Consider the following 53,409-nt stretch of genomic DNA (forward strand, 5'->3'; position numbering starts at 1 on the left):
GGCGTGGGCCTCGTCGATGGTAGAGAGCTGATTCCCAGAGCCAGGTTATGGCGCGGTCCCCGGAATTACTCCATGTGTGCCGGTGGTCGGAATCGGTTCAAGGCCCCCGTCGAGCAGACGGATAACGCCTGGAACGGTCACCGGGCCGGCATCGCCTGAACGCCTAAACAAGCCGTGCGCGAAGAGGCACCTCGGCTCTTCCCTTTCACCATCCACCATCGAGCCGGGCTGCCCGTCGCGCCACCCTCGATCTCAACCAAAAGGCTCGCAGCTCACGCTGCGGGCCCCAGGGCGCTGGCTCTTTGACATCGAAACCACTGTCGTCATCCCGGACGAAGCGCAGCGCAGATCCGGGATCGCAAGACGAGTTAAGCGCTGTCATCCCGGATGTTCAAGCTCGGCTGTTGTCGCTCTGAGGAAAACATGCTCCTATTCGTAACTCAGTCACGAAACTGGAGCTTCATCATGGAACGCGCCATGGCCGCCGCCGCAGGGTTGCTTGTGCTGGCAGGCTCCGCATCTGCCGAAACGCGGGAGCGGACCATCAAGGCGAATACCGTCGCGGCTGTCGGCGGCTTCCTGGGCTACGAGGTCGATACCTGTTACCCGGCCGAAATTCCCGATGTGAAGATCCGGCAGGCGCCGGCGAACGGAAGCCTCCGCATCGTTCCCCACGAAGAGGTCCTCGGCAAGGATTCGCGCTGCCCGGGCACCAAGGTTCGCGGACTGGCCTACGTTTACACGCCGAAGAAAGGGTTCAGGGGAACGGACGAAGCGACGGTCGACGTGCCTTGGAATTCCACGGATAGCGGGCGCGCGACGATCCTGTCCTATACCTACCGGATCCGGGTCGAGTGACGATCCCGGCGATGGCCGATGGCAGGGGATGCGGCCGGGCGTGACACCGGGGCGCTTTGGTTCTAGAGCATCGGACCTGAAAGTGGATTCCACTTTCAGGTCCGATGCTCCACTCTTCAAAGAGCGCATCGTTGATGCAGAAAACCGGGTCCACTTTTCTGCACGATGCGCTAAGACGCCGTGAACCCTGAAGAAGCGCCATGTCCCACAACACCTTTGGTCACCTGTTCCGCGTCACCACCTTCGGCGAAAGCCACGGGCCCGCGCTTGGCTGCGTGGTCGATGGCTGCCCGCCTCTGATCCCGCTGGAGGCCGCCGAGATCCAGGCGGAGCTCGACCGCCGCCGGCCGGGCCAGTCGCGGTTCACCACCCAGCGCCAGGAGCCGGACCAGGTGAAGATCCTCTCGGGGGTCTTCATCGATGAGCGTACGGGCAAGCAGGTCACCACCGGCACTCCCATCGCGCTCCTGATCGAGAACGTGGACCAGCGTTCCAAGGATTATTCCGAGATCAAGAACTCCTATCGTCCGGGCCATGCGGATTTCACCTATGACGTGAAATACGGCATCCGGGATTATCGCGGCGGCGGACGCTCCTCGGCCCGCGAGACGGCGGCGCGCGTGGCCGCCGGCGCCATCGCCCGAAAGGTTCTGCCCGGCATCACCATTCGCGGCGCCCTCGTCCAGATGGGGCCGCACGCGATCGACCGCGGCAACTGGGATTGGGACGAGGTGTCCCTCAACCCGTTCTTCTGCCCCGACGCGAAGGCGGCCCAATTCTACGAGGACTATCTCGACAGCCTGCGCAAGGCCGGCTCCTCCATCGGCGCGGTGCTGGAGATCGTGGCCGAGGGCGTACCCGCCGGCCTCGGCGCGCCGATCTACGGCAAGCTCGACGCGGAGCTCGCCTCCGCGCTCATGTCGATCAATGCGGTCAAGGGCGTCGAGATCGGCGACGGCTTCGCGGCGGCCGCCCTGCGCGGCGAGGAGAATGCCGACGAGATGCGGCCCGGCAATCAGGGCGCCCCGACCTTCCGCTCGAACCATGCCGGCGGCGTGCTCGGCGGCATCTCCACCGGCCAGCCTTTGGTGTGCCGTTTCGCCGTGAAGCCGACCTCCTCGATCCTGACGCCGCGCGCGAGCGTCACCCGCTCCGGTGCCGAGGCCGAGGTGATGACCAAGGGCCGCCACGACCCCTGCGTCGGCATCCGGGCCGTGCCGGTGGGCGAGGCGATGGTCGCCTGCGTCCTGGCCGACCAGTTCCTGCGCCATCGCGGGCAGGTGGGCCAGAGCGCAGCATGGCCGTTCGGGGGCTAAACGCACTGGACGTCATGGCCGGGCTTGTCCCGGCCATCCCGATACGTGAAGAGTGCTGAGCCTCATTCAATCGTCATCACCGGCACAAGGCCGGTGATGACGACAGAGGTATCTAGGCCCCCCCGACACTAAAGCACTTTTGCAAACTTTGGCCGGCAAATTTTAGTTTTACTAAAATCGCCCCTTAAGTTAAGCCTCCAGGCATGAAACTGGCTGAGTGGCTCTCCCGCAATGGCATGCCGCGCGTGGAATTCGCGCGGCGGATTGGCGTCACGCCCGGCGCCATCACCCAGCTATGCAACTCCGACCAAGCCTGGCTGTCCCGAGATACGGCGGAAGTGATCGCCCGTGAGACCCGCGGAGCCGTCACTCCGAACGACTTCTTGCCCCCATCCGCCAAGGAGGCCCTGATGCCCAATTCCGTCACCGATGCCATCGAGGCTTTCGCCCGCGGTGAAATCGTCATCGTCACGGACGACGACGACCGCGAGAACGAGGGCGATCTCATCGTAGCGGCCTCCCTCTGCACCCCGGAGAAAATGGCCTTCATCATCCGCAACACCTGCGGCATCGTCTGCGCGCCGCTGACGGCCGCGGAGGCTCGCCGCCTGCGGCTCGATCCGATGGTGGCCTCGAACGATGCGCCGCTGGGCACCGCCTTCACGGTGACGGTCGATGTCAAGCACGGGCTGACCACCGGCATCTCGGCCGAGCAGCGTTCGAACACGGTGCGGGCGCTTGCCAACAACAACATGGGCGCCGCCGATTTCGTGCGTCCCGGACACGTCTTTCCGCTCATCGCCAAGGACGGCGGCGTGCTCATGCGCTCCGGCCACACCGAGGCGGCGGTGGACCTCTGCAGGCTCGCCGACCTGCCACCGGTGGGCGTGATCTGCGAGCTCGCCAACGACGACGGCACGGTAATGAAGGGCGCGCAGATCGATGCCTTCGCGGAGAAGCACAGCCTCAAGCGGATCTCGGTCGCCGATCTGATCGCCTATCGCCAGGCGCGGGAGAAGCTCGTCGAGCGCATCGCCACCTTCCCGGTCGAGACCCAGTGGGGCTCGTTCACGGGCTATGCCTATTCGACGCCGTTCGACAGCGTGCAGCACATGGCCCTCGTCCATGGCCGCATCGGTGACGGCACGAACATTCCCGTGCGCCTTCACCGGGCCAATGCGCTCACCGATGTCTTCGAGGGCGGCAAGGCCGTGAACGCCTCCCTGCAGCGCTTCGTGAAGGAGGGCAGGGGCGTCCTCGTCTATCTGCGCGACGGGACGGCGGGCGTCCCCATGACGAATTTCACGGAGACCGAAGAGGCGGGATCAGAGGCTGTGCGCTCGAGCCAGTGGCGCGAAATCGGCCTCGGCGCGCAGATCCTGAAGGATCTCGGCGTCGCCTCCATCCGCAACCTCGCCACCTCGAGCCGCTCCTATGTCGGCCTCTCCGGCTTCGGAATCGAGCTTCTGAGTGAGGAGTCGATCGATCACTGATCGACTTTCAGCACTTTCCTGCAAACCCAACCTCCTCCTGAGGAGGTCGAGTAGCGACCGTCTCGAAGGAGGTTCCAGAGAGCACTGAATCCCTCCTTCGAGACGCAGCTTCACGGCTGCTCCTCAGAATGAGGGCAGTGTTTCTGTGTCTGTTGTGCCTACGCCCCCGTCTCGCGCCCCATCAGCGCGTCGAGATGGAAGGCGACGGACCGGGAGAGCCCTTCGAGGTCGTAGCCGCCTTCGAGAACGGAGACGATCCGCCGGCTGCAATGGCGCTCGGCGAGATCCATCAGTTTTTGTGTCGCCCAGGCGAAATCCGACTCCGTCAGGTTCAGGCTGGCGAGCGGATCGCGCCAATGGGCATCGAAGCCCGCCGAAATGACGATGAGATCGGGCGCGAAATCGTCGATGCGCGGCAGGACGACGGTCTCCACCGCCTCGCGGAAGGCCTCCGTCCCGTCGCCAGCCCTCAGCGGCGCGTTGACGATGGTGCCGTGATCGCCGGTCTCGGAGAGTGCGCCTGTGCCGGGATAGAGCGGCGCCTCATGGGTCGAGCAATACAGCACGGTCTCATCCGACCAGAAGATGTCCTGGGTGCCGTTGCCGTGATGCACGTCCCAGTCGAAGATCGCGACGCGCTCGGCGCCGTGGCACCTCTGGGCATGGCGGGCGGCGATCGCCGCATTGTTGAAGAAGCAGAAGCCCATGGCCCGCACGCGCTCGGCGTGATGGCCCGGCGGGCGCATGGCCACAAAGGCGTTCGTCACCTTGCCCGTCATGACCTCGTCGACCGCCTGCACCGCACCGCCGGCCCCGCGAAGGGCCGCCTCATAGGTGCCGGGCGACATCACCGTGTCCTCATCAATGCGGACTAACCCCTCCCGAGGGCTTATGTCGCGCAGATTGCGGATGTACTCTTCCGGATGAGCAAGGGCGAGACTGTCCATCTCCGCCATGGGCGCCTGCTCCCGGACGAGCGACGTGAACCGCTCCTTCTCCAGGGCGCGCTCGATGGCGCGGATGCGGTCGGGACGCTCGGGGTGCCCGAAAGGCGTCTGGTGGTCGAGGCATGCCGGGTGGCTGATGTAGAGCGTGGACATGGATCTTCTTGGATAGGACCGCCGCCAATGTCGCAGCGTCACGTGCGCCTGTCTATGTTGTTGCGATGCAACACCTTCCGGAGCGGAGCCGTGTCATGGTGTGTTTCGATTCGTCTTCACGACCTCACGGTCTGTAAGCCGCCCGACGTCACCCTTCGCTACACTCCGCTGAGTCCTTAGAGCTTTGCACGATGCGCTTTTTTAGTCTGCCTCTTCTTTTGGTAATGATGACGGCCCTGGCCGGATGCAACTTCAAGGGCGTTCCGGACCCGCAGGTTTCGGCGCGCGATGCCGAATGGATCGCGAAGGTTCCGAAGGCCGAGGAGGATCCGCGCTTCGGGCGCTACATGATCGACGATCCAACGGGCGAGGCGCCGGGCACCATCGTGGTGGATACGAAGGAGCGCCAGCTCTACCTCGTTCAGGCGAACAGGAAGGCGATCCGCTACGGCGTGGCCGTCGGCGACGAGGCCTATGGCTGGACCGGCACGGCCACCGTCGCGCGCAAGGCCGAATGGCCCGATTGGAACCCGCCGGCCGAGATGAAGGCCCGCTGGTCCCATGTCCAGTATACGAAGGGCGGCCCGGAAAACCCGCTCGGGGCACGGGCGCTCTATCTCTACGAGGGCAACAAGGACACCCTTTACCGCATCCATGGCACCAACGAGCCGGAGAAGATCGGCTTTGCCGTGTCCTCGGGCTGCATCCGGATGCGCAACATCGACGTGATAGACCTCTACAACCGCGTGCCGGTGAACACGAAGGTCATCGTCCGCTAAGGCTGCTACAGTCGATACGAAAAGAGCGCCCGAGGGGCGCTCTTCTTGTTTCGAGTTACTGGTCTAGGACAGCTTCCTTGCGCAGGAAGGCAGGAAGCTCGGAGATCTTCGGGCGGCTCCGCTGCAGCTTGGCAGCCTGAACGGCTGCGGCGAGCGCCGGCAGGGCGACGTTCTTGAAGGCCGGGATGGATTGGGCGGCGTTCTGCTGGCCTGAACGGATGTCTCGGCTCGAAGCGTTCTGGGTCATGGATCCTCTCTGAAATACACAGGCTGTTCGACAACCTGCCTTCATGATCTGCAGGGCTGTGACCGCTTTGGGGCAGACCGGTGATCATCTGTTGGCTTGGCTGCAGATGAACCAAGCAAGGTGAATCAACGTTTAACGGGGCTGCAGGCCCGCAGGCGAAGCGGGGTCGTGAAAGCTCCCGTTGACGTTGGGATATGGTCTAGAGCCGGGCTGCCTCAGAGGCTGTGCGCAGCCACACCTTTCGCAAAGGTCTCGCCGTCCCGCAGTCCCATCTCATAGGCCTTGCGGATCCCGGCCGGATTGGTGATGTCGAACTGACCGATGGGGACGGGGCTTGAGGGTTGGACATAGGTGCGCCCCTTCACGGCCGGAAAAGCGCGGTAGAGACGCGAGAGGATCACCAGGGTCTTGCCGCCCTGCGCTTCGACCGGGAGCAAGGGCTCCGTCGGCACGTTGTCAACGAGCCCGCCATCGAGCGCCACCATGCCGCCGATGCGGCCGACCGGCATGAAAGGCGGAACGCTGGCGCTCGCCATCAGGGCTGCCGATAATTCCGCAGGGGAGGCGAGGTCCTGCACGCGGACGAATTCCGGACGGAACCCCAGGGCCCGACCACCCTTCGGATGGACCGGGGAGCGCCATTTCTTCTCGATCTGGTAAGTGACGATGCCCAAGGGGATGGCGAGCGAGAGGGGCAGGCGGCGGGGCTTGCGGGCCAGCCCGATCAAGATGCTCGGACCCTGCCTGAGGCGATCCAGAGCCGCCTCGTCGATGATGCTCTCGATGAGGCTGCGGTACATGAGCGAGACGGGCCAGGGGGAGCCCTCGCTGCGCCAGGCCCGCCATTCGAAGTTGCGGCGGCCCAGGCTGCAGCCTTCGGCCACCATCTCGTTGACCTTTCTGCCGAGTCCGAGAAGGCTATAGCAGGCGGACCAGGCGCCCGCGCTGACGCCGACCACCATGTCCGGCTTCAATCCGAGCAGCGGTCCTGCCGCCTCCCAGAAGCCTCCCTGCCAGTAGCAGCGGTTGCCGCCGCCCGCGAATGCCACCGCGTCGAACATCGTCGCCCTATTCTGCCTTGGCTGGCGACGAGTCCTCCTCGGCTCGCGCCCGGTCCCGCCACGCCAGAACGATCCGCTCCAGATCAGCCAGATCCTGGGCCGGCAGCGTTCCGAGGGTCCGCATCACGTAGCTCCGTTGAGCCGCAATCCCCTGGTCGGCGAGATCACGCCCTTTCGGGGTGAGATAGAGGGCATTGGAACGCCGGTCACCCGGGATCGAGCGCCGCTCCACAAGACCGGCCTCGACCATGCGGTCCAGCAGGCCCGAAACATTGCCCTTGGTCACATAGAGCCGCTCCGCCAGCTCCTGCTGGCTCAGGCCTTCGCGCTCGGTCAGGGTGGAGAGCAGATCGAACTGGGGGATGGACAGGCCCAGAATCCTCAGTTCCGTGGCCACGGCATTCGAGGCCCGCCGGTTCAGGCGGATGATCCGGAACCAGATCCGTAACGGATCAGTCGCCTCCATATGAGCGGGGGCAGAGGTAGAGGGCGTCAAGGATTTAAGCTCCTGGTACAAGCCAGATAGTTTAGAGCGAAACCATTCCTGCCGTCACCCCTCACAGCGCTTCGGATGAGCATCTCCCAACGACTTTCAGGTGGGGCATGAGGAGGATACCCGACTGAGCCATGTGTTCCAATATTCCACATCTGTGGTAGAGCTTGGAGGGTAACGCCGGGATTGAGCGATGGCCGTCCTGCTCAAGCGGGTCGAGGACCAGGAGAAGGATGAAGATGACGGGAACGATTTCAAGGTCCCGGCTTTTCTCTCCACCCACCCGGTCACCGATCAACGGCTGAAAGCTTTGGAAAAACTGGTGCCGTCCCGCCAAGGCGAGCCGATTCTCGATCAAGAGCAGTGGCGCGCACTCAAAGAGATTTGTAAGACCGCCTGATGCGCCGCCTCATCATTGAAGAACCTTATTCGCGGCCGGCGAAGTGGTCGCCCACACTTGCATTGTTCGCGCTCGCCGTGACCGTCCTGGTGGTGCTGCTGATCCGCTTCGGCCGAATCGATTATCAACCGGGCTTCACCGCCCTGGGTGCCGGGATCGCCATAGCTTTTGTGGCGGTGGCGCTTGCCCTCGTCGGCTTCGTGCGCATTTGGCAGGAAGGGCGGCGTGGATTGGGAAGCGCGATCAAGGGCCTCGTCATCGCGATGCTGGTGCTCGCCTATCCCGGCTTCATGGCGCTCAAGGCCGTCACCCTGCCGGCGATCAGCGATGTCACCACCGACACGGACGATCCGCCCGGCTTCTCCCGCTCCCGCGCCGCGCTCGAGGCGCGCAAAGGGCGCGTCCCTCCGGATGTGCCACCCGAGGTCAGGGAGATGCAGCGGGCCTCCTATGTTCAGATCGCGCCGCTCACGCTGGACATCGGCCCCGAAGAGGCTTTCGCCATCGTGCGCAAGGCGGCCGACAATCTCGGCTGGCAGGTGATCGAGGCCGTGCCTCCGGGCGGACGCGTCGGCCTGGGACGGCTGGAGGCGATCGACCGTTCGCTCGTTCTGAAAATGCCCTACGACATCACGGTGCGGGTCCGGCCGCGGGTCGATGGCACGCGCATCGACATCCGTTCGGCCTCCCGCTTCGGCGGCCATGACCTGGGCGTCAATGCCAAACACATCCGTGACTTCCTCGAGGAGGCCTCGAACCTGGCGATCGCGGTGCGCTGACCTGCCTGTTCAGGCCGGGCGATACTCGCTGTCCAAGGCGGGGAGGCCGTCGACAGCCGCCTGTCCCCTAGCGACCATGTCCTCCAGATGGGCGAAGACCGAAAGACCGGCGGCGCCGACGAGGGCAGGGTTCAGGCCCTGGTAGATGGCGGCGACGATCTCGGGGATGGTGCGGTCGCCCGCCCGCAGCCGGTTGAGGATCGAGGCTTCCCGCTGCCGGCGATGATGGAGGAGCGCGCGCACGAAGCGCTGAGGGTCCTGGACCGGACCGCCGTGGCCCGGCCAGTAGAGGCTCTCCTCCCGGCCTTTGAGCTTGTCGAGGGAGGCCATGAACTCGCTCATGGAGCCATCGGGCGGCGCCACGACGGTGGTGGACCAGGCCATCACATGGTCGCCTGAGAACAGCGCCTTCTCCTCGGCCAGCACGAAGGCGAGGTGATTGGCCATGTGGCCCGGGGTGGCGAGGGCCTGAAGCGTCCAACCGGGGCCCTCGACGGCATCGCCTTCGCGCAACTCCCGATCTGGCTCGTAATCCTTGTCGGAGCTCGCCTCCAGGGTGTTGACCTCACCGGAGAACAGAGGCCGGGCGCTGCGATGGGGCGCGCAGCCCACGATGGTTGCCCCCGTGGCGGCCTTGATGGCGGCGGCTGCGGGCGAATGGTCCTTGTGCGTATGGGTGACGAGGATATGGGTGACGGTCTCGTTGCGCACCGCGTCGAGGAGCGCCCCGACATGCCCGGGTATATCGGGGCCCGGGTCGATGATGGCGACATTCCCCGAGCCGACGATATAGCTGCAGGTGCCCGTGAACGTGATGGGCCCGGGATTGCTGGCAACGATCCGGCGGACGAGCGGGCTCACGCGTACGCATTCCTCCGAACGGGCCGGAGGGCTGGTGTCGAAGGTGAGATCGTCCGACATTGAAAATCCTTGCAACTGCGGTTCAGGACATCTCGCGCTTCCTAGCGCATCATGCAGAAAAGTGGACCCGGTTTTCCGCTAAGAACGATGCGCTCTTCAAAAACTGGAGCATCGGATAGATCCCAAAAGTGCAAGTCCACTTTTGGGTCCGATGCTCTAGCGCACGGCAAGCCTCCCACAAGCCGTTTTCCGCAAAACCCATCTTGGACTAAAGGGTGTCAACAGTCCCGGCAATTGCTGGAGACGGTGGCTTGAGGCAGATGCCGGACCCCCCTATAAGGCTTCATGAGCCGCCTTGCGCATGGCGGAATGATCTGGAGATTCCCTTTATGACGATCAGCGCCCCTTCGCTGTCCTCACCCTCGACCCTCGTCGGCCTCCTCTGGCCGTCCCGGGACGATGCCCGCTTCGCTGCGCTTCGCGCCATCGTGCTGATGGTCGTCGGCACGGGGCTTCTCGCCGTCTCCGCGAAGGTCCAGGTGCCGCTGCCATACGTGCCCATGACGCTGCAGACCCTGGTCGTGCTCATGATCGGCGCGTCCTATGGCTGGCGCCTCGGCGGCGCGACCGTCGCCCTTTATCTCGCTGAAGGCGCCATGGGCATGCCCGTCTTCGCAGGCCCTGCGGCCGGCATCGGCTACCTGATGGGCCCCACCGGCGGGTTCCTCTTCGGCTTCGTGGCCGCGGCTCTCGTGATGGGCTTCATGGCTGAGCGGGGCTGGGATCGTTCGCTTCTGCGCGTCATCGTGATGATGACCATCGGCCATGCGGTGATCTTCGCCTTCGGACTGGCTCAGCTGTCTCTGGTGATGCCGTTCGCCAAGGCCTGGACCGTGGGCGCTGCCCCGTTCGTGGCCGCCACCCTCGTCAAGACTGCTCTGGCCGTTGCTCTGATGCAGGCCGCTTGGTCCATGACCCGCCGCGGCGGCAACCCCTGATCAAGCCTCAAAAGAAAACCGCTTTGGAAGCCGCCTTCGGGCGGCTTCTTAATTTCCAGAATAATCAAATGCGGATCGTAGAGACCGTAAGCGGCGTTCAGCCGGCCGAGTGCACCAGCCTGAGCTTGGGCTTGGCCTTGACGGTGCCGTGGAGGAAGGTGACATCCACCCATTCCTCGTCTCCGCTGCCTTCCTCGATGCGGTAGCCCATCTGCTTGGCGATGGCCTGAACCTGGCTGAGGTTCGATTTGGCGATCCAGCGCGAGAACTCAGGGAAGCCCTGGTCCATCAGAACCGCGATCATGCCGATCTCGACGCCCTGGTCGAAATCTTCGCTGCGACCGGGAAAACGCAGCCGCAAGCCATCGTCGAGGTGGATATGTCTCATGACGGGAAGCCCCCAGAACACCCTTTTCGGGCACCTTTTGCTCGAACATAGCAGTGCGTTGACGGGCTTGGAAGGTGTCATGGCCGCGCAGGGAACCGCTCTGCCGGCCGCTCATTAGCCTGACAGGAGACGATAACAGGAGGGCTTCCATGACGGAGCGCAGGATCACCGCGTTCTTCGACACTTATGACGAGGCCGCACGGGCGGTGCAGCGGCTCGAGGCAGCCCATCTTCCGGATTTCGAGATCAGTCTCGTCTCCAACAACTTCAACGATGCCTACACGCATCATGCGACGCAGTCTTTCGAGGAGGATGGGAACTCGCATCCCTTCGCCGGCGCCACGGCCGCCGCGGGATCTGTCGCCGGTGCGGGGGCAGGTCTTCTCGCGGGGCTCGGCACGGTGGCGATTCCCGGCTTCGGACCCGTGGTCGCAGCCGGCTGGATCGTCTCGACCCTGGTCGGCGCCGGCGCCGGTGCCGCCGTGGGCGGCCTTGCCGGAGCGCTGGCCGACGCAGGCCTCAGCGACGAGGAGGCTCAAACCTATGCGGACGGCGTGCGTCGCGGCGGGGCCCTCATCACCATCAAGGTGGATGAGGCGCAGATGGATCAGGTGGTGAGCATTCTGGATGACGAAGGCGAGGTCGAACCGGACAACGAGGTGCGGCGTCAGGATGATGCGCCCGCTCCGCCCATCGGCGCCGCGGCTTCGACGACCACAGGCCTGATAAACGACCTCATGCCGATCCCCTTTGACGAAGACGAGGACGATCACACACTGCACGTCGAACTGGAGGACGAGCGCCTGCGCCGGCCGACGGGCACGAAGCCGGAATGAGCCATGGCAGAGCGGGAGGCCCCGAGGGGCCTCCCGCAAAGAGCGATCAGGCGGTGCGGCTGCTCCGCAGAACACGATCCAGGCTCCATGCTCCACCGCCGGCAGACGCAATGAACAGGAAAACGAAACAGTAGAGGATCGCGGCATCGCCGCCGTTCAGCACCGGGTAGAAGCTGCGCGGTGCATGGGCGATCCAGTAGGCTGCGGCCATCAATCCTGAGAGAAGGAAGGCCACGGGCCGCACGAACAATCCGGGGATCAGGAGCGCGCCGCCGACAAGCTCGAGCACGCCGGCAATCCAGGGAAGGCTGAAAGCCTCAGGAGCAGGATTGGCTGAGACAGGAAAGCCGAGAAGCTTCTGTGTGCCATGGGCCATGAAGATCAGTGCTGCGACGATGCGCAGGATGCTGAGAAGGCGCGGCGCCCAAACGGTTTCGAGATGAGCTTTGTTCATCGGACATTCTCCGGATTGTGGGGGAGGGCGAACGGCGGTGCCGATCAGCCAGAGGAGGAGGCCACTCGATACAAGCTCGAGCGGGATGTTCCCAGCTCCTAAGGCGCAGCTTCCGGTAACAAATTGCTTACCACGTTCCCAAGACGGTTTGATCCGTTCGGACTTTGAGGCGTTTCTCTCATGCCAGCAGAACAGGAGGCATTCATGACCATCCTCGATCCTAAGACCGGGCAACTCGTTACCATCGATCTCCCGTCCAAGCCGCGCCGCGCTTGAGGGAAGCCCGGAAATTCTTCCCACCCATCAAGACATGCTCAGCTTTCCCGTTTTAATTGCCCCATCCCCTGAATTCTTGCGCCATCTCCCTAATTACTTTTCGAGGCCAAGGGTTGTGCCCTGACGCACATCGCCAATGCGACATTCAGTCGACAGTCGTTTGAGCCGGAACCCTTGGTCTGCAAAGGCATTGGCTAAAGGAATGGATTCAATCGAGCGCCAAAGCCGCAGATCGACGGGCTTGAAACTTTAAGCAGTCGCAGCTTTGGCGCTCAGCTTTTGGTAAAGATCGCAAAGGTTGAGGAGCGGCAGATGGCTCTGACGGGACGTTTTAATCTTCGCAAGACTTGGACCGGGCGGATTGTACTGCAGGTCGAAGAGGAGGTGCCCGGCCTCTGGGGCCGCATGACGGGCAAGACCAAGCTGCAACGTCGCTGGAGGGATGCCAATGTGCTCGACCTGGCAGCCCCCGAACTGCGCAGCCTCGTCGATCTGCGCTTCCGCCCGCGATACATGCCTCAGACCAACGAGATGCCGCAGGAGTGGCCCAGGGCTCCGAGCCAACTTGAGGCGATCCCGGCTCAGACCCTTCACTACGAGACGTATCAGGAAGACAATCGCTTCTCGACGCATTGATGCGAGAGCAAGGGCATAGAGCATAAATGCCGGGCAGGATCAGCCTGCCCGCGGCCTTGCCGCATGATCACATGGTCAGATTTGAAGAAGAATGGTCGGAGTGGCAGGATTTGAACCTGCGACCCCCACGTCCCGAACGTGGTGCGCTACCAGACTGCGCTACACTCCGACACCGAAATATTCTCGGGAGGCCGGTCTTATAGCGGCGAGGGGGGAGGGCCGCAAGGGGCAATCGAGCCTTTCTTGCAGTTATCGAACCGCGTGCAAAACGGTGTTGCCAGCCGCGTTTGAGCCGATTATGTACACGCCACACCTTTTTGGGGCGTCGCCAAGCGGTAAGGCAGCGGTTTTTGGTACCGCCATTCCCAGGTTCGAATCCTGGCGCCCCAGCCATTTCCATTCCAAAGCTTGAATCGTCAGCCCAAGATTGCCGTTCCACGGAAGCTTCAGTTCGCTCTGCGGGGCAGAACCGAAGCAGGCTGCAAAGCCGCTCAGAATGCCGGACGCGATCAGGGGGCTTTGGGCCAGCGCCCGAGTGCACAACGGCTGATTTTGTTTATTGCCAAGCATTTGCAGGCTCGACCAAACTATTTTCTTCCCTTAAGCCTAGATGTTGGTTGCAACATTATTTAGGGGCGAGTGTGGAGTACAGGCGGGATTCGTCCCCAGACCTCGAGCCACGGAGGGGCAAGCCCCATCTTGCGTCTCTTAGGGCTCGCCTCCTGCTGATGGTCTTCGCCCTCTTGGTGCCGGCTTTTGCTGCCGCCGCTTTGACGCTCTACGCCGGGTATGACAGGGACTGGCAAGAGGTCCGGAAGCATCTTCTCGAAACATCGCGCGCTCTGTCGCTGGTTGTGGATCGCCAGTTCGGGCAGGCTGAGGCGCTTCTATGGGCTTTGGCTGCTTCGCCCGAACTGCAATCCAGAGAGCATGCAGCCTTCGATGCCCTTGCACGCCGGGCCATCCGTATCCCGGACGCATGGATCGTTGTCGAGGAACCGGGACGGCAGGTGGTCAACACCCTCTTGCCTCCGGGCTCACCCTTGCCCGAATTGGGCACACAGGATCACTGGAAAGGCCTTGCTCCCGGGCAGGTGAGGGTCAGCAATCTCTTCACAGGGGTCGTGTCCAAGCAGCCGGCCATCGGCATCGATACCCTGGTCGTTCTTGCAGATGCCTCTGCGCGGTATGTCTCCGTCGTCATGCCGGCCGGAGCCATCAGCCGCATTCTCTCCGATCAGGGGCTCCCGTCAGCCTGGATCGGTGCAATCGTGGATCGGAATGGCACGGTCGTCGCACGCTCCCGCAGTCCGGAACTGTTCGTTGGAAAGTCTGCAACGCAGGACAATGTGCTGCGTATCCGTTCGGGCGTAGATCAGGGGGTGTTCGAAGGAATATCCTTGGATAGGGAGGCCATGGTCATGGCCTTATCCCGCTCCCCGTCATCTGGATGGTCAACGATCGTTGCCCTTCCAAGGGCTGAGTTGAATGCCAGTGCTCGCGATCTTGCTCTGGCACTTGCTGTCATGGGCCTAGTGCTTTTTGCCGTGGGCGCTGCCTTCGCGCTTCATGTGACCCGTCGCATCACCAGACCTGTGGAGGCTCTGGTGAATGATGCGCTGGCGCTTCAGGGCGGCGGCTTGGCCGCGCCTCTCTGGTCGACAGAAGGGGAGTTCAAGGAAACTGCTTTGCTGCGTGATGCTCTTGAAAATACGCGCGGAGTTCTACGCCAGCGGGAAATCGAGCGCGATCAGGCTTATGAGAGTCTCAGGCGGGCCAATGAGAGCCTCGAGACCCGGGTCGAAGAGCGCACGCAGGAACTCGAAAGGGCCAATGAAAGCCTCCGTGAAAGCCAGTCGGCACTGGCTGAACGGGAGGCGCTCTATGCCAGTATCTTCCGCTTCAGTGCGGATGGACTTCTGGTCTTCAAGCTGACGCCCAAGGGAGGCGTCATTGCGGAAGCATGCAACCCGGCCGTGGAGCATCTCCTTGGCAAACCCTCCGCTGAGATTGCCGAATGCCTTCTCAGCGACATTCTCCCTGCGGACCAATGGCTCGTGCTCGAAGCGCGGGTGCGCGAATGCCAGATATCGGGCCACCTGATCGTCTATGAGCAGCATCACGTCTTCCCGACGCGTCAAGGTGTATGGGTGATCACCCTCGTTCCCATCCGCGATGGCGATGAACCGGTGATGCGGGTGCTTGGATCCTTGCGCGATATCACGCACGAGAAGGAGACAGAGGCCGAACTGCGTCAGAGCCGAGACAAGTACAGCACGCTTTTCGAGCACTCCCCCTTCAATCTCGCGGTTATCGGCGTCTACCCGAATGATCGCTTCGTCTATGAGGATGCCAACACCGCGCTGCTGAAATCCTTAGGCTTTGCCCGTGATGGTTTCGTGGGCAGAATGCCTCAGGAGATATTTGCCCCCGAGACTGCAAAGCATGTTTCCAAACACTATCGGACCTGTGTCGTGACGAAGTCGATCATGGACTTTGAAGTGACAGGGAAGGTGCCGATCGGCGAGGTCACGCGCCGGACCGTTCTTGTTCCGCTGCTCGATGCGCAAGGGCAGGTCACTAAGATCTTTGTGTCTTCCATCGATCTCACTGAGCAGCGCCGCATGGAAGAGCAACTGCGCCAGGCGCAACGCCTCGAAGCGGTCGGACAGCTCACAGGCGGCATTGCGCACGACTTCAACAACCTGCTGACGGTCGTCATGGGCAATCTCGATATGTTGAGGCGTGCGAAGCCTGATCGGGCTCCGCGCCTGATCGATAATGCCATCAATGCCGTCGAGCATGGGCGGAAGCTAACCATGCAGCTTCTCGCCTTCTCACGACGCCAGCCCCTGAAGCCCGAAATCGTTGACCTGAAGAGATTGATCGGGGGAATGGGGGATATGCTGGCTCAGTCCCTGCGAGGGGATATTACGCTCGAGATTGATTTTGCCGAGGACTTGTGGCCCGTCGAGGTTGATCCAGCGCAGCTGCAGGCCGTTCTCATCAATCTGGCGGCCAATGCGCGTGACGCGATGCCGAAAGGCGGCAAGTTCACCCTCTGTGTCCGGAACACCATTTCCCACGATGAGGGACCGGCCGAGTTCGTGTCCATCGAAGTGAGCGATACGGGAATAGGTATCGCGTCTGAAGTTCTTCAAAAGGTCTTTGAGCCGTTCTTTACGACGAAGCCTGTCGGACGGGGCACTGGGCTAGGGTTGGCTCAGGTCTACGGTTTTGTCCAACAGTCAGGGGGATCCGTCGACATCAAGAGCGAGGTCGGTCGCGGAACGACAGTGACCCTCCTGCTCAGGCGAACGGATAAGGATCGAAACGAAGGAGCTTCGGAAAAGGAAGACGTTCCTGTAAACTCCCTTCAGGCATCGCGTATCCTGGTGGTCGAGGACAACTCACAGGTCGCTGAATTCGCTGTCGCTTTGCTGCGCGAGCAGGGGCATCAAGTGGAGCATTGCGCGTCCGCTCATGATGCTCTCCAGTTCCTGGAGCGCGATGCGCGATTCGATGCCATTTTCTCCGATCTCGTCATGCCTGGAGGGTTGGACGGCCTGGACTTGGCCCGAATCGTCCGGGAACGCTGGCCTGCCCTTCCGATCCTGCTGGCGACGGGCTATAGCGACTCCGTCGAGCGTGCGGCGCAGGAGGACTTCCCCATTCTGAGCAAGCCTTACCATCCTACGGAGTTGGAGCGGGAATTGTGCCGGTTGATCCCGCAGGCCGGCATCGGATCGAACGTGCTGCCATTGCGGCCGCGTCAAGCCTGAGAGCCTGCTGCTTGCGACGCGGCTGCAGATCGTTCAGGGGCGAGCTGCCCACCCCATGCCACGCCTGATGATCGTGCGCATTTCCGGCACCTCGAACTCCTTCGCCACGTGGCCGAGGGAGCTATAGAACACACGCCCCTGGCCGTGGCGGCGCTTCCAGACGACCGGCATCACCACGCCTTCGATCCATGGGGCGTGCTCACCCGAGAAGGTGGTGGTCGCCAGAACCTCGTTCGAGGGGTCCACGTGCATGTAGTACTGCTCGGAGCGATAGTCGAAGTCGCGGATGCCCTCCATCACCGGGTCGTCAGGCCGAGTGATGTTGACCCGGTAGTCGATGATGTTTCCGGGATGCGCCACCCATTGGCCACCGCACATGAACTGGTACTCGACTGCGTCGCGAAAGGCATCGCCCATGCCGCCATGGTAGCCGGCAAGGCCTGTGCCCTCGCGGACGGCCTGTGACAGATTGGCAGCCTCGTCCTTCTCGATCTTCGACATCGTGAAGATCGGCACGATGAGACTCATCGTGTGAAGCCGGGGGCTGGCGAAAGCCCTGGTCGAGTTTTCCAGGTGAACCTGGAAACCCTCTTCCCGCAGGATGCCGGCAATGATTGAAGCGCATTGCTCCGGCTCATGGCCGTTCCATCCACCCCACACGATGAGTGCTTCCCGCATCGTTTCGTTCTTCCCGTCGAGAGGAATGGATCTCAGGCAGCGGAAGCCGCCTGAGGAAGACCTTTCCAGAGCAGGGAGGCATCTGCATCCTCCAGCACGGCCGGGCGTTCGAGCGTGGTGGTGATCGCCTTCGGCTGTCCGGTGGCTGCGCCTTCAAGGATGCTGTGCATGACCTCGAGAACATGCAGCCCAAGACGCCCGCTGGAGCGGTGCGGCGTGCCGTTCAGGGCTGAGCTCGCAAGATCGGCGAGGCCCAAGGCCCGGTAGTTGGCCTTGTTGGGCAAATCAGGGGCCCAGTTCGGCGAGCGCCAGTTGGGAACTCCCAGCGGCATCTCGCTCGAATCGACGGCGCGCCAGTCTCCGCCGCGCTCGGTGACTTCCACATGGCCGCCGAAGAAGTTCGGATCCGGCACGCGAAGCGAACCTTCCGAGCCGTAGATCTCGATAGCCGGATGACTGTGCTTCCACACATCCCAGCTCATGCAGAAGGTCACCTGCGCACCCGAAGCGAATTCGAGCAGTGCCGTCACGTGGGTCGGAGTCTCGACGGTGATGCTTTGGCCCTTGCGCGGCGATTCCGCCGTCACGACACGTTCGGGAAAGCCAATGTTCGACATGGCAAGGACACGTTGCACCGGGCCGATCAGGTTGACGAGGGTACTGAGATAATACGGTGCCATGTCGAGGATCGGGCCGCCGCCGGGCTTGAAGAAGAACTCTGGGTCGGGATGCCAATGCTCCATGCCGTGCGACATCAGGAAGGCCGTTCCCGACAGGATGCGGCCAACAGCCCCATCGTCGACGAGCTTGCGGGCCAGACGGCCGCCGGCACCGAGGAACGTATCGGGAGCGCTGCCGAGGTGAAGCCCGCGAGCTTCCGCCTCGTCGACAAGCTTGCGGCCCTGTTCGAAATCGACCGCCAGGGGCTTTTCCGAGAAGACGTGCTTGCCGGCACTGAGGGCTGCCAGCGACAGCCCGAAATGGGCGGCCGGCACGGTGAGATTGACCACGAGGTCGATGTCATCACGGGCCAGGAGCTGATCGACCGTCAAGGCTTCGATGCCATGGCGGCTCGCCTGGGCCTGCGCAACCTCCGGCCTCATGTCTGCGCAAGCGCGCAATGTCAGGCCACGATAGGCCGGAATGTTCTGCAGATAGATGCCCGAGATATTGCCGCATCCGATGATGCCGACATTGAGGGAGTTCATGATCATCAATCCTCGATAGTGCGCAGGAAATCAAAGCTGGCGCGGGCGGTCCTGGCAGGATCGGACGGCTTGTCGTGCTCTACCACCATCCACTCGGCTCCGGCCTCACGGCACACGCGCCAGAGGTCGCGCCAGTTCAGCACGCCAGAGCCTACATCGGCCCAGCCGTCCTGATCCTCGTTCTGGCCGGCAGGCGCGATATCCTTCACATGGGCGGCGGTGACCTTGCTGCGGTAGCGGTTGATCCATTCCTTGGGATCGGCATCGCCGCGCGCCAGCCAGGCCACGTCGACCTGCCAGGCGAGGGGACTGGTACCGGCAGCCTCGAAGATCAGCTCGAGGGCCGTTTTCGCGCCGTCCTTCGGCTTCAGCTCCCAGTGGTGGTTATGGTAGCCGAGGCGGATGCCTTGAGCCTGAAAGCGCTCCGCAATCTGTCCGAGATCGCGCCCAAGCGAGCGCCAGCCGTCAGCGGCCATGTCGCGCTCCTCGGGTGGGACGGCAGGCATGTACAGGTTCGTGAAGCCGAGCGTTTTGCAGGCTTCCACGATTTGATCAGGCTTCTCGCGCAAGGCCGCCATGCTGACATGGCTGGAGGAAGCCTTTAGGCCACGCGCGTCGAGCTTCGAGCGGACCTCGGCAGCCTTGTCGAGGTGGGACCCGATCGTCTCTACGTAGCGGTAGCCGGCATCGGCGACCGTATCGAGGATCACATCCAGATCCTCCAGAGATCGCAAGGTGTAGAGTTGAATCGATAGTCTATCTGTGACGCTCATGGGGCCCTCAGGGTTCAGGAAAGCAGGCGTGACAAGTCGTGCGCGAGACCTGCCACGATTTTGGTTTCGTCAAAGGCGCTCGCCGGAATCCGCGGCAAAGAGCGAGACTTGAGCTGGGTCGATGTTGAGCGTCATGCTCTCGCCCGGACTTGCGCGTCGGCTGCCGGAAGTGCGGACCTGGACCGAGCCCATCCCGTCACTGCACCAGATCACGGTGTCGGCGCCCATGGGCTCGACGATATCGACCTTGAAACCGGGCCAAATGCCCGTGCTCGAAATCTCCAGGTTTTCCGGACGGACGCCGAGCACCACCTCCTGCCCAGCCGAGGGCGCGGTGGCAAACTGATATCCGGAGAGCGAGAGGCGGCGGTCTCCCGCGAGGAAGCTCAAGCCTTCTCCGGTGTTCTCGAGCCGGCCCTTGATGAAATTCATCTGCGGCGAGCCGACGAAGCCGGCCACGAAAAGATTGGCCGGGCGGTGATAGATCTCGTCGGGCGTGCCGATCTGCTGGATCTTCTGCTCCTTCATCACCACGATGCGGTCGGCAAGCGTCAGGGCCTCGATCTGATCGTGCGTGACATACACCATGGTCGTCTTGCCGAGCCGCGCGTGCAGCCGCTTGATCTCGACCCGCAATTCGTTGCGCAGCTTCGCGTCGAGGTTCGACAGGGGCTCGTCGAAAAGGAAGACGGCGGCATCGCGCACCAGAGCCCGCCCGATGGCCACGCGCTGACGCTGGCCGCCGGAGAGCTGGTCGGGACGCCGATCGAGAAGGGGCGTGATCTGCAGCAGTTCGGCCGCTTTCGTGACGCGCTTCTCGATCTCTGGCCTCGGTGTCTTCGCCATCCGGAGGCCGAAGGACATGTTCTCGCGCACGCTCATGCGCGGATAGAGGGCATAGGACTGGAACACCATGGCGATGCCGCGATCCTTCGGCTCCTCCCAGGTGACATTCTTGCCGTTGATCCAGATCTGCCCCTCCGCCACGTCGAGCAGACCCGCGATGGCATTGAGCAGGGTGGACTTGCCGCAGCCCGAGGGGCCGAGAAGCACGATGAACTCGCCTTCCTCGATGTCGAGAGACAGGCCGTCGAAGACCTGGACGGCCTCGAAGGCGACGGTCACATCACGAACGGAAACTGTCGACATTTCTTATCCCTTCACAGCGCCGGCGGCGATGCCGCGGACGAACCAGCGTCCGGACACGAAGTAGACGACGAGCGGAACAAGTGCCGCGAGCATGGTGGCGGCCATGTCGACGTTGTAGGCGCGCTCGCCCTGCGTTGAATTGACGATGTTGTTGAGCTGCACGGTCATGGGCAGGTTCTGCCGGCCCGCGAAGGTCAGCCCGAAGATGAAGTCGTTCCATATGCCCGTGACCTGGAGGATGGTTGCAACCACGAGGATCGGCGTCGACATGGGCAGGATCACCCGGAAGAAGATGGTCCAGAACCCGCCGCCGTCGATGCGGGCCGCCTTGAACAACTCGATCGGCAGTCCCGCATAGTAATTGCGGAACAGGAGCGTCATGGTCGGCAGGCCGAAGATCACGTGCACCAGCACGATGCAGGTGAGCGAATTGTAGATCCCGGTCAGGGAGAAGATGCGGACCAGCGGATAGAGAAAGACCTGGTACGGAATGAAGGCGCCGAGCAGCAGGATGCCGAACATGACGTTCGCGCCTTTGACCCGCCAGAACGACAGCGCATAACCGTTGATCGCGCCGGCGACGATCGAGAGGATCACGGACGGGATCAGGATGCGCACCGAGTTCCAGAACCCAACGCTGATGCCGTTGCATTCGAGACCCGTGCAGGCGGAGGACCATGCCTTGGTCCAGGCCTCGAAGGTCATGGCGGCAGGCAGGGCAAGAATATTGCCGAGCCGGATCTCCTCCATGGGCTTGAGCGATGTCACGACCATGATCCAGAGCGGCAGCATGAAGAAAAGAGCTGCCGTGATCAGGAAGGCATAGACGCCGATGCGACCGGCGGTGAGGTGACGGGGGCGGCGGCCTTGCGGCACGGCGGCGCTCATGCATGCCTCCCTTGCGGACGGACATAGCGAACGTAGACCCAGGGTGCCAGGATGGCGATGACGGTGATCAGCATGACCGTTGCGGCGGCTGTGCCGAGAGCGATGTTGTTGCGCTCGAAGAGGTGGTCCATGACGAATTTGGCCGGCACCTCAGTGGCGATGCCGGGGCCGCCCAGGGTCATGGCGACTACGAGATCGTAGAGCTTCACGACGCCGGTCGTGAGAAGCACGACGGCCGTGACGACCATGGGCCGCAGGAGGGGCAGTACCACGGAGGTGTAGACACGCCATGTGGGAATGCCATCCACCTTGGCGGCCTTCCACAGGTCGGCATCGATTCCCCTGAGGCCGGCGAGCAGGATGGCCATGGTCAGGCCGGTGCCATGCCAGAGACCGGCGATCACGATGGTGTAGATCGCCATCCTCTGGTTCACCAGCCAGTCGAAGGTGAAGCTCTCGAAGCCCATGTCCCGGACGAGCTTCTGCAGACCGAGCCCGGGATTGAGAAACCATTGCCAGGCGACGCCCGTGACCACGAAGGACATGGAATAGGGATAGAGAAAGATGGTGCGGAAGAGGCCTTCGCCGCGCACGTTCTGGTCGATGAAGACGGCGAGCAGGAAGCCGATGATCAGGCACCCCGCAATGAAAAGGGTGCCGAAGATGACGATGTTCGAAGCCGAGGTCAGGAATCGGTCATTGGCAAAGAGGCGGCTGTACTGAGCGAAGCCCACCCAATCGAGCTTGGGCAGCAGAGTCGAACTTGTAAACGAGAGCCGCACGGTCCAGAGCATGCAGCCGATGAAGACGACAAGGACGATGAGCGCAGTGGGTAGGAGGGCGATGGCGGCCGGCAAGCGGGTTCTGACGCTGCGCCTGGTTCTTGAGCCCTTCGCGGCGACGCTCGGGACGCCGATCGAGATGGTTTCCACCGGAAAAGCTCCATTGAGAGTGCTTCAAGACTCAGTGATGGAGACCTCGCCCCGGTGATGCCGGGGCGAGGTGGAGAGGTCTTAGGCCGCGTCCCGCATGGCGGCGACAATCTTTTCGATGAACGCATCAGCCGACATGTTCGGGTTGTTCCAGTACTGCGTGACCGCATCCTGCATGGCACCCGAGAAGTTCGGGGGACTGAGGATCTCCATGCTTTCCACCTGGTTTGCGGGATTTTCCAGGATGGTGTGGGCCTTCTGCGCGCAGACGTCCATGGAGGATACATCGACATCCATCCGGACCGGGATCGAGCCCTTCTTCTTGTTGAACTCGATTTGGGTGGTTGGATCGAGCAGAACCTGGATCAGCTTCTCCTGAGTGGCGAGCGCTGCCTTGTCCTTGGTCTCAGGAAAGACGAAGACGTCCCCGCCGATCACGAGCTTGGGCTCTTGGCCCACGACGGTGCAGCCATATTCCTTGCCGGCCGTCTGGCCCGCTGCGATGAACTCACCCTTGGCCCAGTCGCCATTGAAGTGCATGGCGGCCTTGTTCGTGATCACCAGGGCCGTCGCGTCGTTCCAGTTGCGGCCCGGGCTGCCTGGGTCGACGAGGCCGCGCATCTTGCCGAAGATTTCGACCGTTTCCTTGAACTTGGGGGTCTTCACGACATCCGGTTTGCGGGTGCCATAGAGCTGGCGGAACATTTCGGCCCCGCCATGGCCGACGACCACGGCCCGGAAGAGGTTGTGCTCCCAATTGGGCTGACCGCCCAGAGCAATCGGGATAATGCCCTTGGCCTTCAGCTTTTCTCCGCTTGCGATCAATTCGGGGAAAGTCTTTGGAGGCTCAAGGCCGGCATCGGCGAAGACCTTGGTGTTGTAGAACATCCAGTTCTGGCCATGAATATTGACCGGAACAGCGTAGAACTTGCTTTCGCGCACGGTGGCATCGACGATCGGCTTGGGCATGATCTCGCGCCACTTGTTGGCTTTGGCAAACGTGTCGACATCACGCACCAGATCGTTGCTGACCAGTTCGTCGAACTGCTTGCCGGTGTTGAACTGCATCATGGTCGGGGGATTGCCGCCCACCATGCGGTTGATGCCGGCCGTACGGGCATTGGCGCCGCCGGCGATGGCATTGTCGACCCAGGTGCCGCCCGCCTTGGTGAACTGGTCGGCGAACACCTTCACGGAGGCGGATTCGCCGGCCGACGTCCACCAATGGAGAACCTCGGCTTTCATCTGCTGCGCGAGCGCCCCTGAACTCCAGATCAAGGCAACAGAAAGGGTATACGCGGAGACGCGTGTCTTCATGCTCATGGCTTCCTCCCAGAAGCGTTTATCGATTTTTGTAATCGATTACATCTTGCGTTATAGGTTGTAGGCGGTTTTAAGATTAGTCAAGACACAAGTTGCGGCAAGTTATTAATCCTGAAAGAAGGTAACGTAACTTGACTGCAGCGCGGAGGTAACCTGCATGAGCCGGAAAAGATGGCGATCGGTGAAGGAGATACGCATCGCCGACGTCGCTCGACTTGCAGGGGTATCGACCGCGACCGTCAGCCGCGTCCTGTCCGACCCTGACAAGGTGAGGCAGAAAACCCATGATGTTGTCATGGAGGCGGTTCGGCGCAGCGGCTACACCCCGAACAGCACCGCGCAGAAGCTGCGCACACGCCGCACCATGAATGTGCTCGTGGTTGCGCCGAGGCTCACCAATCCCGTCTTCGCGGAAATTCTCCGCGGCGTCGACGACGAACTGACCCAGTCGGGGTACGGCATCATCATCGGCAATCTCGACAACCGCAGGGAACGCGAGGCCCGCTATGTCGATCTCGCCCTGTCCCGCCAGGTGGACGGCGTTCTACTGCTGACCGGGTACATTCCGGAGAAAGGCCAGCGCAGCATGCGGGACTCAGGGCTCCCCATCGTAGCCATGTGCGCTGCCATTCACGAGGAGGGCATCCCCAACGTGGTGGTTCAGGACCGGGAGGCGACCCGGCATGCGGTCGAATATCTGGCTCGCCTCGGGCATCGCCGGTTCGGCTATGTCTCGGGCACGCTTGGCTCCATCATCGAGGTCGAGCGCTTCGCGGGCTTTCGGGAGGGAATAGCCGCAGCCGGGTTCAGCCAGGACGACGTCGTGCGCTGGGAGGGACCTTTCGTCTTCTCGACCGGCGTGGCCGCTGCCGAAGACTTCCTGAAGATGAAGGAACGACCCACCGGGATTTTCGCGGCGTGCGACGAGAGTGCGATCGGCTTCATCAAGCGCGTTCGCGCGGAACGCGTCCGTGTTCCGCAGGATGTATCCGTCATCGGTTTCGACGGCATAGAATTTGCCGATTACACCGAGCCCACCCTCACCACGTTCCGGCAGCCCCTGCATGAACTCGGGCGTGTCGGCGCCGACGTTCTTTCAAGGCTGATCCGCAACGAGATGAAGCCTGAAGACTGGAGCGTCCGGTTGCCGCTGACTCTTCTGGAGCGCGACACGACCGGGCCGGTGCTGCACAAGGACTACAAGTCTTTGCGCCGGTCGGCGGTCTGAATCCGCATTCAATTTGGTCATCATTCAACTCGAGGAGAACGCCATGCAGCCGGTCCGGTGGGGAATTCTGAGCACAGCGAAGATCGGCCGGGGGAAGGTCGTTCCCGGAATGATGAAGAGCCCGCTCTGCGATGTCATTGCGGTTGCCTCCCGGGACGAGGCGTCGGCCCGGGAAATGGCGGATGAACTTGGGATTCCGAAGGCTTATGGTTCCTATGAAGCCCTGCTGGCCGATCCTGAGGTCGAGGCGATCTACAATCCGCTGCCCAACCACCTGCATGTGCCGATGACATTGGCCGCTGCCGCCGCCGGCAAGCATGTGCTGTGCGAGAAGCCGATTGCGATCACGGCAGATGAGGCGCAGCAACTCGAGCAAGCGGCATCTCAGGTGCTGCTCGCAGAAGCCTTCATGGTCCGTCACCACCCTCAATGGCACCGCGCCCGTGAGATCATTCAGGCCGGAACCGTCGGAGACCTGCGCTCCATCCAGATCATCTTCTCGTATTTCAACGTCGATCCCGGCAACATCCGCAACAAGGCGGATATCGGCGGGGGAGGGCTCCTGGACATCGGCTGCTATGCCGTCGTTGCAGGCCGCTATTTCTTCGACGCCGAGCCCCGTCGTGTCGTCACGCTCATGGACCGTGACCCGGCCTTCGGCGTCGACCGGACCACCAGCGCCCTGATGGATTTCGGCGACGGGCGGCAACTGGCCTTCACGGTCTCGACCCAATCCGTGCCGTATCAGCGGGTCCAGATGCTCGGGACGAAGGGGCGGATCGAGATCGAAGTTCCCTTCAATGCGCCGCCCGATCTTCCGACCCGCATCTTCATCGACGATGGCAGCGCTCACGGCAATCGCTCGGCCCAAGCCATCGAGTTTCCGGTGGTGGATCAGTATCAGCTTCAGGGAGAGGCTTTCAGCCGGGCGATCAGAGGCGCTGTGCCTCTGGCCTATGGTTTGGAGGACGCCATCCTGAACATGCGCATCCTGGATGCCTTGCGGCGATCGGAAGCATCCGCTGCCTGGGAGCGGGTTTAGGAGCAGGCTTTGTGCCTAACCTGAAGGCTCAAGGCTGCAATGCCTTTGCGATAGCCCGCCTAAGGCCTTCCCCATCCGGGTGACCTGATCGAGCCGACCGGATGCATTGACTTGTGCTGCCGCGCCCGAAATTGTGCTCATGATAAAATGTCGCGCCTTGCTTAAGACACGGTACCGGTTCCCCAAGCTACTGAGAGGCAATCTCCAATGAACAAGAATCCCGCAACCGTATCGTCGTCCCTGAAATTCGGCACGAGCGGGTTGCGGGGGCTTGTCGTGGAGCTGAACGGTGCGCCGGCCTTTGCCTATACCCGCGCTTTCGCCGAGATGCTCAAGGAGGACGGCTCGGCGGCGGCGTCCCGGAATGTCGTACTGGTCGGGCGGGACCTGCGCGAGAGCAGTCCGAGCATTGCCCAGCTCTGCTGTGCGGCCCTGCAGGAATCGGGGCTCGTCCCCCTCGATTGCGGTGCTCTTCCCACGCCGGCGCTTGCCTATCACGGCATGCGATTCGGCATCCCCGCGATCATGGTCACCGGGAGCCACATTCCGGAAGACCGCAACGGCCTGAAATTCTACCGGGCTCAAGGCGAGATCGACAAAAAGGACGAGTCAGCCATCCTGGCATGGCAAGCCAAGTTGGGGATGGCAGCCGTGCCGGAGACGGCCCGTGGCGTCCGCCCGGAAAAACCGGATCTCGATCTGATCGGCGCCTACAAGGCCCGCTACCGCGACTTCTTCGGTGCAGGGGCGCTGGAAGGTCTCACCGTTGGTGTCTACCAGCACTCCTCCGTGGCCCGGGACATCATCGTCGAGATGCTCGAAACCCTAGGCGCTCGGGCGGTGCCGCTGGGGCGGGCCACGAGCTTCATCCCGGTCGACACCGAAGCCCTGCGCGAGGAGGACGAGGTTCTGGCGCGGCAATGGGCCGGCGAGCAGAGGCTGGATGCCATCGTGTCGACCGATGGCGATGCGGACCGCCCCTTGATCTCCGATGCGACAGGAGCTTTCCTGCGCGGCGATCTGGTCGGGGCGATCACCGCCAAGTCTCTGGGTGCGGACGCCATCGTCACGCCTGTAACCTCCAACTCCGCCCTGGAGGCGTCGAGCGCCTTCCGGACGGTCCTTCGCACTCGGGTGGGTTCGCCTTACGTCATTGAGGGCATGGCGGAGGCCTCCGCCTCTGGGGCCAGGGCAGTCGTCGGGTTCGAGGCCAATGGCGGCGTGCTGCTCGGTTCCGATATCGTGCGGGAGAGCCGCCGGCTTGCGGCCCTTCCCACCCGGGATGCCATGCTGCCCATCCTGTGCGCTCTCGGCGAGATCATCGCTCAGGGCAAGTCTCTCGCGGAGGTCGGAGCCGCCTTTGCCTTCAAGGCGGCTGCCAGCAATCGTCTCAAGAACGTGGCAAGCGAGAGGAGCGCTGGCTTCTTGAATCGGCTAGTACAGGACGAGGCTTTTCGCGAGGACATAATGGAGCCCCTAGGCGGGGTTGCGGCTTTCGACGGGCAGGATGGCGTACGCTTGTCTGGCAAGAACGGTGAGGTCGTCCATTTCCGCGCCTCAGGCAATGCACCGGAACTGCGCGTCTATGTGGAGGCGCAGGCACATGAGCGTGTCGAAAGCCTTCTGGAATGGGGGCTGGCACAAGCGCAACGGCAGGTGGGCTGAAGCGTCAGGATTTATGGATCGAGGGGGCCGAGGCGGCTTGCCAAGCTGTCGCGGATTCCCCGGGCCATCAGCCGCAATCTCTGGACTTTTCTGTCGGCCAGGGTCGGATAGGCCCCGAGGAAGGCGAAGCAGCGACTGATAAAATAAAGTCTCCAAGCCAGGGGCGTATAAGACTGGCGGGCGAGCCAAAGGGCGTTTCTGACCCAATAATAATTTCGTATCGGAACGTGGACGGCCACTTGCCTTGGGCCAAGCTTGACCGTTCCGCTTCCTAATCGGTGGTCCACCCTTGCGGTCGGTGACAGGAAGCTCCTGTATCCGGCTGCGCGTGCCCGGAAGCACCACTCGACATCGACAAGGTCGATGAAGAGATCCTCCCTGAACCCACCGATCTCGTCGAGAACGGTAAGCGGGATGAGTGATCCTGACGCAATGATAAAGTCGCTGGCCAAGGGCTGCTTTTCGCCCTTGAGTGAGATCCGGGACAGCCGGAGACCGTCGGCCCGGTACGCTCTGGTCTGCTGTTGGCTGTTAAGCTCATAATAGGCTGGCCCAATGGTTGCCACCCGGTCATATTCTCGCTCCAGAGTGGCTAGGTTCGTGGCCAAGTCGGCGACCACCCCAGGTGAAAGAACGGTATCCTGATCAAGCAGCAGAATATGCGTGAAGCCGCTTTCTTGCGCCTGGAGAATACCTCGGTTTTGGGCAGTAGCTATCCCAGAATTTACTTTATTATCAATAAATTGGCACTCTAGACCAGCTGCCATCTGTTTGACGTCGGAGACATTGGCGGATCCGTTGTCGACCACCACGATACCTTGGACCTGTGGTGTGACGGATTGCAGAGCCTGAACCAGCAAAGCAGCGTCTGGATTGTATGTGACCACAACGGCCAAGATATGCATGAATGTTCTCCGGGAACGAGTCTGCTCTAGTAGAGCGATCCTAAGTATCGGGCAAGCAAAGAGGGCGGGGTATGCGCCGCGTGCGGGCTATGGAGCCGGATCCTAAGTCTCGAAGTCATTGAGCCAGGATTGCTGGAGAATGTTCAAAGCGGTACAGCGGTGCTGTGGCCAAGGTTAGGTTCGGGTTGGATTCCTTTGTGGAATGCGCAGCATTGCCCTTTGCGGGATAGGCGTACTGCATCAAGGCTCTTGTAGAGTACTGTGCCGTTCCGATCGTTTAAAGCCGAGATTGCCAATGTGCAAAGACACCCTGCTGAAGAAGCTGAACGATAGGACCGCTGTAGTTGGCATCGTGGGGCTGGGTTACGTTGGTCTACCTCTTACCGTACGTTATTCCGAAGTCGGCTATAAGGTCGTTGGATTTGATATCGACCAGGAGAAGGTCGAGACCCTTAAGCGCGGGCAGACCTATATCGAGCATATCGGACACGAGCGAATTGCGAGGGCTATCGGAAACGGGTTCGAGCCTACGTCCAACCTTTCTCTCGCCCATGATGTGGATGCCCTGATCCTGTGCGTTCCAACCCCTCTGAACAAGCATCGTGAGCCTGACTTGAGCTTTGTTCTGAACACGGTCGATGCGCTGCTGCCGCATTTGAAGGACGGCCAGATCATGTCGCTCGAGAGCACGACCTATCCTGGTACGACCGAGGAGGAACTGCGACCTCGAATCGAAAGGGCGGGCTTCACGGTCGGCAAGAACTACTTCCTTGTCTTCTCGCCGGAGCGAGAGGATCCCGGCAATGCCAAGTTCAGCACGCATAACATTCCAAAAGTCTGTGGCGGCAGCACGCCCTCCTGTCTCGAAGCCGGGCTTGCTCTCTATGGACAGGCTGTCGACAGAGTCGTGCCTGTGAGTTCCACAAAGGCCGCAGAACTTACCAAACTGCTCGAGAACATTCATCGGGCTGTTAATATCGGCCTCGTCAACGAGATGAAGATGATCGCCGACCGGATGGGCATCGATATCCATGAAGTCATCCGCGCGGCCGCTACCAAGCCCTTCGGCTTCGTGCCGTATTATCCCGGCCCTGGCCTCGGTGGGCACTGCATCCCCATCGACCCATTCTACCTGACCTGGAAGGCACGCGAGTACGGTCTTCATACCCGGTTTATCGAGCTTGCCGGTGAGATCAACAGCACGATGCCCGAATGGGTAGTCGAGAAGATTACCAATGCCCTCAATGATCAAGAGAAGTCAGTTCGCGGGAGCAGGATCCTCGTCCTTGGCATCGCCTATAAGAAGAACGTCGACGATATGCGGGAATCACCTTCTGTCGAGTTGATGAGGCTTCTTCAGGACAAGGGCGCGCAGATCGAATACAGCGACCCTCACGTGCCGCGATTCCCGAAGATGCGCCGATATTCATTTCCACTGGAAAGCGTCGAGCTGACTCCAGACTTGATCTCAAGCTATGACCTCGTACTTCTCGCAACCGACCACGATAGATTTGATTATGATCTGGTCGAGAAGCACGCGAAACTTATCGTAGATACTCGAGGGCGGTATCTCGGCACTCACAAGAACGTTGTAAAAGCATAAGCCTGGAAACTGATGATCTAGACGGTCATGCTGGCATCCGATCAGTCGGGTGCCACACCGGATCAAGATGGATCTCAGCCTCGAGCCTGGTAAGTTAAGGGCATGAACGTGCAGCATTGGCCGTATCGTGAAGCATATGCTGTAAAAAAAGCGCCTAGCGCATCAGACCCAAAAGTGGGTCCACTTTTCTGCACGATGCGCTAGTGAGTAGACCTTCCTGCGGCCTCGATTTTGTGAGCACGCTCAAACAACACTGGATAGCTATACTGATCTCCGAACATGATATCATGTTGGATCCACTGATAGGCCTTTAGCTTTGGATCCTTTTTGGCTTCGGTAATACTCTTCACTGTACCAAAGCGATCATGCGAAAGCCCAAGCTCTACGACAGGCCAGTCTGCCATCACGGATCCAAGGACGCCCGAGTAGAAGGGATGTTCCACGCCTACGGCGCGTGTAATGAATGTTGGGAAGAAGGCAGGGCTGATGGTGCCAGCCTGCGTTGGAGCGCCAAAATTGTTCCATAGGACAAAAGGATTGCGCTTCAATCTGATTGAGCTTTCCAGATTGCTTGCCGCAGTCTCGGGGTTGAAGAAAGCTGTACGGCGGTAGACGTCGAGATCTGGGCCGAGAAAGGGCAAATGATCGCCGAAAAAGAGGATCAGAGTGGGCTTGCCACTCGCCTCAACGGCTTTCACGAGAGCTTCTAAAGCGAGATCGGCATCCTTAATCCCTTGGGCATAAGTCTCGAGCGTGTCGCGCTGCGCAGGTCCAATCTGTGGGCCAGAGACCTTGATCGTATTGTCGGCGTATCGACCTGCAGCATAAGGGCTATGGTTTTGCATTGAGACGGCAAAGATGAATTTCGGTTTCTTTGCTTCGGCAAGTTCGGTGACAATGCGATCCGTCAGCGCGTCATCTGAAATGTACATTCCTTTTGTCTGCTCTTTCCTAAACTCCTTGATGTCCAGGAACTTGTCGAAGCCAAAGTGCTCGTAGACGCGATTACGTCTCCAGAACCATCCGTGATACGTGTGAATCGCTGTCGTCTCATAACCCATCGATGAAAAAAGGCTGGCCAAGGATGGGACAGGGCGGCTGATATATTGCTGATACGGAATGGAGCCATAAGGAAGGAAAGCATTTGAGAATCCCGTCAGGGCCTCAAACTCCACATTGGCGGTAGCACCCGCGAAAGCAGGCGAGATCTGGTAGTTTTGGCTCTGTTTCGCATGCAGACTGTGGAAGAAGCGAAGAGGATCCTCTGAGTAAGTGACGGAAGGTAGAAGGGTCGGGTCCCAGAACGCCTCGCTCATTAGAACGATCACATTGGGCGGCGCGGCATTGTCACTGCGTGCTTGGGGCACGCTATTTTGTTGTCCTAAAACATCATTCAGAACAGTCGGAAGGTCGGCAATGGCGTATTCAACCGGTGCCCTTATGATGGCACCTTGAGTGTTTCCAATAAACGAAACAAGAAAGCCATTTCTGTTGTGGTTTAGCCTTTGATTCCAGTTGTAGTTTGTGATGCCGAATTCGGCGAGAATGTTCGTCTTTTGCTCATCTGTCAGATTATAAGCCGGTACCGAAAAGGGGATCGCTGCGCATAGAACGGCAGTTATCCTGAGCGGCCAGGCAATCGGAGCGCGAAAGACAATAAAACGCCTTGCAACGAACAGGACAGCGGATACGGCGCAAATGATCATTAAGATCGACAAGGTTCGCTTGATCGAAGCATCCTTGATAAGGGCGGGCAAGAGATCCACGATCTGGCGTGCGGACATCAGATCCCACGGATACAAATGCTCTGAGAGATAGCGAAATTTCTCACCGTTGATAGCAGCAAGCACCAGCAGGGGAGCTCCTGCCAGGATTATGCTGAGAACAGGCCTTGCCGTTAGTCCGATAAAACCTAACAGCAACGCCCCTGAAAACAGGAGGGAAACGAGGAACGGGAGGGGAGTATCTTTGATCCAGAAAGCTGCTTGTACGGCGGGGCGCCCGGAAATGATCTCTGCCGCTAGAGCCATGGCGATTGCTGGCAGGACGCACCAGAGTACAACAAAGAGTGTCGTCCAGGTAATCTTGCTCTTTATCAAGCTTGGCCCCCGATATGCTTGGTGCGAATTATGGCAATCGTTCCGGTGCAAGCGCGGACTGATACTATGTTGTCCTGCTAGAGGCAACAGGAATAGTATCTAGTGACAGGATCTCTGTAGTGGCGGTTACTTCTGATCTCCGCTCCACGCTTCTGCTTCGTTTTACGAGGCTTACATCGAGGATTCATTAGCTCAGCAAGTGCTAACAACTGCTTGAAAAGGAACCGGCTCTGCCGGATTGCGCTTGGTAGGTGCCTTAGCTGAGGGGATGGCGGCTAGTGCGACTAGTAGAGAGCTCGAACGCCTATCGAGGAAGCTTTCACAAAGAAATAAGCACATGAGACAAGTCACCGCAGCCGCGAATGTGGCCAAGACGTTCGGGTAAGCTGCTGAATGAGGTATTGCATCGATCTCATGGTCATAAAATAAGTAACAATGGATATCTTGCCATAAGATAGTTGTAGGCCGCTGTAATCCAGACTCCGCCGGCCAGAAGGAGAACAAGTAAAACTGCTAGCGAACCACAGTCCTTTGCAAGCTTAATATCTTGATGGAATTCTCGTGTTACCGCATTACAAGCAGCTTCAATGCCGGTATTCAGCGTCTCAACCACCATCAAGATCACTAGAGAACCTACCAACATTGTGAAATGCCCAGCGTCCTCTGCCAAGATCCAACCAAGGGGGGCAGAGACCACGAGGAGAAATACCTCTTGCCGGAATGCACGCTCGTGGCTGATGAGGTGCCGCCAGGCAGCTATCGAGTTGAGAAGTGCATTCCAAAGACTCATTCAACTTCTCCTTGTATAGGGGCTATCGCGCTGCACAAAGAAGCTGAGTTCGTGCTTCTGACAAACTTACAGAATCAGTGCAGTCTTGGATTGAAGTTTCACATGCCGAGCCGATGCGTCGACATGCACTAACCTTAGAACTAGATCAAGCCTGCTGCTGCCCCTAGCTGTCCAGTCGGCCATTTCGACCATTTTTGCCGGGATGGTGAGCAACTCGTGCTCAACTGCACCCAAGTATACTCCCTATGAAACTAACTTGCGGGAGCTTAAGGCTTTTGGTAGGGAGCCGAAAATAATTGCCTGTCTTGAGGCGAGGCCATTTCATAAAAGGCGCAACCACAGATGCCGAAGAAGTTTCTTGTTACTGGCGGCGCAGGCTTCATCGGCTCTGCTGTTGTACGACAGTTAATTTTAAAAGAAGGGCATGATGTCCTCGTCGTCGATAAGCTGACTTACGCTGGTAATCTGGACTCACTTCAGCCCGTTGCCGGTAATCCCTGCTATCAATTCGAACGGGCGGACATTGTTGACGCAGATCGCATGCACTCGCTGATGGCCCGGTTTCAACCGGATGTGGTCATGCATCTGGCCGCCGAAAGTCATGTCGATCGCTCCATCGATGGCCCCGGCGAGTTTGTCCAGACCAACGTAGTTGGAACCTATGCCCTGCTCCAGGCGGCACTCGCTTACTGGCGCGAGCTATCGCCGGAACGCCAGGCAGCTTTCCGCTTCCACCACATCTCGACCGACGAGGTGTTCGGCTCGCTTGGAGGGGAGGGGTTCTTCCATGAGGAATATCCCTATCAGCCCAGCTCGCCGTATTCGGCCTCGAAGGCTGCCTCGGACCACTTCGTCCGCGCCTGGTACCATACCTATGGGCTGCCGACGGTTGTGACGAACTGCTCCAATAATTATGGACCCTACCACTTTCCCGAGAAACTGATCCCGCTGATCATCCTCAATGCCCTGGAGGGAAAGCCGCTGCCAGTCTATGGTCGCGGCGAGAACGTGCGCGACTGGCTGTTCGTGGATGATCACGCACGCGCCCTGATTCTGGCGGCCGAACAGGGCCGGCCAGGTGAAACCTATGCCATCGGCGGGCACAACGAGCGGAGCAACATCGACGTGGTACGGGCGATCTGCGCTCTGGTGGACGAACTGGCACCGGATGAGCAAATCGGCCCGCGTGAGCGCTTGATCCGCTTTGTGGAGGATCGGCCTGGGCATGACCTGCGCTATGCCATCGATGCGAGCAAGATTGAGCGCGAGCTCGGTTGGCGACCGGCCGAGACCTTTGAGACCGGCTTGCGCAGGACGGTAGAATGGTATTTGGAGAACCGCGACTGGTGGCAACGGGTGCGCTCTGGTGTTTATCAGGGGCAGCGGCTCGGTATAGCGGTCTGACTCCAGACACCTTGCCGTGGAAGCAATAAGGTCTTAGCGGCAGGGAAGGCATTGACGAATATGGTGAAGATTGAGCCGACTGCCCTGCCAGATGTGAAGATCGTCCACACCAGCGTGTTCGCCGATGCACGCGGCTATTTCATGGAGACATACAACAAGCAGGCGTTTGTCGCGGCAGGGATTGAGGAGGAATTCGTCCAGGATAATTTCTCTTTGTCCGTCGAGGCGGGCACCGTGCGCGGCCTCCACTTCCAGATCGCTCCCTTCGCCCAAGCAAAACTCATTCGCGTGGGGCGTGGGCGCATCCTCGACGTCGCTGTTGACCTGAGACGCTCGTCGCCAACCTTTGGACACCACGTGGCCGTCGAGTTAGGCGCCGAAAGTGGATCGCAACTTTTGATTCCTGTCGGTTTCGCTCACGGCTTTTGCACTCTCGAACCGAACACCGAAGTTTCATACAAAGTTACGGCCAACTACTCAGCGCCCCATGACAGGGGCTTAGCCTGGAACGATCCTGCGCTCGAGATCGATTGGCCTGTTGAGGCAACCCGTGCGATCCTGTCTGAGAAGGACACCAAGCACCCACGCCTCGCTGACTTGCCCGCGTTCTTTCCTTAAGGTGTGTATCGTGCGGATCATCGGCAGAGAAGGTCTGGAAGCGAAGTTGCGCAGCAACTTTCACATGATCAAATTGGGTTTTTCATCTGCCAAGATGCTGTCGACATCGTACTTCATTGCACGAACGCGTCTTAAGCCGAATGGAATGGCCCACTCAATTGGCACGCTTCCCTGGAACCATGCGTGGAACATCGCCTGTGAGGCGCGCACAAAGGAGACTCAGCAATGAAGGGGATTATTCTGGCCGGTGGATCCGGCACCAGGCTGCATCCGATGACATATGTTACGTCGAAGCAGCTTCTGCCGGTCTATGACAAGCCGATGATCTACTATCCGCTCTCTACGCTAATGTTGGCAGGGGTGCGTGATATTCTCATCATCTCCACGCCCGATGACCTGCCAAAGTTCAAGCAACTGCTGGGAAGCGGTGAACGCTGGGGGATCCGCCTTTCGTACGCAGAGCAGCCGAGGCCGGAGGGTCTAGCACAAGCCTATCTCATTGGAGCCGAGTTTGTGGCCGGGGGACCTTCGGTCCTGATCCTGGGCGACAATGTCTATTATGGTCATGGTCTGCCCGAACTTATGAAAGCGGCCCGGCAGCAAAGCTTGGGTGCAACAGTCTTTGCCTATCACGTGACGGATCCGGAGCGATACGGAGTGGTCGAGTTTGACGGTGCGGATCGGGCCATTTCCATCGAAGAAAAACCCGCACAGCCAAGGTCCAGTTGGGCCGTCACGGGGCTCTATTTCTACGATGAGCAGGTGGTCGAGATCGCCGCAGGGCTTAAGCCCTCCACTCGGGGAGAATTGGAGATCACAGACGTCAACCGCGCCTACCTTGAACGGGGGCAGCTTCATGTCCAACGCATGGGCCGAGGCTATGCCTGGCTTGATACGGGGACGCCCGACAGTCTTGTGGAGGCAGCCGAATTCGTTCGCGCGCTTGAGAAGCGGCAGGGCTTCCGCATCGCCTGTCCCGAAGAAATTGCCTACAACCTCGGGTGGATCGACCGCGAGCAACTGGTTCAGCTAGGGCAGGACCTGTCAAAGGGCGGTTATGGACAATACCTGTTGCGGATCGCCGCAGGAATGTGAGGTCCGACTGTGCAAACCTTGTGCCGCCTGAAGCCGCAGCGTCAGGCCGGGCTGGGCAGGGCACGACCCATCTCACGGCTGCTTCCGCACCCTATGCGTCTCCCTGCCGCAACCAAGCCACATATCTTCCGCTTATGGTGCGGGATCGCCTGTGTGGTGTGCTGAAGGCTCCCATAGAGGCTCCTCGGGCGGATCCCTCTCTGAAAGGATAGGGTCTGGCGGGATGGTTGACACTGTTTCGAAATTGATTTTTTAAGTCGATAGAATGCCGACTAATAATGCGATTCTCCGCGGGGATTTGATTCTATGAAGCTCGGGAACCAATTGGGGCTCCTTGCCCTCTGCTTGGCTATGCTTACTCAGCCAGCCTACGCCTATCTCGATCCTGGCACGGCCAGCCTGCTGCTCCAGGGCATCATCGGCGGCATTGCTGCTGCGATTACGGTCGTGTCCCTTTATTACAATCGAGTTAAGGCGGCGTTTTTTCGTCTGTTCGGGAAGCGTGAAGAGAGTGCTTCCAAGTAATGACCTGCCTCAGCGTTAACCCGGGCTCCTTCCGCGATCCGTCTGGTCATGTGTTCGAGGACGGCGATCGTATTTATCGGACTGTCCAGGAGGGTGCGCGGGTCGCCTACGAAGCCGTGCGCGACCGGGGTGTGCTGGACACGCTCGTGAATGCCGGGACGCTTGCAGGCGCGAAGGAGCTTTCTCGGTCCGAGTGGCCGGGAGACTTCCCCGGGGCAGCCTATGTAATCGAGCACCCTCGGATCCCTTATATTTCGTATCCGTACGAGTGGTCCTTCTCCCAACTCCAGACGGCGGCCCTGCATCACCTCGACATGCAGATTGCGCTTTTCGCGCAGGATGTGGTGCTGTCCGACGCGAGTGCATTCAACGTTCAGTTCGTCGGACCCCAACCGGTCTTCATCGATCTTCTGTCGCTGCGTCCCTATCGGGAAGGGGAGTTCTGGCAAGGACATCGCCAATTCTGTGAGCAGTTCCTCAATCCGCTGCTGTTGCGCGCCCTGACTGGGGTTTCGCATAATGCCTGGTTTCGCGGGCGCCTGGAGGGCATCGCAACCGCCGACCTCGCCCGGGTGCTGCCCCTGCGCAAGCGCCTGTCCTGGAACGTTTACACGCAGGTTCTGCTTCAGGCGCAGCTCGAGCGCACGGCCCTGAATGCTCCAGACTCGGCCATTGATAAGGCTAAGGGAAGCCGGCGTCTGTCCCGTACTGCGTATGCGGGGCTTCTGCATCAGCTCAGAAGTTGGATTGCCCGTCTGCAGCCAGCCGACACCGGCAAGACGGTCTGGGGCGAGTATGATCACACGCACACCTATTCGGATGAAGAGGTAGTTGCAAAGAAGCAGGCTATTCGCGATTTCGCCGCAGCGGTTAGGCCGCGTCGGCTCATCGATCTCGGATGCAATACGGGTGACTACTCGGTTGCGGCACTCGAAGGGGGCGCAGAGTACGTCATCGGCTTTGATTTCGACCAGAAGGCGGTCGACCTCGCTTTCTCGCGGGCAGCAAAGAAGGACTTGCCGTATCTGCCGCTTTGGCTCGATGCAGCCAATCCGAGCCCGGACCAGGGCTGGCGTCAGGCTGAGCGGCAGGGATTCGGACGTCGCACGAAAGTCGATGCGATGATCGCTCTGGCGTTCGAACATCATCTCGCCATCGGGCGGAATGTGCCCCTCCCGCAGGTCGTCGACTGGCTTGTCTCGACTGCGCCGACAGGCATTATCGAGTTCGTGCCCAAGAACGACAGCACCGTCCAGAAGATGCTTGCGCTGCGTGAAGACATCTTCCCCGATTATACGGAGGAAGCCTTTGCACAGGCCCTCCAGGATCGTGCACGAATTGTCAGCAAGCGGGTCGTCTCGAGCAGCGGGCGGACTCTGTTCTGGTACGACCGGGGGTAGGCCAAGCCGCTAGTGCTTGGCTTCGGGTGGTTTCGAGATTTGTGAGGCCTAGCGTGTTGAAACGCCCCTTCATCATCGATGCTCTGCATCTGTTTGCCTTGTGCAGCTTTGCTGTGGCGCAGCCGCTCTATGACCTTCTTGCGCCAAATGTCGAGTTCTTCGTGGCGCATCGGGCTGGTCTGGTCGAGATCCTGATTCTTGCTGCTGGCGTCTCGTTCGGCCTGCCGCTGATTCTGATTGGCATCGAGGCAATCGTCGGTCTGGCGAGTTCTCGTGCGCGGCAAGTTTTGCACATTGGATTTGTGGCTGTGTTGATCGCGGCTGGCGCGCTGATCGCGATTAATCGTCTGACCGGTCTCCAGCCTCAAGTTGCGATTGGACTGGGCCTGGCAACAGGCGTCCTCTTAACGGTCCTGTACACGCGGTCGGCGGTGCTGCAGAGATTCTGCACGATTGCTAGCGCATTCGCCATCTTCCTTCCGATCTACCTAGTTGGCTTCACGCCACTGTCGAGCATTTACCGATCCGCGCCTGTTGCCGCAAAATCCGCTGAGATCGGTACGTCGACCCCTGTCGTGGTCGTGGTCTTTGATGAATTCAATCTCACGGGGCTCCTGAACGAGCGACAAGAGATCGACGCCATTCGATTCCCGAACTTTGCTGCTTTAGCCGGCGATGCCTGGTGGTTCCGGCGAGCGACGGCAATCAATCCAGCCACCATCAAAGCCGTGCCTGCCATCCTCACGGGCCTTACCCCAGGCCCGGAGGTCGTCCCACCATCGATTGCCGGATTCCCCAACAATCTATTCACCTGGCTGGGCTCAAGCTATCGCTTCAACGTCACCGAGACGGTCACGGAGCTATGCCCGCGAACTCTGTGTCGCACATCTGACGAACCGGAGAACCGCGTCGATCTCAAGCTTATGGCTTCTGATCTCTCGATCATTTATCTTCATACGCTGTTGCCGGCGAATTACGCATCCATGTTCCTTCCGCCGATCGATAATGGTTGGAACGGCTTCGCCGTCAACAAAAGTGCGCAGAGTGATCATGATGCCGATGAGGGCGAGGACGGTAAGGCACATCTGCGCCGAAACAAAAATCGTGCGGAGATCTTCTCGTCCTTTCTTTCGCGTGTGGAAGCAGGAGACAAAACGTTAGACTTTCTCCACTTTCTTCTGCCGCATTCTCCGTATGTGTATCTCCCAAGCGGTCAAGCCTATCCGGGAGGGGCTGATGAAGGCGTTCTGCCCAATGCCGTATGGTCTGACAACGAATATCTGGTCCGACTCCAGTATCAGCGTTTTCTCTTGCAAGCAGGTTACGCCGATAAACTGATCGGAGATCTGATCAGTAAACTGAAGCAGCTTGGTAAGTATGAGAAGTCGCTCATTGTGGTGACGGCCGATCATGGGAAAGCATTCAAGACTGGCGTGCTCAAGCGGACCCTCAGCGAGGGCAATGCGCCCGAGATCCTGCAAATTCCTCTGTTCGTAAAGCTTCCGAATCAATCGGAGGGAAAGATCAGCGATCGGCCCGTTTCGAATCTCGATATCCTCCCGACGATTGGAGATGTTTTGGCAGCGCCGATCCCATGGGACGTCCACGGAATCTCAATGACTGGCGAGAATTTCCCTGACCGTGATGTCTTGAAGCTGCAGACGCGAAAGGGGCCGGAGGGGCAGTTCACCTTTGATCGAGCGGCAGTAACGTCCTTTCCTCGCCTATCATGGAAGGTCGACAATTTTGGTACGGAGACACCCCTGACGGCGCTCCGGCTTCGGGGGGAGCACTACGATCTCGTCGGCAAGAGCGTTTTAGCACTGCCCATCGACAATCATCTCGAAAGGGTCGTGGTCTCGTTGGACGTGTTGGGTGAACTTGGCAATGTGGATCCGGAGGCCAAGTCCTTACCGGTTTATTGGCACGGCGAGGTAAAGGGTCTGAGCGAAAGCGAGAAGGGAATGGCATTGGCCCTCGCCCTCAATGGAGCGATCGAGGCTGTCGTTCCTATGTACACGTGGAACAACAAGCCTTCGCAGTTTTCTGCCGTTATACCGCAGACGGCTTTGAAAGCTGGGGCCAATGACTTTCGTGCATTCTTGGTACGTCAGAATGGTACGGATCAGCATTTGACCGAACTCATGGTAATGGCCCCACCGGACGGCTTCGAAATTACTAAGGCCATCGGGGGGGCTGAGACACTGCTATCCTCTACGGGACGGCGAGTATCGATCACTCCCGGGAAGGTGGAGGGATGGGTTGACCAACTCACAATGGCGGAAGTTGATCTAAACGTCGTTGGCTGGGCTGCCGATGCGGAACGTAAAGTGCCCGTTGCAGAGATCGTTCTGTTCGCGGGTGGTAAATTTGTGTATGCGGGCCAGCCGAATGCGGAGCGCCCGGATGTGGGTAAGGCGCTTAACGCACCGGAGCTTACGCGGAGCGGTTACAATTTCCGCATCCCTTCGAGAATATCGGGGACAGCACTGTCCTCCGTTCGTGTCTTTGGTATTACCGAGAGCGGCATAGCCAGCGAGTTGTCACTTTCGCCGAAGGTGAGCCGGGGACAAGCAGCCACACGTTAATGGGCAATGTCCCCCAGAATCCGGTCCGACTGCGAAACAGAACCCCCGGTGCTCTTGGGCTTTAGTTTGAAAAGTTATATTCGAAGGAGTTCCATCTCGAGAGGCCGTGACGGAAGCATGCTTGAGTCGAAGCTGAAATTGCGAGGGCTCCGCATCGGTGATGCTGTTCAAGGATTGGGCGGTGACGATCCGAATCGGACTGGAGCACAGCTAAGACCTGAGCCTCTTTGCCTGGCTTTTTCTCCAACCCAGCCTCTGGGGCCCGGTAATCTCTTTATGAGTATCAAGTTTCCGCCTGAGGGCATTCTGAATGTTCTCTGCCGCTTCCGCTTGGCCGATACGACTGATTACTATGTCGATCTTCCGCGGGTCGAGCGTAACCATTATGCGGGAGTGGTTTCGCTTCCTGCCCCACTGACATCCGTCACACTGGAGGTCAGTGGCTCTAGTGAGCCGCTTGGCTTGACCGAAATCGCGCTGCAGCCCTTAAAGGGATTGAAAAAGCTGCGCTTCCGCGCCGGACGCATCGTCGCGAGGGGCCTGCGCGAAGTCCGGAACCGTATTGGCCGCAAACGCCGAGAGGAGGGGCGCCGGGCAGGGGGGCAACTGCGAGATTACCAGGTCTGGATGGATCGCTTCGACGAGCGTCCCGATATTGATCAGGATCTGCATCGCCGCAGAGCCCACCGGCTCCTGGAAGGACCAACGATTTCCTTGATCTCTTACGTCGGCTCGAACTTGGATTGCAGCAAGCAGACAATTGCGTCGTTGAAGGCACAGTTCTACGAGCGTTGGGAGTTCCTTGTTTTGACGGATTCCTCTGCGTCCCAAGCCGAGCAGGCAAGGCTGCTGGAGAAGGAGACCGACAGCCGTATTGCTGTGAGGCAGATCGAGGGAGACTATGCGAGCGCATGCAACCTGGCGCTTGCACGTGCTCAAGGAACGTTTGTCGGCATCGTCCCTGCAGGAGCGCAACTGCCAGCCCATGCCCTCACGGAGATCGCCGCGATCATCGAGGCTCATCCTAACCTGCAGTTACTCTACACGGATGAGGACCGCTTGGACGTCAACCAACGGCGTCATGCTCCCCTCTTTAAGCCGGGCTGGTCACCGGATTTCCTGCGTTCGCAGAACTACCTTGGCGATCTGACGCTCTATCGGACGGAAACACTCAGGCGGTTAGGCGGATGGAGGCCGCTCGAAAGTATGGAGGATTACAACATCCGGCTTCGCTTCGCAGAGGATATTGCGTTATCCAAAGGAGAGGTAGTGCACCTCCCGAAGGTCTTAGTCCATGTTCCAGGGACATCACAAACCAAGGGAGGGGACACGACGGCTCGTTCCCCTGTCTGGTTTCTCCACGAACATGGCGAGCGAGAGGGGCCTGCGAAGCTCTCGGACAGGTCCGCTAATCGGCCGTTGAACCCGCCTCTGGTGCCGGAGCCGCAGCCGCTAGTCTCGATCATTATTCCGACGCGCGACCAAGCGGCGCTCCTGCACGCTTGTGTTCGCTCGATCCTCGATCGAACCGATTACGCGTCATACGAGATCCTTATCGTCGATAACGGTTCGCAAGAACCCGAAACGCTCCGGCTCTTTGCGGAGATTTCCCGGAACGAGAGGGTGCGGATTCTTGAATACCCACATCCGTTTAACTATTCAGCCATCAACAACTACGCTGTGCATCATGCGCAAGGCGGCTTTCTGGCTCTTCTCAACAACGATGTTGAAGTCATCGCGGGCGGATGGCTCTCCGACATGGCCGCTCATGCAAGTCGCCCCGAGATCGGATGCGTGGGAGCAAAACTCCTCTATCCAGATGGCACGGTTCAGCACGGCGGCATCCTTTTGGGGGTAGCTGGTCTTGCTGGCCATGCGCATCGGAACGCGTCCAGTTCGGACTCAGGCTACCTAGGACGTTTGCAGTCTGTTCTGAATGTCTCGGCCGTTACGGCGGCATGTCTCGTCGTCAGGCGGGGCATTTTCGAGGAAGTTGGCGGGCTCGACGAGATCGGTTTGGCGACGGCCTTCAACGACGTGGATTTTTGCCTCAAAGTTCGTGAAGCCGGATACCTAAATTTATGGACCCCGGAGGCAGTCCTTGTTCATCACGAATCCAAGACCCGTGGTTATGAATGGACAAAGGCCAGGAGAGCTCGATTGGCTCGCGAAGAGGAGGTCATGCGTCGCCGCTGGGGGAGAGCGCTGTTAGAGGATCCCTATTACTCGCGGCACCTAACCCGGGTTACCGAAGATTTTCGCATTCGACGGGTATAACTGGTGCAGGCGGCAATACCGTGTTCCGTTTGGGTACAAGATGAGCTTTCCCCTTCGCAGATCACCCACTTCAATCGACGCGTTCGCGGACCCATGCGAAATAGACGAGCTTCATGGATCTAACCCTCGTCCATGAGATGGTGGATGCCGTTCTTGAAGTAGTCCCAACCGGTGTAGATCGTCAGAACGGCCGCGACCCAGAGCAGGACGATGCCGATCAGCGTGTTGTTCGGCAGCACCGTCTCGCCGGCCGGTCCCGCGATCAGGAAGCCGAGCGCCACGAGCTGAAGGGTGGTCTTCCACTTGGCGACCCGGCTGACCGGAACGCTCACCTTCAGCTCGGCCAGGAACTCGCGCAGGCCCGAGACCAGGATCTCGCGGCACAGGATCACGATGGCAGCCCAGACGGCCATTCCGTCGATCGTGCGCGTGTAGACCAGCATCAGCAGGCAGGCGGCCACCAGAAGCTTGTCGGCGATGGGATCGAGCATGCGCCCGAGCACCGATTGCTGCCCGTAGGTGCGCGCCACATAGCCGTCCAGGTAATCGGTGATTGCCGCGATTGCGAAGATGATCAGGGCGAACCAGCGCGACCAGTGGTCCTCGGGCCAGAACAGGAGACCGACCACGGCCGGCACCGCTACGAGCCGACCATAGGTCAGCAGGTTCGCCAGGTTGAAGGCCTTTGAGCGGCCCAAGGAGGGAGCGATCTTCATGTCACCCGCAGGAAGCATGACGTGGCGCTTCAGTCAACCAGAGCGCATGAATGCGCAGAGCAAGAGATTACCTTGATTCTGATCATCAAAACGCCTAAAGCGCGATGCTGATAACACATTTTAACTCAACCCTTCGAGGGCGTGACGTAACGTCAGACAGGGGATCCGGGGTTTGACCGTTGCGAATGTCAGATATCTCAGGCACTCCGAGAGAACAGGAGATCGACATTGCCGCTCGCGCTGAAGAGGCTGTTCTTGTCAAGGAAAATGCCAAGCTTCAGCGCGAAAACGCCGAACTGCGCAACGAGAACACATTCCTGAAAGCCCGGCTCGATGGGATGGTGGGCTCTGCTTCGTGGCGGCTAACGGTGCCGCTGCGGTTTGCGCAGCGCCTTGCTCGTGGCGATTGGCGGGCAGCACGCAAAAGCCTCGGCATTGGCTTTAGAATAAGTTACCACGGTTTCAGGGTCGGTTACCACAAACTGCTGCCTCGCCCATTGCGGGAGAAAGTCGCTTTCGGACGCGCAAGGATCCTGAAGTATGTTCGCAGCATCGGGCATTCGTCTGTAAACCAGGCAGCCCTTCAGGCTATCGTGGATCGACGCTGCGCTATTGCGAAGGGTTTCTCCGCTAACCCTGTCTCCCCTGCGGCTCCAGCCGAATGGCCGTTTATCGACGTCACGGTTGTGTGTTTCAATAGCCGCAAATGGCTCGACGGATTTGTCGGAAGCCTGATCGGCCAAGTTTATCCGCTTGGGAAGATCCATCTCAGATTCGTCGACCATGGATCAACCGATGGAACGGTGCAGACCCTTAAGGAGATTAAGGACCAAGAGGGCAGCCGCTTCGCGAGCTTCGAGGTCCTCGTTCAGGAGAACCTGGGCTTCGGAGCCGGTCACAACACGGGCATCCGGGCTGGCCAGTCACCTTATTGCCTCGTGACGAACGCCGATCTCACCTTCGACGGTGACGCGCTCGTACGGGTTGTTGCCAAGGCCTGCGCAGACGAGGCAGAGGTGGCGTGCTGGGAGTTGCGCCAGAAGCCCTACGAACATCCCAAGTTCTACGATCCCATAACCGGCGAGACAAACTGGAACGCTCATGCCTGCGTTCTGCTGCGCCGAAGTGCATTCGAGGCAATCGGAGGTTACGACGAAAACATCTTCATGTATGGCGAGGATGTCGAATTATCCTATCGGCTCCGCAGGCACGGCTTTCGCCTGCGCTACTGCCCAGAGGCAGTGGTCTGGCACTTTACCTATGAGCACGAGCATCAGATTAAGCCGCTTCAGTTCACGGGCAGCATATTCGCAAATCTGTATCTGCGACTAAAATTCGGAACCTGGCGTGACATCGCTGTCATTCCCTACCTGAGCGCACGGCTCCTTCTTGCACGAGAGGTCTACCCCGAAAGCAGAAGGGATCTGGTGAAGAGCCTCAAGCGCCTCATCGGTATCATGCCGCAGGCTCTTCGGCAGCGCAGACATTCCACAGCTCTGTTCCCGTTTCATCGATGGGATTACGACTTCGTGCGGGAGGGGGCATTCGTTGAAGCCCCTGGAAATGAGAGCAGAAAGCCCCTCGTTTCTGTTGTGACGCGCACTTTTCGAGGGCGTGAGACGTATCTGGTGCAGTGCATTCTCTCCGTGATGGGCCAGACTTATGCCTCCATTGAGCATGTGATCGTCGAAGACGGTGGTGACACCCTGCGAGACGTCGTCGAGCGGGTGTCGCATGCCGCCGGTACAAACCTCCGCTATCTGCCGCTCGCAAAAGTCGGTCGTTCGGCGGCTGGCAATGCGGGACTTGCCGCTGCGAGAGGTGAGTTCGTCATCTTCCTCGACGACGACGACCTGTTCTTTGCGGATCACATCGAGGCCTTGGTTGGGGCTTTGGCCTTGAACCCTGATGCCGCTGCAGCCTACTCGCTTGCATGGGAAGTCCCGACGGACGCAAGCCGCCTTCCTGATGGAGCCTATGTCGAGCGTGAGCCTGTCTTCCATCGAGCCATGCGGCGCCCGTTCGATCCGGATGTGTTGCGGGAACTCAACTATATCCCAATCCAGGCGATCCTGTTCGAGCGCAAGCTCTATGTTGATCGTGGCGGCTTCGAGGAGGATCTCGACGCATTGGAGGATTGGAACCTCTGGAACCGCTACGCCGTCGGCAACAGGTTCGCCTATGTTCCCAAGGTGACTTCGCTCTACCGCGTTCCGGCCGATCCCCGGATCGCTGAGAAGCGGGCGGAAATCCTCAGGGCCGCCTATGAACCAGTCCTTGCCCGGACAAAGCAGATGGTCTGCCAGCTGGAGAACACGACGGCGCCATGTAACTTGCCCGGACAGGTCTGAGCCGTGCGGTCGTGGCACTGCACGTCCCACTCCCGTGAAGGTTCATTCGGCTGCGCCGTGCGCCGATGGCGCTCTGTTGAGGACAGTTCGGCGATTGGGAGTGTGGCACGGGCGTCGCGGTCCTGCCGATCGGCAGCCCTTCGTGGTTTGGCGGTTGGGGCAAGAGATCTGATGAAGTGCAACCAAGGCCCAAGCGCATGGGACCTTCGGACGCTAGTTAATACAAAGTGCTCGTGGAGAACTGCCTAGGCGCGGGTTCAGCATTTTTCGCCTGAAGGGGTTATGGTGTGACTGAGACAAACAGGCCGAAAATCAGCGTTGTCATCCGCGCATTCCAGGACGCGAAGCATATCGACCGTGCGATTGAGAGCGTCCTTGCACAGAGCTTCGCCGATTTTGAGCTCATTGTCGTCGATGATGGCTCCATGGACGGCACGCGGGAGGCCGTCGCAGCTTTTGACGCCCCTCAAATCGTCTACGTCTGGCAACCCCACCTGGGGCCAAGCGCCGCCCTGAACAGAGCCATCGGTCACGCGCGCGGCGCCTATGTGGCTTTCCTCGCGGCTGAGGACGAATGTCTACCCGACCGGCTGGAGTTCCAGCTAACAAGCCTTGAAGGTGGTGGCTTTACCTCCCATTTCTGCGCCCCGTCTCTGATTGACGAGCACGGTGAAGAACTGGACGACCATGCCGCACCTGTGTTCTTCAAACACGACGCAACAGACGGGGCAGGCGCTTATAGGGATTTCCTTAACTATGGGAATTTCTTGTGTTTTTCCGGCGCGATGGTGAAGCGTGAGGCACTTGAGCGCGTAGGGGGCTTCAATCCTGGCCTTTTCCGGGCGCATGACTTTGAGCAGTGGATCCGACTGTGCAAGCTCGGTGGGATGGCCATATCACGAGAACGATTCGTGAGGCACCGAGTGCGGAGGGAGCGTTCATTCCCACCAGGGATTCGCCTTGGGGCGAGCAGTGATTCCGAGCTTGCCCATGTCTATGAGCATTTCTTTGATGGCGTCTCGGTCGAGCTCCTGAAGGCCGCTTTCCCGGATGAGTCCCACATCTGGGGAGACCCGCTCGTCGATGATCCTCAGGGTTTCGCGACGATGCTTCTCCTCCTTCATCCAAGCCCATCCATACGGGAAATTGCCTTTCGCCGCCTTCTCAACCTGTTCAGGGATGAAGGCCCGTCCGGACCAGTCATGCTGTCGAATTTCGAGGTTGACGCACCGGCTCTGGCTACTGCATTGCGATCACACCGATAGAACTCCACTAACCCATTCCGGAACTGAAGCCTGGAGCGATGTTGCATAAAGACACTAATCTTTACGCGCGGCTGGCTGGTCGATGGCGAGGTCGTGGCTTGATCCGGATTCCAGGAGCGATCCTGCGAAGGCTCATGCGGCGAGCTTCGCCCCAGAGCGATGAGTCGCCTCAATGGATCAGCAAGGTCTATTTCGATCGCGACTATTATCTTTGCAGCTATCTCGATGTCGCTGCTGCGGGCATTGATCCCCTGGAGCATTTCGCCCGGTACGGCGAGGCGGAGAATCGGAGGCCCAATCTCCTGTTCGATCCCGGCTACTATCTGGAGCGGTATCCCGATGTCGCGGCTTCCGGCTTAAGCGCCATCAGGCACTATACCCTCTATGGCGAAGCTGAGCGTCGCCAGCCTCACCCCTGGTTCGATCCCATCTTGTACGAAAGTCAACTGCCACGATCCGAGCGCACCGGGCTGGGCTATATCGAGCATTTCTTCCGCCGTGGCGCATCCGAGGGACTTCGGACAAGCATCCTGTTCGACAGTGACTTCTATATTCGACACGTGACCGGTCGGGCGGTGGCGAAGGAGCACGCGCTCATTGACTTTCTCACGAACATGGATGCCAGCCCGCATCCGATGTTCGACCCGGAGTATTACCTGCGTGCCAATCCGGATGTTTTGGCTGCCCGAATAAGCCCGTTTGAGCATTATGCGAGGCATGGTGTTAGCCGGAACTACCCCATCTCGGCCTTTTTTGATGCCCACTATTATCAGGCCGTCTACCGGATCGACAGGAATGGCAGCGCTCTCGCGCATTATCTGGAGCACGGCCTGCGGGCTGGCTGTGTGCCGAGCAGTCGTGCGGAACGGAACGGCTTGCTCTACAGCTTTGTCACACAGTCCCTTCAAGCGGATGAGTTTAGCCGCGCGATCGCGCAGGATCGGCAGATCTTGGCGATTTCTGATCTCGACTGGGTCCAATCTGCCGCAGGGCCCGTTCAGAGTGTTGCTGTCTCGGCGCCGGAATATGGTTCGTTGCCGATGCCGCCGTCGGCGCAGGAGGAGGCTCTTGTCTACCCTGCTAAGATGTTCGGGCGGGACATTGATCCGGAGCCGTTTAGGGCAAAGCTGCCCGATTTGTATATGGCTACGATCGATAATGCCGTGTGCATCGTCGGAACTAATCTGGTTGTGACATCGGCTGGGGACATCCTTCATGACGAACTTGCGGAAGATCCTGAGAATCGTTTTGGAGTAAAGCCCGGAATTGTAAGGGCTTTCCTCAGCGGAAAGGCCCTCATTCACGTTCCGGTTCTCAAGGAACAACTGGCCGAAGGCGTTCTACTGTCCTGCGATGCGGATGCAAACTATTACCACTGGATGTTCGAGGTGTTGCCGAAACTGATGCTCCTCGACCAGTGCGGCGTTCCGGTCGACGCTCCTCTGATCATCACCAGCGAGGCCCATCCCAACTTCCTGGAATTGCTCGCCCGTGTCGCGCCTAGCCGGGCGGTGGTGCGCTTCCCGCATCAGGTGGGTGTCAAGGTAAAGAGGCTCTGGATGCCCGGGAACCTGTCAAGGGTCCTCAGCAACTATAAGAATCCGGTTGACCCCGCTTATGACATTGTGCTCTCACCGAGCGGCTTGAAATATGTTTACGACAAGCTCCGGCCGGCTCAATATGCGGCGCCGTCCCGGCGGCTCTATCTGGCTCGTCCCCGTGGGATCCGGAGGGCGCTGAACGAGGACGTTTTGATCGGCTTGTTGAGAGAGCGTGGCTTCGAGATCGTTGATCCCTCTGGACTCAGTATTGATGAGCAGCGGGAAACCTTTGCATCCGCCGAATTGATCGTCGGACCGACGGGTGCGGCGATGACGAACCTCATCTTCGCCCATCCAAAGGCGCAGGCGTTGATCTTTGTGGCGGATCACCCGCAGACGAACCCCTATATATTCAGCCAGGTTGCCCAATTTCGCGGGATAGACCTGGCATTTCTGGCGTGCAAGCGCGCTTTTTCGATCTCAGGCGAATACTCCGTACATGACGACTACTTCGTCGACCCGGATGCTCTGGTGCGTTGGATTGACGAAGTTGGCAGGCCTGCAAACTAACACTATGGTGCCTTCCATGAAACCCTGGCAGTTGATAGATCTTCCTCGGGTACAGGATCCTCGCGGTAATCTGACCTTCGTTGAGGGGGGGCGCCACCTGCCCTTCGATATCGCCCGCGTGTATTACCTCTACGATATCCCTGGGGGAGCGAATAGGGGCGGACATGCCCATAAGGAGCTGCAACAGGTCCTGATTGCAGTGTCAGGCAGCTTCGATGTGCATCTCGATGACGGGCACAACACGGAAGTCATCACCTTGCGTCGCTCCTATACTGGGCTTCTCCTGAGGTCGATGGTGTGGAGGGTGTTGGATAATTTCTCGTCTGGTGCGGTTTGTCTCACGCTGGCATCAATGCCCTACATCGAGGACGACTACTATCGAGACTACAACGACTTTATCAAAGCGGTGGGATCCAAGTCATGAATGTGCCCTTCTTTGACCTTCGCGCGACCCATGATGAGATCCATGATGAGATCATGGCCGCGGTCGCCGGAACCCTTCAGCGGTCGAACTTCATCCTAGGTCCTGAACTGGAGAAGTTCGAAGCTGAATTCGCCGAATATTGCGGAGCCCGCCACTGCATCGGAGTGGGAAACGGGCTCGATGCCTTGAGGCTGATCCTGCTGGCATATGGCATCGGCCCTGGAGACGAAGTCATTGTTCCGGCCCATACCTTCGTTGCAACTTGGCTTGCTGTCACCGAGGCCGGGGCACGCCCAGTCGGCGTTGATATCGATCCTGCGACCTACAACCTCGACCCGAGCCTCATCTCGGCGGCCGTGACCCCGAAGACTCGGGCCATCATGCCTGTCCATCTCTATGGACGCCCAGCCGATATGGCCGCCATCAACGAGGTTGCAGCAAAGCACAGCCTCGTCGTGATCGAGGATGCCGCTCAGGCCCATGGCGCCACAGCATTTGGCAAGAGGGCAGGGGGGCTTGGGGGTGCTGCGGCCTTCAGCTTCTATCCGACGAAGAACCTGGGAGCGCTGGGCGATGGCGGTGCCATCGTGACGAGCGACGATGAGGTTGCACGCCGTGCGCAAACCATTCGCAATTACGGTTCGGCGAAGAAGTACCATCATACCTCGCTCGGCACGAATTCCCGTCTGGACGAAATGCAGGCCGCGGTCCTGCGCGTCAAGCTGCGCAGCCTCGACGGTAAGAACGAGGCACGACAGCGGCTCGTGCAGCGATATCTGGAGCGGCTGAAGCGGATCCAAGGTCTCGGTGCGCCAGAAATCGATCCGCAGATGAAGAGCGTCTGGCATCTTCTGGTGGTGCAGACGCCCGGCCGGGACGCCCTTGCGGAACACTTGGCATCGCATGGGATCAGCACACTCGTGCATTATCCCATCCCTCCGCACCTCCAGGAGGCCCTTGCGCATCTGGGCTATAAGAGGGGAGACTTCCCCGTCGCAGAACAGGCCGCTGAGGAGGTCCTGAGTCTGCCCTTGTGGCCAGAAATGAGTGACAGCCATGTTGATCGGGTGCTCGATGCCCTCGAGGCCTGGAATGGCTTTGGTCGTTTGTCATGACGAAGATTGGAGCAGGGTCTTACGTAAGCCCCGCTTTCGAGATTGATGATGACGTAGAGATCGGGAACAACTGCGTCCTCAGCGGCTCCGGCCGAATTCATTCGGGCGTAAGGATCGGTCATCACGTCGTCATCGAGGGGCAGGTCTCCGTCGGTTCCTCGACGTGGATCGGTCATCACTCGACACTCTCCGGAGTTGTTGAAATGGGGGCTGGCAATGAGATCTTTCCCTATTGCTCAATCGGCTATCCGCCCCAGCATCCCGAGAGCCCCAAGCCTTCTGGCGGGGTGATGATCGGTGACCGCAACGTGCTGCGGGAGTTCGTCTCTATTCACGCCCCGGCGGAGGAGATGGTGACCAGCATCGGTGATGCCTGCTACCTCATGACCTCCAGCCATATTTCGCATGACTGCACCGTCGGCAACGGCGTGAAGATGGCAATGAATGCGACACTCGCCGGGTTCGTGAAGGTTGGTGACTATGCCTATCTGGGGCTGCACGTTGCGGTCCATCAGAGAATACATATAGGCGCCCATGCCATGTTGGGCATGAACACGCCGATCGTGAAGCATGTTCCCCCCTTTGCTGTCATCTTCAATCAGAGGTTCCGGAAGATAAACCGCTATGGCATGGCCAAGAGAGGGTTCACTCCGGAGGAGATAAATGCACTCCAGGATTACTATGAAACGGGAGCCTTTCCGGCGATGGCTTTCCCGACGGTGGTGGAAGCCGAAAGCTTCGCACGGGATCATACGGGATTGCCGGTGTATTCGCTGAACTCGTGTTCCAGCTAGGTTATAGCGCGAGGACCCTGCGGCCCGAACAGGTGGCGGAGATAGCTCCAAACGGGTGAAGTGACAGACTGGGGCAGAGCATCGACGCGCCTTTTTATGGAGAATCTCCTTGGGTAAATTCCGGCTTCCGTCGTGGGATGAGACACGTTTTTCAGTTGCACCCAACCGTCCGCTCTTTGAAGAACTAACGGCAGCGATGCTGGCCCACAACGAGAGCATAGATCTCGGCCCGTGGATGCGTCTGCCCGAAGAGCAAGTCTCTGGCACAATGGAGCTCATGCTCGATCCATGGTGCGGGGTTCTTGGGCAGATCCCGCTGCTGGAGCCATCGCGGATTGCGGACTGTTCCGGTAAGCCACATTACCTAGAAGATTATCATCGCTATCTTAGGTCGATAGATCATTATGGCCTTTTGAACGATGTCACATTCGAAGATCTTGGACAGCGGGGTTGGAGACTATTCGATCTCGGGAGCCTGATAGACTTCCTTCTGATCTCAGCCTTCGTGGATTTCCAAAGTAAAAGGACAAACGTGTTGGAGATCGGAGGAGGATTTGGGCGCCTTGCTGAATTCCTGCCTTTGGTGACGAATGCTGATTTTCGTTACATAAATATCGACGCCGCTCCGGTATCGCTAATGTATTCTTATGAATACTTGCGAGCGCGATTTCCTGAGAAGCGCGTCGTGATGTTTTCTCCCGAGAAGAAGATCGAAGATTATGATTTCCTGATTGTGCCAACTTGGCATGCTGACGCACTTCCCAAAGAAGCAGTAGATCTGGTGATCAATGTCGAGAGCATGCAGGAGATGAATCAAACTCTGGTTGATTACTACTTGTCGTATATCGATGAACGCACGCCAGTAGGCTCTCACATTTATCTTGTCAATTCTCGGGAGTGGCTTTTCAAGGGGACTTGGAATTTCCCCCCCTCATGGGAAGTTCTGTACCGACACCGCACCGTGAGAGCTTGGACGCCAGATCAGCCGGCAGAGTTATTCCGCAAGGCGGATGTTGTAGTCGAGGCAGTCAATCGCTTGAGAAAGGCAGCGTTTGATCAGGAAGTAGATGCAGTGAGACAGATTGCAGAATTGGCGAAATACAAGCACTTGGTCGAAATAGGGCACCTCGTTCCTGCGGATGGGGTGCCGCAAGTACTTCAGGATTCAAGCGAAACGGATCTGTAAAAACATTCTCTTTTCGATACTTAGTCGGCCCTGAATAACCCACAACTTGTTGGGACAGAAGGATTCTTCGTCGTCACGAAGCATTGTAAAATGCCAGCATCTGGGGACGGACCCGCTTAAACCTGGTGTTTTGCCATGGGACCCAAGCCGACGCTGCCGAGTTCCAGCGATCTCTACCGCAGCCGCCTCGACCAGATCCTCGATCCCCGCCACGCGTTGTTCCGCCTGGCTGTTTTGATCGACTGGGATCGCTTCGATGAGGAGTTCGGCCGCTTCTATCGTCCGCTCGGACGACCCGCGAAGCCGACGCGCCTCATGGTCGGGCTGTCGTATCTCCAGCATACCTTCAACCTGTCCGATGAGGCGGTGGTGCAGCGCTGGATCGAGAATCCGTATTACCAGTGGTTCTGTGGCTGCGAGTACTTCCAGCATGAGCTGCCGTGTGATCCCAGCTCGCTGACGCGCTGGCGCAAGCGGCTCGGACCCGAGGGACTGGAGAA

48 protein-coding genes and 2 tRNA genes are annotated in these 53,409 nt (G+C 59.6%); 30 read left to right on the forward strand and 20 right to left on the reverse strand.

Translation table 11 applies throughout. The features are described 5' to 3' along the window. Positions 1–465 precede the first annotated feature (465 nt). The 3 genes from ILT44_RS20550 to ribB all read left to right on the forward strand — a co-directional run bounded on the left by ILT44_RS20550 (position 466) and on the right by ribB (position 3,667). Positions 466–858: a hypothetical protein gene (locus tag ILT44_RS20550; protein WP_204241486.1), complete on the forward strand. Its 393-nt coding sequence runs from the start codon at positions 466–468 to the stop codon at positions 856–858. 200 nt (positions 859–1,058) lie between these two features. Continuing rightward, on the forward strand, positions 1,059–2,174 hold the full coding sequence (gene aroC / locus ILT44_RS20555; protein WP_204241487.1) for a chorismate synthase: 1,116 nt from the start codon (positions 1,059–1,061) through the stop codon (positions 2,172–2,174). A gap of 203 nt (positions 2,175–2,377) precedes the next feature. Then, positions 2,378–3,667, forward strand: a complete 1,290-nt coding sequence (gene ribB, locus ILT44_RS20560) for a 3,4-dihydroxy-2-butanone-4-phosphate synthase (RefSeq protein ID WP_204241488.1) — start codon at positions 2,378–2,380, stop codon at positions 3,665–3,667. A gap of 158 nt (positions 3,668–3,825) precedes the next feature. On the opposite strand, the gene ILT44_RS20565 is transcribed toward ribB, so the two are convergent. Further along, positions 3,826–4,767, reverse strand: a complete 942-nt coding sequence (locus ILT44_RS20565) for a histone deacetylase family protein (RefSeq protein WP_204241489.1) — start codon at positions 4,765–4,767, stop codon at positions 3,826–3,828. A 191-nt stretch (positions 4,768–4,958) separates the two neighbouring features. Between ILT44_RS20565 and ILT44_RS20570 the strand changes: the two genes are divergently transcribed. Further along, positions 4,959–5,546 carry a L,D-transpeptidase gene (locus tag ILT44_RS20570; RefSeq protein ID WP_204241490.1) on the forward strand — a complete coding sequence of 196 codons (588 nt, stop codon included), beginning with the start codon at positions 4,959–4,961 and terminating at the stop codon, positions 5,544–5,546. Between the two features lie 55 nt (positions 5,547–5,601). Here the strand turns inward: ILT44_RS20570 and ILT44_RS20575 are convergent, their stop codons facing one another. The 3 genes from ILT44_RS20575 to ILT44_RS20585 form a co-directional block, all read right to left on the reverse strand. Further along, positions 5,602–5,793 (reverse strand): hypothetical protein, encoded by a 192-nt coding sequence (locus ILT44_RS20575; protein WP_204241491.1) that lies wholly within the window; start codon positions 5,791–5,793, stop codon positions 5,602–5,604. 215 nt (positions 5,794–6,008) lie between these two features. Continuing rightward, positions 6,009–6,854, reverse strand: coding sequence for a patatin-like phospholipase family protein (locus tag ILT44_RS20580; protein WP_204241492.1), 846 nt, complete (start codon positions 6,852–6,854; stop codon positions 6,009–6,011). Positions 6,855–6,861: 7 nt separating this feature from the next. Further along, positions 6,862–7,350 (reverse strand): MarR family winged helix-turn-helix transcriptional regulator, encoded by a 489-nt coding sequence (locus ILT44_RS20585; protein WP_204241493.1) that lies wholly within the window; start codon positions 7,348–7,350, stop codon positions 6,862–6,864. Positions 7,351–7,540: 190 nt separating this feature from the next. Between ILT44_RS20585 and ILT44_RS20590 the strand changes: the two genes are divergently transcribed. Then, positions 7,541–7,747 carry a hypothetical protein gene (locus tag ILT44_RS20590; protein WP_204241494.1) on the forward strand — a complete coding sequence of 69 codons (207 nt, stop codon included), beginning with the start codon at positions 7,541–7,543 and terminating at the stop codon, positions 7,745–7,747. Beyond that, on the forward strand, positions 7,747–8,526 hold the full coding sequence (locus ILT44_RS20595; RefSeq protein ID WP_204241495.1) for a DUF1499 domain-containing protein: 780 nt from the start codon (positions 7,747–7,749) through the stop codon (positions 8,524–8,526). Before ILT44_RS20590 ends, ILT44_RS20595 begins: the two co-directional genes overlap by 1 nt. Positions 8,527–8,535: 9 nt before the next feature. Here ILT44_RS20595 and ILT44_RS20600 read toward each other — a convergent pair whose 3' ends face one another. Then, the gene (locus ILT44_RS20600) at positions 8,536–9,447 is read right to left on the reverse strand and encodes an MBL fold metallo-hydrolase (protein ID WP_204241496.1); all 912 of its coding nucleotides are present in this window, start codon (positions 9,445–9,447) and stop codon (positions 8,536–8,538) included. A 329-nt stretch (positions 9,448–9,776) separates the two neighbouring features. Here ILT44_RS20600 and ILT44_RS20605 point away from each other — a divergent pair, with 329 nt between their 5' ends. Beyond that, a complete protein-coding gene (locus ILT44_RS20605; RefSeq protein WP_204241497.1) occupies positions 9,777–10,385 on the forward strand; it encodes a biotin transporter BioY in 609 nt (202 codons plus the stop codon). Between the two features lie 97 nt (positions 10,386–10,482). On the opposite strand, the gene ILT44_RS20610 is transcribed toward ILT44_RS20605, so the two are convergent. Further along, entirely contained in the window at positions 10,483–10,773 is a 291-nt protein-coding gene (locus tag ILT44_RS20610) for a hypothetical protein (RefSeq protein WP_204241498.1), read from the reverse strand. A 149-nt stretch (positions 10,774–10,922) separates the two neighbouring features. Between ILT44_RS20610 and ILT44_RS20615 the strand changes: the two genes are divergently transcribed. Next, entirely contained in the window at positions 10,923–11,609 is a 687-nt protein-coding gene (locus ILT44_RS20615) for a hypothetical protein (RefSeq protein ID WP_204241499.1), read from the forward strand. Positions 11,610–11,655: 46 nt separating this feature from the next. Here the strand turns inward: ILT44_RS20615 and ILT44_RS20620 are convergent, their stop codons facing one another. Continuing rightward, positions 11,656–12,063: a DoxX family protein gene (locus ILT44_RS20620; protein ID WP_204241500.1), complete on the reverse strand. Its 408-nt coding sequence runs from the start codon at positions 12,061–12,063 to the stop codon at positions 11,656–11,658. Positions 12,064–12,651: 588 nt separating this feature from the next. On the opposite strand from ILT44_RS20620, the gene ILT44_RS20625 reads away from it, so the two are divergent. Next, on the forward strand, positions 12,652–12,975 hold the full coding sequence (locus ILT44_RS20625) for a hypothetical protein (RefSeq protein WP_204241501.1): 324 nt from the start codon (positions 12,652–12,654) through the stop codon (positions 12,973–12,975). A 92-nt stretch (positions 12,976–13,067) separates the two neighbouring features. Here ILT44_RS20625 and ILT44_RS20630 read toward each other — a convergent pair. Beyond that, positions 13,068–13,144, reverse strand: a tRNA-Pro gene (locus ILT44_RS20630). Between the two features lie 149 nt (positions 13,145–13,293). Between ILT44_RS20630 and ILT44_RS20635 the strand changes: the two genes are divergently transcribed. Further along, a tRNA-Gln gene (locus ILT44_RS20635) sits at positions 13,294–13,368 on the forward strand. A gap of 335 nt (positions 13,369–13,703) precedes the next feature. Then, on the forward strand, positions 13,704–16,757 hold the full coding sequence (locus ILT44_RS20640; protein ID WP_204241502.1) for an ATP-binding protein: 3,054 nt from the start codon (positions 13,704–13,706) through the stop codon (positions 16,755–16,757). A gap of 33 nt (positions 16,758–16,790) precedes the next feature. Here ILT44_RS20640 and ILT44_RS20645 read toward each other — a convergent pair whose 3' ends face one another. The 7 genes from ILT44_RS20645 to ILT44_RS20675 all read right to left on the reverse strand — a co-directional run bounded on the left by ILT44_RS20645 (position 16,791) and on the right by ILT44_RS20675 (position 23,708). Next, positions 16,791–17,435 (reverse strand): ThuA domain-containing protein, encoded by a 645-nt coding sequence (locus tag ILT44_RS20645; RefSeq protein WP_204241503.1) that lies wholly within the window; start codon positions 17,433–17,435, stop codon positions 16,791–16,793. A gap of 32 nt (positions 17,436–17,467) precedes the next feature. Next, the gene (locus tag ILT44_RS20650) at positions 17,468–18,643 is read right to left on the reverse strand and encodes a Gfo/Idh/MocA family protein (protein WP_204241504.1); all 1,176 of its coding nucleotides are present in this window, start codon (positions 18,641–18,643) and stop codon (positions 17,468–17,470) included. Between the two features lie 5 nt (positions 18,644–18,648). After that, complete coding sequence (locus ILT44_RS20655; RefSeq protein ID WP_204241505.1) at positions 18,649–19,416, reverse strand: sugar phosphate isomerase/epimerase family protein; 768 nt, start codon at positions 19,414–19,416, stop codon at positions 18,649–18,651. Between the two features lie 69 nt (positions 19,417–19,485). Continuing rightward, positions 19,486–20,565 carry an ABC transporter ATP-binding protein gene (locus tag ILT44_RS20660; RefSeq protein ID WP_204241506.1) on the reverse strand — a complete coding sequence of 360 codons (1,080 nt, stop codon included), beginning with the start codon at positions 20,563–20,565 and terminating at the stop codon, positions 19,486–19,488. A gap of 3 nt (positions 20,566–20,568) precedes the next feature. Next, entirely contained in the window at positions 20,569–21,453 is an 885-nt protein-coding gene (locus ILT44_RS20665) for a carbohydrate ABC transporter permease (RefSeq protein ID WP_204241507.1), read from the reverse strand. Further along, complete coding sequence (locus tag ILT44_RS20670; protein WP_204241508.1) at positions 21,450–22,385, reverse strand: carbohydrate ABC transporter permease; 936 nt, start codon at positions 22,383–22,385, stop codon at positions 21,450–21,452. Before ILT44_RS20670 ends, ILT44_RS20665 begins: the two co-directional genes overlap by 4 nt. An 81-nt stretch (positions 22,386–22,466) precedes the next feature. Then, positions 22,467–23,708: an ABC transporter substrate-binding protein gene (locus ILT44_RS20675; RefSeq protein ID WP_204241509.1), complete on the reverse strand. Its 1,242-nt coding sequence runs from the start codon at positions 23,706–23,708 to the stop codon at positions 22,467–22,469. 157 nt (positions 23,709–23,865) lie between these two features. On the opposite strand from ILT44_RS20675, the gene ILT44_RS20680 reads away from it, so the two are divergent. The 3 genes from ILT44_RS20680 (at position 23,866) to ILT44_RS20690 (ending at position 27,643) form a co-directional block, all read left to right on the forward strand. Then, on the forward strand, positions 23,866–24,936 hold the full coding sequence (locus ILT44_RS20680) for a LacI family DNA-binding transcriptional regulator (protein ID WP_204241510.1): 1,071 nt from the start codon (positions 23,866–23,868) through the stop codon (positions 24,934–24,936). Between the two features lie 43 nt (positions 24,937–24,979). Next, positions 24,980–25,978: a Gfo/Idh/MocA family protein gene (locus tag ILT44_RS20685; RefSeq protein WP_204241511.1), complete on the forward strand. Its 999-nt coding sequence runs from the start codon at positions 24,980–24,982 to the stop codon at positions 25,976–25,978. A gap of 207 nt (positions 25,979–26,185) precedes the next feature. Continuing rightward, positions 26,186–27,643, forward strand: coding sequence for a phosphomannomutase (locus tag ILT44_RS20690; protein ID WP_204241512.1), 1,458 nt, complete (start codon positions 26,186–26,188; stop codon positions 27,641–27,643). Positions 27,644–27,654: 11 nt separating this feature from the next. Here ILT44_RS20690 and ILT44_RS20695 read toward each other — a convergent pair whose 3' ends face one another. Then, entirely contained in the window at positions 27,655–28,548 is an 894-nt protein-coding gene (locus ILT44_RS20695; RefSeq protein ID WP_204241513.1) for a glycosyltransferase family 2 protein, read from the reverse strand. 295 nt (positions 28,549–28,843) lie between these two features. On the opposite strand from ILT44_RS20695, the gene ILT44_RS20700 reads away from it, so the two are divergent. Next, complete coding sequence (locus tag ILT44_RS20700; RefSeq protein WP_204241531.1) at positions 28,844–30,151, forward strand: nucleotide sugar dehydrogenase; 1,308 nt, start codon at positions 28,844–28,846, stop codon at positions 30,149–30,151. Positions 30,152–30,351: 200 nt separating this feature from the next. Here ILT44_RS20700 and ILT44_RS20705 read toward each other — a convergent pair whose 3' ends face one another. Both ILT44_RS20705 and ILT44_RS20710 read right to left on the reverse strand, forming a co-directional pair. Next, on the reverse strand, positions 30,352–32,250 hold the full coding sequence (locus ILT44_RS20705) for an LTA synthase family protein (protein ID WP_204241514.1): 1,899 nt from the start codon (positions 32,248–32,250) through the stop codon (positions 30,352–30,354). Between the two features lie 418 nt (positions 32,251–32,668). Further along, the gene (locus ILT44_RS20710) at positions 32,669–33,040 is read right to left on the reverse strand and encodes a diacylglycerol kinase (RefSeq protein WP_204241515.1); all 372 of its coding nucleotides are present in this window, start codon (positions 33,038–33,040) and stop codon (positions 32,669–32,671) included. A gap of 342 nt (positions 33,041–33,382) precedes the next feature. On the opposite strand from ILT44_RS20710, the gene rfbB reads away from it, so the two are divergent. The 7 genes from rfbB (at position 33,383) to ILT44_RS20745 (ending at position 42,947) form a co-directional block, all read left to right on the forward strand. Then, positions 33,383–34,444 (forward strand): dTDP-glucose 4,6-dehydratase, encoded by a 1,062-nt coding sequence (gene rfbB, locus ILT44_RS20715; RefSeq protein WP_204241516.1) that lies wholly within the window; start codon positions 33,383–33,385, stop codon positions 34,442–34,444. A gap of 60 nt (positions 34,445–34,504) precedes the next feature. After that, a complete protein-coding gene (gene rfbC / locus ILT44_RS20720; RefSeq protein WP_204241517.1) occupies positions 34,505–35,062 on the forward strand; it encodes a dTDP-4-dehydrorhamnose 3,5-epimerase in 558 nt (185 codons plus the stop codon). 225 nt (positions 35,063–35,287) lie between these two features. Beyond that, positions 35,288–36,157, forward strand: a complete 870-nt coding sequence (rfbA, locus tag ILT44_RS20725) for a glucose-1-phosphate thymidylyltransferase RfbA (RefSeq protein ID WP_204241518.1) — start codon at positions 35,288–35,290, stop codon at positions 36,155–36,157. A 306-nt stretch (positions 36,158–36,463) separates the two neighbouring features. Next, the gene (locus ILT44_RS20730; RefSeq protein WP_204241519.1) at positions 36,464–36,682 is read left to right on the forward strand and encodes a hypothetical protein; all 219 of its coding nucleotides are present in this window, start codon (positions 36,464–36,466) and stop codon (positions 36,680–36,682) included. Next, positions 36,682–38,082, forward strand: coding sequence for a class I SAM-dependent methyltransferase (locus ILT44_RS20735; protein WP_204241520.1), 1,401 nt, complete (start codon positions 36,682–36,684; stop codon positions 38,080–38,082). Before ILT44_RS20730 ends, ILT44_RS20735 begins: the two co-directional genes overlap by 1 nt. Before the next feature lie 53 nt (positions 38,083–38,135). Beyond that, positions 38,136–40,670, forward strand: coding sequence for a sulfatase-like hydrolase/transferase (locus tag ILT44_RS20740; protein ID WP_204241521.1), 2,535 nt, complete (start codon positions 38,136–38,138; stop codon positions 40,668–40,670). A gap of 117 nt (positions 40,671–40,787) precedes the next feature. Continuing rightward, on the forward strand, positions 40,788–42,947 hold the full coding sequence (locus ILT44_RS20745) for a glycosyltransferase family 2 protein (RefSeq protein ID WP_204241522.1): 2,160 nt from the start codon (positions 40,788–40,790) through the stop codon (positions 42,945–42,947). 119 nt (positions 42,948–43,066) lie between these two features. On the opposite strand, the gene pgsA is transcribed toward ILT44_RS20745, so the two are convergent. Beyond that, positions 43,067–43,681 carry a CDP-diacylglycerol--glycerol-3-phosphate 3-phosphatidyltransferase gene (gene pgsA / locus ILT44_RS20750; RefSeq protein WP_239468410.1) on the reverse strand — a complete coding sequence of 205 codons (615 nt, stop codon included), beginning with the start codon at positions 43,679–43,681 and terminating at the stop codon, positions 43,067–43,069. A 344-nt stretch (positions 43,682–44,025) separates the two neighbouring features. Further along, positions 44,026–44,448 carry a hypothetical protein gene (locus ILT44_RS31040; RefSeq protein ID WP_239468415.1) on the reverse strand — a complete coding sequence of 141 codons (423 nt, stop codon included), beginning with the start codon at positions 44,446–44,448 and terminating at the stop codon, positions 44,026–44,028. On the opposite strand from ILT44_RS31040, the gene ILT44_RS20755 reads away from it, so the two are divergent. The 8 genes from ILT44_RS20755 to ILT44_RS20790 form a co-directional block, all read left to right on the forward strand. After that, entirely contained in the window at positions 44,350–46,014 is a 1,665-nt protein-coding gene (locus ILT44_RS20755) for a glycosyltransferase family 2 protein (RefSeq protein ID WP_307826605.1), read from the forward strand. The genes ILT44_RS31040 and ILT44_RS20755 overlap by 99 nt on opposite strands. Before the next feature lie 287 nt (positions 46,015–46,301). After that, positions 46,302–47,279, forward strand: coding sequence for a glycosyltransferase family 2 protein (locus ILT44_RS20760; RefSeq protein ID WP_204241524.1), 978 nt, complete (start codon positions 46,302–46,304; stop codon positions 47,277–47,279). Positions 47,280–47,317: 38 nt separating this feature from the next. Beyond that, positions 47,318–49,390 (forward strand): glycosyltransferase family 61 protein, encoded by a 2,073-nt coding sequence (locus ILT44_RS20765; RefSeq protein WP_204241525.1) that lies wholly within the window; start codon positions 47,318–47,320, stop codon positions 49,388–49,390. A gap of 16 nt (positions 49,391–49,406) precedes the next feature. After that, entirely contained in the window at positions 49,407–49,814 is a 408-nt protein-coding gene (locus ILT44_RS20770) for a sugar 3,4-ketoisomerase (RefSeq protein WP_204241526.1), read from the forward strand. Beyond that, entirely contained in the window at positions 49,811–50,929 is a 1,119-nt protein-coding gene (locus ILT44_RS20775; protein WP_204241527.1) for a DegT/DnrJ/EryC1/StrS family aminotransferase, read from the forward strand. Before ILT44_RS20770 ends, ILT44_RS20775 begins: the two co-directional genes overlap by 4 nt. Beyond that, complete coding sequence (locus ILT44_RS20780; protein ID WP_204241528.1) at positions 50,926–51,723, forward strand: LbetaH domain-containing protein; 798 nt, start codon at positions 50,926–50,928, stop codon at positions 51,721–51,723. The genes ILT44_RS20775 and ILT44_RS20780 overlap by 4 nt, the downstream gene beginning before the upstream one ends. 109 nt (positions 51,724–51,832) lie before the next feature. After that, on the forward strand, positions 51,833–52,909 hold the full coding sequence (locus tag ILT44_RS20785) for a putative sugar O-methyltransferase (protein ID WP_204241529.1): 1,077 nt from the start codon (positions 51,833–51,835) through the stop codon (positions 52,907–52,909). A 135-nt stretch (positions 52,910–53,044) separates the two neighbouring features. Beyond that, positions 53,045–53,409 (forward strand): transposase (locus tag ILT44_RS20790; RefSeq protein ID WP_204241530.1); only part of this gene is annotated, 365 nt, incomplete at its 3' end.

This window comes from Microvirga arvi (assembly GCF_016892765.1).
Classification (GTDB): domain Bacteria; phylum Pseudomonadota; class Alphaproteobacteria; order Rhizobiales; family Beijerinckiaceae; genus Microvirga; species Microvirga arvi.

Excerpts from the sequence above, each read along its gene's own strand:
- ILT44_RS20550 (WP_204241486.1), top strand. The coding sequence starts at position 466 with ATGGAACGCGCCATGGCCGCCGCCGCAGGGTTGCTTGTGCTGGCAGGC.
- aroC (WP_204241487.1), top strand. The coding sequence starts at position 1,059 with ATGTCCCACAACACCTTTGGTCACCTGTTCCGCGTCACCACCTTCGGC.
- ribB (WP_204241488.1), top strand. The coding sequence starts at position 2,378 with ATGAAACTGGCTGAGTGGCTCTCCCGCAATGGCATGCCGCGCGTGGAA.
- ILT44_RS20565 (WP_204241489.1), bottom strand. The coding sequence starts at position 4,767 with ATGTCCACGCTCTACATCAGCCACCCGGCATGCCTCGACCACCAGACG.
- ILT44_RS20570 (WP_204241490.1), top strand. The coding sequence starts at position 4,959 with ATGCGCTTTTTTAGTCTGCCTCTTCTTTTGGTAATGATGACGGCCCTG.
- ILT44_RS20575 (WP_204241491.1), bottom strand. The coding sequence starts at position 5,793 with ATGACCCAGAACGCTTCGAGCCGAGACATCCGTTCAGGCCAGCAGAAC.
- ILT44_RS20580 (WP_204241492.1), bottom strand. The coding sequence starts at position 6,854 with ATGTTCGACGCGGTGGCATTCGCGGGCGGCGGCAACCGCTGCTACTGG.
- ILT44_RS20590 (WP_204241494.1), top strand. The coding sequence starts at position 7,541 with ATGGCCGTCCTGCTCAAGCGGGTCGAGGACCAGGAGAAGGATGAAGAT.
- ILT44_RS20595 (WP_204241495.1), top strand. The coding sequence starts at position 7,747 with ATGCGCCGCCTCATCATTGAAGAACCTTATTCGCGGCCGGCGAAGTGG.
- ILT44_RS20600 (WP_204241496.1), bottom strand. The coding sequence starts at position 9,447 with ATGTCGGACGATCTCACCTTCGACACCAGCCCTCCGGCCCGTTCGGAG.
- ILT44_RS20605 (WP_204241497.1), top strand. The coding sequence starts at position 9,777 with ATGACGATCAGCGCCCCTTCGCTGTCCTCACCCTCGACCCTCGTCGGC.
- ILT44_RS20610 (WP_204241498.1), bottom strand. The coding sequence starts at position 10,773 with ATGAGACATATCCACCTCGACGATGGCTTGCGGCTGCGTTTTCCCGGT.
- ILT44_RS20615 (WP_204241499.1), top strand. The coding sequence starts at position 10,923 with ATGACGGAGCGCAGGATCACCGCGTTCTTCGACACTTATGACGAGGCC.
- ILT44_RS20620 (WP_204241500.1), bottom strand. The coding sequence starts at position 12,063 with ATGAACAAAGCTCATCTCGAAACCGTTTGGGCGCCGCGCCTTCTCAGC.
- ILT44_RS20625 (WP_204241501.1), top strand. The coding sequence starts at position 12,652 with ATGGCTCTGACGGGACGTTTTAATCTTCGCAAGACTTGGACCGGGCGG.
- ILT44_RS20640 (WP_204241502.1), top strand. The coding sequence starts at position 13,704 with ATGGTCTTCGCCCTCTTGGTGCCGGCTTTTGCTGCCGCCGCTTTGACG.
- ILT44_RS20645 (WP_204241503.1), bottom strand. The coding sequence starts at position 17,435 with ATGCGGGAAGCACTCATCGTGTGGGGTGGATGGAACGGCCATGAGCCG.
- ILT44_RS20650 (WP_204241504.1), bottom strand. The coding sequence starts at position 18,643 with ATGAACTCCCTCAATGTCGGCATCATCGGATGCGGCAATATCTCGGGC.
- ILT44_RS20655 (WP_204241505.1), bottom strand. The coding sequence starts at position 19,416 with ATGAGCGTCACAGATAGACTATCGATTCAACTCTACACCTTGCGATCT.
- ILT44_RS20660 (WP_204241506.1), bottom strand. The coding sequence starts at position 20,565 with ATGTCGACAGTTTCCGTTCGTGATGTGACCGTCGCCTTCGAGGCCGTC.
- ILT44_RS20665 (WP_204241507.1), bottom strand. The coding sequence starts at position 21,453 with ATGAGCGCCGCCGTGCCGCAAGGCCGCCGCCCCCGTCACCTCACCGCC.
- ILT44_RS20675 (WP_204241509.1), bottom strand. The coding sequence starts at position 23,708 with ATGAGCATGAAGACACGCGTCTCCGCGTATACCCTTTCTGTTGCCTTG.
- ILT44_RS20680 (WP_204241510.1), top strand. The coding sequence starts at position 23,866 with ATGAGCCGGAAAAGATGGCGATCGGTGAAGGAGATACGCATCGCCGAC.
- ILT44_RS20685 (WP_204241511.1), top strand. The coding sequence starts at position 24,980 with ATGCAGCCGGTCCGGTGGGGAATTCTGAGCACAGCGAAGATCGGCCGG.
- ILT44_RS20690 (WP_204241512.1), top strand. The coding sequence starts at position 26,186 with ATGAACAAGAATCCCGCAACCGTATCGTCGTCCCTGAAATTCGGCACG.
- ILT44_RS20695 (WP_204241513.1), bottom strand. The coding sequence starts at position 28,548 with ATGCATATCTTGGCCGTTGTGGTCACATACAATCCAGACGCTGCTTTG.
- ILT44_RS20700 (WP_204241531.1), top strand. The coding sequence starts at position 28,844 with ATGTGCAAAGACACCCTGCTGAAGAAGCTGAACGATAGGACCGCTGTA.
- ILT44_RS20710 (WP_204241515.1), bottom strand. The coding sequence starts at position 33,040 with ATGAGTCTTTGGAATGCACTTCTCAACTCGATAGCTGCCTGGCGGCAC.
- rfbB (WP_204241516.1), top strand. The coding sequence starts at position 33,383 with ATGCCGAAGAAGTTTCTTGTTACTGGCGGCGCAGGCTTCATCGGCTCT.
- rfbC (WP_204241517.1), top strand. The coding sequence starts at position 34,505 with ATGGTGAAGATTGAGCCGACTGCCCTGCCAGATGTGAAGATCGTCCAC.
- rfbA (WP_204241518.1), top strand. The coding sequence starts at position 35,288 with ATGAAGGGGATTATTCTGGCCGGTGGATCCGGCACCAGGCTGCATCCG.
- ILT44_RS20730 (WP_204241519.1), top strand. The coding sequence starts at position 36,464 with ATGAAGCTCGGGAACCAATTGGGGCTCCTTGCCCTCTGCTTGGCTATG.
- ILT44_RS20735 (WP_204241520.1), top strand. The coding sequence starts at position 36,682 with ATGACCTGCCTCAGCGTTAACCCGGGCTCCTTCCGCGATCCGTCTGGT.
- ILT44_RS20745 (WP_204241522.1), top strand. The coding sequence starts at position 40,788 with ATGCTTGAGTCGAAGCTGAAATTGCGAGGGCTCCGCATCGGTGATGCT.
- pgsA (WP_239468410.1), bottom strand. The coding sequence starts at position 43,681 with ATGCTTCCTGCGGGTGACATGAAGATCGCTCCCTCCTTGGGCCGCTCA.
- ILT44_RS31040 (WP_239468415.1), bottom strand. The coding sequence starts at position 44,448 with ATGGTCGACGAATCTGAGATGGATCTTCCCAAGCGGATAAACTTGGCC.
- ILT44_RS20765 (WP_204241525.1), top strand. The coding sequence starts at position 47,318 with ATGTTGCATAAAGACACTAATCTTTACGCGCGGCTGGCTGGTCGATGG.
- ILT44_RS20770 (WP_204241526.1), top strand. The coding sequence starts at position 49,407 with ATGAAACCCTGGCAGTTGATAGATCTTCCTCGGGTACAGGATCCTCGC.
- ILT44_RS20775 (WP_204241527.1), top strand. The coding sequence starts at position 49,811 with ATGAATGTGCCCTTCTTTGACCTTCGCGCGACCCATGATGAGATCCAT.
- ILT44_RS20780 (WP_204241528.1), top strand. The coding sequence starts at position 50,926 with ATGACGAAGATTGGAGCAGGGTCTTACGTAAGCCCCGCTTTCGAGATT.